The 57,671-nt window shown below is 37.1% G+C and carries 48 protein-coding genes, 1 tRNA gene, 1 pseudogene and 1 riboswitch (2 of these 51 cut by a window edge); of the genes and pseudogenes, 29 read left to right on the top strand and 21 right to left on the bottom strand.

Annotated elements, in window-relative coordinates:
• Positions 1 to 81: the start of a dicarboxylate/amino acid:cation symporter gene (locus ACWPVE_RS02005; protein WP_453990393.1), read on the bottom strand. The gene continues 1,149 nt to the left of window position 1, outside the view; only the first 81 of its 1,230 coding nucleotides appear in the window; it begins with the start codon at positions 79 to 81; its stop codon lies beyond the left edge, outside the window.
• 138 nt (positions 82 to 219) lie between these two features.
• A riboswitch (cyclic di-AMP (ydaO/yuaA leader) is annotated at positions 220 to 377 on the bottom strand.
• Positions 378 to 634: 257 nt separating this feature from the next.
• Between ACWPVE_RS02005 and ACWPVE_RS02000 the strand changes: the two genes are divergently transcribed.
• A tRNA-Val gene (locus ACWPVE_RS02000) sits at positions 635 to 707 on the top strand.
• 184 nt (positions 708 to 891) lie between these two features.
• On the opposite strand, the gene sstT is transcribed toward ACWPVE_RS02000, so the two are convergent.
• The 3 genes from sstT to ACWPVE_RS01985 form a co-directional block, all read right to left on the bottom strand.
• On the bottom strand, positions 892 to 2,127 hold the full coding sequence (sstT, locus tag ACWPVE_RS01995) for a serine/threonine transporter SstT (RefSeq protein WP_453990392.1): 1,236 nt from the start codon (positions 2,125 to 2,127) through the stop codon (positions 892 to 894).
• Positions 2,128 to 2,432: 305 nt separating this feature from the next.
• Positions 2,433 to 3,113, bottom strand: coding sequence for an SOS response-associated peptidase (locus tag ACWPVE_RS01990; RefSeq protein WP_453990391.1), 681 nt, complete (start codon positions 3,111 to 3,113; stop codon positions 2,433 to 2,435).
• A complete protein-coding gene (locus tag ACWPVE_RS01985) occupies positions 3,103 to 4,398 on the bottom strand; it encodes an ATP-binding protein (RefSeq protein ID WP_453990389.1) in 1,296 nt (431 codons plus the stop codon). The genes ACWPVE_RS01990 and ACWPVE_RS01985 overlap by 11 nt, the downstream gene beginning before the upstream one ends.
• A gap of 201 nt (positions 4,399 to 4,599) precedes the next feature.
• Here ACWPVE_RS01985 and ACWPVE_RS01980 point away from each other — a divergent pair, with 201 nt between their 5' ends.
• Together ACWPVE_RS01980 and ACWPVE_RS01975 are read left to right on the top strand one after the other, a co-directional pair.
• Positions 4,600 to 5,091: a PTS sugar transporter subunit IIA gene (locus tag ACWPVE_RS01980; RefSeq protein WP_453990387.1), complete on the top strand. Its 492-nt coding sequence runs from the start codon at positions 4,600 to 4,602 to the stop codon at positions 5,089 to 5,091.
• A gap of 429 nt (positions 5,092 to 5,520) precedes the next feature.
• Positions 5,521 to 6,780: a helix-turn-helix domain-containing protein gene (locus ACWPVE_RS01975; protein ID WP_453990385.1), complete on the top strand. Its 1,260-nt coding sequence runs from the start codon at positions 5,521 to 5,523 to the stop codon at positions 6,778 to 6,780.
• 290 nt (positions 6,781 to 7,070) lie between these two features.
• Here the strand turns inward: ACWPVE_RS01975 and cudC are convergent, their stop codons facing one another.
• Complete coding sequence (gene cudC / locus ACWPVE_RS01970) at positions 7,071 to 7,601, bottom strand: choline uptake/conversion transcriptional regulator CudC (protein WP_453990383.1); 531 nt, start codon at positions 7,599 to 7,601, stop codon at positions 7,071 to 7,073.
• Between the two features lie 331 nt (positions 7,602 to 7,932).
• Between cudC and proV the strand changes: the two genes are divergently transcribed.
• From proV to ACWPVE_RS01950, 4 genes are all read left to right on the top strand, one after another.
• Positions 7,933 to 9,183 (top strand): glycine betaine/L-proline ABC transporter ATP-binding protein ProV, encoded by a 1,251-nt coding sequence (gene proV, locus ACWPVE_RS01965; RefSeq protein WP_453990381.1) that lies wholly within the window; start codon positions 7,933 to 7,935, stop codon positions 9,181 to 9,183.
• A complete protein-coding gene (locus tag ACWPVE_RS01960; RefSeq protein WP_453990379.1) occupies positions 9,183 to 10,031 on the top strand; it encodes an ABC transporter permease in 849 nt (282 codons plus the stop codon). The genes proV and ACWPVE_RS01960 overlap by 1 nt, the downstream gene beginning before the upstream one ends.
• Complete coding sequence (locus ACWPVE_RS01955) at positions 10,031 to 10,933, top strand: glycine betaine ABC transporter substrate-binding protein (RefSeq protein WP_453990377.1); 903 nt, start codon at positions 10,031 to 10,033, stop codon at positions 10,931 to 10,933. The genes ACWPVE_RS01960 and ACWPVE_RS01955 overlap by 1 nt, the downstream gene beginning before the upstream one ends.
• Positions 10,934 to 11,070: 137 nt before the next feature.
• Positions 11,071 to 14,142 carry an efflux RND transporter permease subunit gene (locus tag ACWPVE_RS01950; RefSeq protein WP_453990375.1) on the top strand — a complete coding sequence of 1,024 codons (3,072 nt, stop codon included), beginning with the start codon at positions 11,071 to 11,073 and terminating at the stop codon, positions 14,140 to 14,142.
• A gap of 1,173 nt (positions 14,143 to 15,315) precedes the next feature.
• On the opposite strand, the gene ACWPVE_RS01945 is transcribed toward ACWPVE_RS01950, so the two are convergent.
• Together ACWPVE_RS01945 and ku are read right to left on the bottom strand one after the other, a co-directional pair.
• Positions 15,316 to 17,148, bottom strand: a complete 1,833-nt coding sequence (locus tag ACWPVE_RS01945) for a DNA ligase D (RefSeq protein WP_453990373.1) — start codon at positions 17,146 to 17,148, stop codon at positions 15,316 to 15,318.
• Positions 17,149 to 17,221: 73 nt separating this feature from the next.
• A complete protein-coding gene (gene ku / locus ACWPVE_RS01940; RefSeq protein ID WP_453990371.1) occupies positions 17,222 to 18,139 on the bottom strand; it encodes a non-homologous end joining protein Ku in 918 nt (305 codons plus the stop codon).
• 345 nt (positions 18,140 to 18,484) lie between these two features.
• Here ku and sigI point away from each other — a divergent pair, with 345 nt between their 5' ends.
• Both sigI and ACWPVE_RS01930 read left to right on the top strand, forming a co-directional pair.
• Positions 18,485 to 19,237: an RNA polymerase sigma factor SigI gene (gene sigI / locus ACWPVE_RS01935; protein WP_453990369.1), complete on the top strand. Its 753-nt coding sequence runs from the start codon at positions 18,485 to 18,487 to the stop codon at positions 19,235 to 19,237.
• A complete protein-coding gene (locus ACWPVE_RS01930; protein ID WP_453990367.1) occupies positions 19,234 to 20,328 on the top strand; it encodes an anti-sigma-I factor RsgI family protein in 1,095 nt (364 codons plus the stop codon). The genes sigI and ACWPVE_RS01930 overlap by 4 nt, the downstream gene beginning before the upstream one ends.
• Positions 20,329 to 20,372: 44 nt before the next feature.
• On the opposite strand, the gene ACWPVE_RS01925 is transcribed toward ACWPVE_RS01930, so the two are convergent.
• The gene (locus ACWPVE_RS01925; RefSeq protein ID WP_453990365.1) at positions 20,373 to 20,567 is read right to left on the bottom strand and encodes a small, acid-soluble spore protein, alpha/beta type; all 195 of its coding nucleotides are present in this window, start codon (positions 20,565 to 20,567) and stop codon (positions 20,373 to 20,375) included.
• A gap of 225 nt (positions 20,568 to 20,792) precedes the next feature.
• Here ACWPVE_RS01925 and ACWPVE_RS01920 point away from each other — a divergent pair, with 225 nt between their 5' ends.
• Entirely contained in the window at positions 20,793 to 22,142 is a 1,350-nt protein-coding gene (locus ACWPVE_RS01920; RefSeq protein ID WP_453990363.1) for a TrkH family potassium uptake protein, read from the top strand.
• A gap of 320 nt (positions 22,143 to 22,462) precedes the next feature.
• On the opposite strand, the gene ACWPVE_RS01915 is transcribed toward ACWPVE_RS01920, so the two are convergent.
• Entirely contained in the window at positions 22,463 to 22,819 is a 357-nt protein-coding gene (locus ACWPVE_RS01915) for a DUF3905 domain-containing protein (RefSeq protein WP_453990361.1), read from the bottom strand.
• A 145-nt stretch (positions 22,820 to 22,964) separates the two neighbouring features.
• Between ACWPVE_RS01915 and ACWPVE_RS01910 the strand changes: the two genes are divergently transcribed.
• Positions 22,965 to 23,120 (top strand): hypothetical protein, encoded by a 156-nt coding sequence (locus ACWPVE_RS01910; protein ID WP_099354306.1) that lies wholly within the window; start codon positions 22,965 to 22,967, stop codon positions 23,118 to 23,120.
• 70 nt (positions 23,121 to 23,190) lie between these two features.
• On the opposite strand, the gene ACWPVE_RS01905 is transcribed toward ACWPVE_RS01910, so the two are convergent.
• On the bottom strand, positions 23,191 to 24,936 hold the full coding sequence (locus tag ACWPVE_RS01905; protein WP_453990359.1) for a B12-binding domain-containing radical SAM protein: 1,746 nt from the start codon (positions 24,934 to 24,936) through the stop codon (positions 23,191 to 23,193).
• A 323-nt stretch (positions 24,937 to 25,259) separates the two neighbouring features.
• Here ACWPVE_RS01905 and ACWPVE_RS01900 point away from each other — a divergent pair, with 323 nt between their 5' ends.
• A complete protein-coding gene (locus ACWPVE_RS01900; protein WP_453990357.1) occupies positions 25,260 to 25,751 on the top strand; it encodes a methylated-DNA--[protein]-cysteine S-methyltransferase in 492 nt (163 codons plus the stop codon).
• An 85-nt stretch (positions 25,752 to 25,836) separates the two neighbouring features.
• Here ACWPVE_RS01900 and mtnK read toward each other — a convergent pair whose 3' ends face one another.
• The gene (gene mtnK / locus ACWPVE_RS01895) at positions 25,837 to 27,042 is read right to left on the bottom strand and encodes an S-methyl-5-thioribose kinase (RefSeq protein WP_453990355.1); all 1,206 of its coding nucleotides are present in this window, start codon (positions 27,040 to 27,042) and stop codon (positions 25,837 to 25,839) included.
• A gap of 399 nt (positions 27,043 to 27,441) precedes the next feature.
• Positions 27,442 to 28,230 carry a carbon-nitrogen family hydrolase gene (locus ACWPVE_RS01890; RefSeq protein ID WP_453990353.1) on the bottom strand — a complete coding sequence of 263 codons (789 nt, stop codon included), beginning with the start codon at positions 28,228 to 28,230 and terminating at the stop codon, positions 27,442 to 27,444.
• 83 nt (positions 28,231 to 28,313) lie between these two features.
• Here ACWPVE_RS01890 and ACWPVE_RS01885 point away from each other — a divergent pair, with 83 nt between their 5' ends.
• The 5 genes and pseudogenes from ACWPVE_RS01885 to ACWPVE_RS01865 all read left to right on the top strand — a co-directional run.
• Positions 28,314 to 29,498, top strand: a complete 1,185-nt coding sequence (locus tag ACWPVE_RS01885) for an aminotransferase class I/II-fold pyridoxal phosphate-dependent enzyme (protein ID WP_453990351.1) — start codon at positions 28,314 to 28,316, stop codon at positions 29,496 to 29,498.
• Between the two features lie 73 nt (positions 29,499 to 29,571).
• Positions 29,572 to 30,201, top strand: a complete 630-nt coding sequence (gene cbpA / locus ACWPVE_RS01880) for a cyclic di-AMP binding protein CbpA (protein WP_453990349.1) — start codon at positions 29,572 to 29,574, stop codon at positions 30,199 to 30,201.
• Positions 30,202 to 30,505: 304 nt separating this feature from the next.
• The gene (locus ACWPVE_RS01875) at positions 30,506 to 30,760 is read left to right on the top strand and encodes an aspartyl-phosphate phosphatase Spo0E family protein (protein ID WP_453990347.1); all 255 of its coding nucleotides are present in this window, start codon (positions 30,506 to 30,508) and stop codon (positions 30,758 to 30,760) included.
• 160 nt (positions 30,761 to 30,920) lie between these two features.
• Positions 30,921 to 32,141 carry an ISL3 family transposase gene (locus ACWPVE_RS01870; RefSeq protein WP_429896512.1) on the top strand — a complete coding sequence of 407 codons (1,221 nt, stop codon included), beginning with the start codon at positions 30,921 to 30,923 and terminating at the stop codon, positions 32,139 to 32,141.
• A gap of 838 nt (positions 32,142 to 32,979) precedes the next feature.
• Positions 32,980 to 33,849: pseudogene (locus tag ACWPVE_RS01865) on the top strand (transposase); the annotation flags it as partial.
• Here ACWPVE_RS01865 and ACWPVE_RS01860 read toward each other — a convergent pair.
• Positions 33,764 to 34,999 (bottom strand): MFS transporter, encoded by a 1,236-nt coding sequence (locus tag ACWPVE_RS01860; RefSeq protein ID WP_453990345.1) that lies wholly within the window; start codon positions 34,997 to 34,999, stop codon positions 33,764 to 33,766. The pseudogene ACWPVE_RS01865 and the gene ACWPVE_RS01860 sit on opposite strands and share 86 nt — an antisense overlap.
• A gap of 217 nt (positions 35,000 to 35,216) precedes the next feature.
• Between ACWPVE_RS01860 and ACWPVE_RS01855 the strand changes: the two genes are divergently transcribed.
• The gene (locus ACWPVE_RS01855) at positions 35,217 to 36,164 is read left to right on the top strand and encodes an aldo/keto reductase family protein (RefSeq protein ID WP_453990343.1); all 948 of its coding nucleotides are present in this window, start codon (positions 35,217 to 35,219) and stop codon (positions 36,162 to 36,164) included.
• Between the two features lie 577 nt (positions 36,165 to 36,741).
• The gene (ltrA, locus tag ACWPVE_RS01850; protein WP_453990341.1) at positions 36,742 to 38,040 is read left to right on the top strand and encodes a group II intron reverse transcriptase/maturase; all 1,299 of its coding nucleotides are present in this window, start codon (positions 36,742 to 36,744) and stop codon (positions 38,038 to 38,040) included.
• 173 nt (positions 38,041 to 38,213) lie between these two features.
• Here ltrA and ACWPVE_RS01845 read toward each other — a convergent pair whose 3' ends face one another.
• A complete protein-coding gene (locus tag ACWPVE_RS01845) occupies positions 38,214 to 39,725 on the bottom strand; it encodes an ATP-binding protein (protein ID WP_453990339.1) in 1,512 nt (503 codons plus the stop codon).
• Positions 39,726 to 40,141: 416 nt separating this feature from the next.
• On the opposite strand from ACWPVE_RS01845, the gene ACWPVE_RS01840 reads away from it, so the two are divergent.
• The gene (locus ACWPVE_RS01840; RefSeq protein ID WP_453990337.1) at positions 40,142 to 41,707 is read left to right on the top strand and encodes a bifunctional metallophosphatase/5'-nucleotidase; all 1,566 of its coding nucleotides are present in this window, start codon (positions 40,142 to 40,144) and stop codon (positions 41,705 to 41,707) included.
• Between the two features lie 51 nt (positions 41,708 to 41,758).
• Here ACWPVE_RS01840 and motB read toward each other — a convergent pair whose 3' ends face one another.
• Positions 41,759 to 42,532, bottom strand: coding sequence for a flagellar motor protein MotB (gene motB, locus ACWPVE_RS01835; RefSeq protein WP_453990335.1), 774 nt, complete (start codon positions 42,530 to 42,532; stop codon positions 41,759 to 41,761).
• Positions 42,525 to 43,316 carry a flagellar motor stator protein MotA gene (motA, locus tag ACWPVE_RS01830; protein WP_453990333.1) on the bottom strand — a complete coding sequence of 264 codons (792 nt, stop codon included), beginning with the start codon at positions 43,314 to 43,316 and terminating at the stop codon, positions 42,525 to 42,527. The genes motB and motA overlap by 8 nt, the downstream gene beginning before the upstream one ends.
• A 297-nt stretch (positions 43,317 to 43,613) precedes the next feature.
• Here motA and ACWPVE_RS01825 point away from each other — a divergent pair, with 297 nt between their 5' ends.
• Together ACWPVE_RS01825 and map are read left to right on the top strand one after the other, a co-directional pair.
• A complete protein-coding gene (locus ACWPVE_RS01825) occupies positions 43,614 to 45,308 on the top strand; it encodes a M3 family oligoendopeptidase (protein ID WP_453990331.1) in 1,695 nt (564 codons plus the stop codon).
• Between the two features lie 126 nt (positions 45,309 to 45,434).
• Positions 45,435 to 46,187, top strand: coding sequence for a type I methionyl aminopeptidase (gene map, locus ACWPVE_RS01820; protein ID WP_453990329.1), 753 nt, complete (start codon positions 45,435 to 45,437; stop codon positions 46,185 to 46,187).
• A gap of 176 nt (positions 46,188 to 46,363) precedes the next feature.
• Here the strand turns inward: map and ACWPVE_RS01815 are convergent, their stop codons facing one another.
• On the bottom strand, positions 46,364 to 46,657 hold the full coding sequence (locus ACWPVE_RS01815) for a hypothetical protein (protein WP_453990327.1): 294 nt from the start codon (positions 46,655 to 46,657) through the stop codon (positions 46,364 to 46,366).
• 275 nt (positions 46,658 to 46,932) lie between these two features.
• Here ACWPVE_RS01815 and ACWPVE_RS01810 point away from each other — a divergent pair, with 275 nt between their 5' ends.
• The 3 genes from ACWPVE_RS01810 (at position 46,933) to ACWPVE_RS01800 (ending at position 49,603) form a co-directional block, all read left to right on the top strand.
• On the top strand, positions 46,933 to 47,805 hold the full coding sequence (locus tag ACWPVE_RS01810) for a GNAT family N-acetyltransferase (protein ID WP_453990325.1): 873 nt from the start codon (positions 46,933 to 46,935) through the stop codon (positions 47,803 to 47,805).
• Positions 47,806 to 48,133: 328 nt separating this feature from the next.
• On the top strand, positions 48,134 to 48,598 hold the full coding sequence (locus ACWPVE_RS01805; protein ID WP_453990323.1) for a GNAT family N-acetyltransferase: 465 nt from the start codon (positions 48,134 to 48,136) through the stop codon (positions 48,596 to 48,598).
• A 24-nt stretch (positions 48,599 to 48,622) separates the two neighbouring features.
• Positions 48,623 to 49,603, top strand: a complete 981-nt coding sequence (locus ACWPVE_RS01800; RefSeq protein WP_453990321.1) for a DMT family transporter — start codon at positions 48,623 to 48,625, stop codon at positions 49,601 to 49,603.
• A 34-nt stretch (positions 49,604 to 49,637) separates the two neighbouring features.
• Here the strand turns inward: ACWPVE_RS01800 and ACWPVE_RS01795 are convergent, their stop codons facing one another.
• The gene (locus tag ACWPVE_RS01795) at positions 49,638 to 51,770 is read right to left on the bottom strand and encodes an AAA family ATPase (RefSeq protein WP_453990319.1); all 2,133 of its coding nucleotides are present in this window, start codon (positions 51,768 to 51,770) and stop codon (positions 49,638 to 49,640) included.
• 584 nt (positions 51,771 to 52,354) lie between these two features.
• Between ACWPVE_RS01795 and ACWPVE_RS01790 the strand changes: the two genes are divergently transcribed.
• The gene (locus ACWPVE_RS01790; protein ID WP_453990317.1) at positions 52,355 to 53,395 is read left to right on the top strand and encodes a YkvI family membrane protein; all 1,041 of its coding nucleotides are present in this window, start codon (positions 52,355 to 52,357) and stop codon (positions 53,393 to 53,395) included.
• A gap of 109 nt (positions 53,396 to 53,504) precedes the next feature.
• Here ACWPVE_RS01790 and ACWPVE_RS01785 read toward each other — a convergent pair whose 3' ends face one another.
• On the bottom strand, positions 53,505 to 54,104 hold the full coding sequence (locus tag ACWPVE_RS01785) for a CPBP family intramembrane glutamic endopeptidase (RefSeq protein WP_453990315.1): 600 nt from the start codon (positions 54,102 to 54,104) through the stop codon (positions 53,505 to 53,507).
• 296 nt (positions 54,105 to 54,400) lie between these two features.
• Between ACWPVE_RS01785 and ACWPVE_RS01780 the strand changes: the two genes are divergently transcribed.
• Both ACWPVE_RS01780 and rarD read left to right on the top strand, forming a co-directional pair.
• Positions 54,401 to 54,526: a DUF6254 family protein gene (locus ACWPVE_RS01780; RefSeq protein WP_453990313.1), complete on the top strand. Its 126-nt coding sequence runs from the start codon at positions 54,401 to 54,403 to the stop codon at positions 54,524 to 54,526.
• A gap of 466 nt (positions 54,527 to 54,992) precedes the next feature.
• The gene (gene rarD / locus ACWPVE_RS01775; RefSeq protein ID WP_453990311.1) at positions 54,993 to 55,931 is read left to right on the top strand and encodes an EamA family transporter RarD; all 939 of its coding nucleotides are present in this window, start codon (positions 54,993 to 54,995) and stop codon (positions 55,929 to 55,931) included.
• 255 nt (positions 55,932 to 56,186) lie between these two features.
• On the opposite strand, the gene ACWPVE_RS01770 is transcribed toward rarD, so the two are convergent.
• Both ACWPVE_RS01770 and ACWPVE_RS01765 read right to left on the bottom strand, forming a co-directional pair.
• Positions 56,187 to 56,369 (bottom strand): YkvS family protein, encoded by a 183-nt coding sequence (locus ACWPVE_RS01770; RefSeq protein ID WP_453990309.1) that lies wholly within the window; start codon positions 56,367 to 56,369, stop codon positions 56,187 to 56,189.
• 253 nt (positions 56,370 to 56,622) lie between these two features.
• Positions 56,623 to 57,246, bottom strand: a complete 624-nt coding sequence (locus tag ACWPVE_RS01765; RefSeq protein WP_453990307.1) for a hypothetical protein — start codon at positions 57,244 to 57,246, stop codon at positions 56,623 to 56,625.
• 246 nt (positions 57,247 to 57,492) lie between these two features.
• On the opposite strand from ACWPVE_RS01765, the gene ACWPVE_RS01760 reads away from it, so the two are divergent.
• A protein-coding gene (locus ACWPVE_RS01760) for a hypothetical protein (protein ID WP_453990305.1) crosses the window boundary here: on the top strand, positions 57,493 to 57,671 show its 5' portion. Its footprint extends 16 nt past the window's final position; 179 of the gene's 195 nt are visible here — the first part of the coding sequence; the start codon lies at positions 57,493 to 57,495; its stop codon lies off the right edge, out of view.

Here is a 57,671-nt window from a genome sequence, read left to right as displayed (position 1 = left end):
AGTTGCGGATGTTACATTTAAAATAAGGCCGACAATGGCACCTAAACCTAAACCTAATAATATCTTTTTGGTTAATGACATAAAGAACCTCCTTAAGATGTAGTTGAATGTGATTATTATTCATGAAAGGGAAGTAGAATTGCGATGAAAAGCATATAATTTGGAGACACAAAAGGCCACGAGAGTAGGGCTCGTGGCCATAATGTTGATTTTTCGCAACAAAGCTCTCTCCATATGCTTACGAGGTTAGCTGTCGGATTCGGATGAAGAGTCAATTTTCCTACCTTTTCATAAAAAAAGGATTCACCCCTAGTGCCCATATGCACATTATTGGTTCCCCCGTTTCCCCAAAAATGGGAATTCAGCAATTATAAAGTTGTACTATAACTGATATAATATTTATAGCTTATAATAGGACATTTTGTCAATATTATTTAATTGTTATAGGATCCCAGTAATGTTCTTACTAACACATTGTACTTTTCTTTTTAGTAGTACAATTTAACTGGAGGGAAGGTGACTGGGGTTCCTAAATACCTATTTGAAAAAAAGGTTCATGTTTATATTAAAATAATGAAAAATTAATTGACAATTTATCAAAAGGTATGTATTATAAGAATTATCCTTATACTATGATTCCGTAGCTCAGCTGGGAGAGCGCCACCTTGACAGGGTGGAGGTCGTTGGTTCGAGCCCAATCGGAATCACTACCAAAAGTCTTTGATAAATCAACTTTATCAAGGGCTTTTTTTAATGTTTAATGGCTAGAATAAGAGCTTTTAAGATCGTCTTTGAATATATTTTTCTTTACAAGAGTACTAGAATCAAAGATAGGGAACCTCGTTAAACAAAAAACCACTCGCACTTGCGAGTGGTTTTAATTTGTTTATATTAAGCAGACTTGATTGCAACATTTTTCTTCTCTTTGCGCTTTTTCGCTAATTCAGCTGTTGCTGTGAAGAGAACGTCTGATGAAGAATTAAGTGCTGTTTCACAAGAATCTTGGAGAACTCCAATGACAAAACCTACACCAACAACTTGCATGGCAATATCATTTGGTATGCCGAATAAGCTAGATGCTAATGGAATGAGTAACAGAGATCCACCTGCAACCCCTGAGGCACCAGCTGCAGAAACGGCTGATAATACACTAAGAATAAGTGCTGTTGCAAAGTCAACTTCAATGCCTAGTGTATGAACAGCTGCAAGTGTAAGAATAGAGATTGTGACGGCAGCCCCAGCCATATTAATAGTTCCACCAAGTGGAATTGATACAGAATACGTATCTTTGTTTAAGCCAAGTTTTTCACAAAGGTTCATATTAACAGGTATATTGGCCGCTGAGCTACGCGTGAAAAATGCTGTAATTCCACTCTCACGTAAACATCTAAAGACAAGAGGATATGGATTTTGGCGAATGTAGATATACACAATTAAAGGATTTACGATAAGTGCAATAAAAAACATACAGCCAAGTAATAGAGCTAAAATTTTCCCATATTCCATTAAAGCCGAAAGTCCACTTGTTACAATTGCATCAAATACTAGTCCCATGATTCCGAATGGAGCAAAACTGATAATCCATTTTACAACTTTCGTAATGGCGTCAGAAACATTTGAAAGCAACGTCTTTGTTGTATCGTTTGCCTGTTTTAACGCAAGGCCAAACAGAATAGCCCATGCGAGTATTCCGATGTAGTTTGCATTAATTAGTGCATTAACAGGATTGTCCACTATATTGAATAATAATGTTTGAAATACCTCTAAAATACCACTTGGGGGTGAAAGATCTTCAACTCCCTTTACTAATGACAATTTAACTGGAAAGATAAAGCTTGCTAAAACAGCTACAAATCCAGCTATAAAAGTACTGATTATATATAAACCAATAATTGATTTAATATTAGTTTGAGTTCCACTTCGTTGTTTAGAAATTGCATCAATAACTAAGAATAAGACCAAGACAGGTGCAACTGCTTTTAAAGCACCAACAAATAATGAACCGAAAATGGAGACCCATTTTGTACTATCTGGAACAAGTATAGCTAATAGAATACCAACTACGATACCTATAAGAATCCGTTTAACAAGGCTAACTTGGTCCCATTTCCTAAATAATTCTTGCATATTCTTCCCCCTCATCTGATGGAAATTAAATTACAACTGTAAAAGGAATATTTTTTGTAATTTTAACACGAAAATTGTCAATTGTGAATCAATTTCAAAACTGTAAAAAATGTTAATTATTAAATGATTACTCGTACCACGACTTAAGTATTGGTGCTTTGGACATTGGGAAATTAGGACTGCTAGTCTGCATAGACATTTATTCTACCATATAAACTTGTATTTTTATGTTCAAAATCCAAACAACTTTTATTTCAAGTGATCCCTTATATAAAAAAGACTGAATCCAGTTAGGACTCAGTCATTTATGAACCTATTTTTTGAATTAATTGAGGAGAGTTGTTACGAGGTGAATTCACCATTGTTGATACCTCATACGCTTCCATATGATCCGCTGGTAGTGGTTTGAGTAGATGGGATATCTTTGAGACATCATCCAATTTCGGATCTAGCCACGTTTGTTCGTCTTCTTTGTTGAGAATAACAGGCATTCTGTCGTGTATATCTTTCATCAGTTCATTTGAAGTTGTCGTGATGATTGAGCAAGTAAACAAAGGTTTGCCTTCAGGTGTTTTCCAACGTTCCCAAATACCTGCCATAGCAAACAGTTTTTCTGATTTTAACGTAATTCGCATCGGTGTTTTTGAATTATCTGCACCTTTTTTCCATTCATAGAAGCTATCCGCCACAACAAGACAGCGTCTATGCTTGTATGCTTCTCGGAAACTAGGCTTTTCGGCTAGTGTTTCTGCACGTGCATTAATCATTTTATAGCCAATTTTTTCATCCTTTGCCCAAGTAGGAACGAACCCCCATCGCAAGTATCCTAATCGTTTACGTGTGCCATCATTGATAACAGAAAGAACTGAATGAGATGGCGCGATATTATAACTGGGGTTATATAATTCTTGGTCAATGGACGCTTCGATGTCAAAGCGATCTAAAATTTCATCAAACTCTGCAAATAAGGTATACCTACCACACATTCTTTTGTTTCACCTCGCTTTCATTTTCACCAGTTTCAGGAGGGGAATAGGGTAGTTTTATGATAAAAGTTGTTCCACTCCCGAGCTCACTTTCAACATCAATCGTTCCTTTTAATTGATTGATGATTTGAAAACAAATCGTCAGTCCAATCCCTGTTCCTTTATCCTTTGTCGAATAAAAGGGTGTTCCAATTCTAGAAAGCGCTTCTTTAGTCATGCCAGGACCATTGTCGGTAATTTTGACAATAATGTCTTGGTCTTTTGAATATGCATTAATTTGTAATAAGCCATGATTGCCCATTGCTTCAATGGCATTTTTAATGATATTGATCAGCACTTGCTTGATTTCATCTTTATTCCCACTAACGAAGAGGGAATCTTCAATTGAGGATTGAACCTCTATATTTTGAATAGTGGTATATGAGGTCATGAGCTCTATCGTTTTTTCTAGTTCTTCGCTTATATTCACACATTGGGAAAGATTATTATTAGGTTTTGCCAATGATAAATAGTCATTGATAATGGATTGAGCACGATTTAACTCTAAGAGAGTGATTTCTATGTATTTCCTTTGAGTTTCAGTAATATTATCATCACGACTAATTAACTGGATGAATCCATTTACGGTAGTAAGTGGATTCCGAACTTCATGGGCAACAGAGGCGGCGAGTTGACTAATCACATTTAATTTTTCCGAACGTCGTAATTCCTGTTGTAGCAAGGTTTGCTGGTTTAGGTTTTCAAGAATGAGAATCACTAATAAGAGTGTGATCCATGTAAGAATTGAAAAAATCAACATAATTAGTATCTGGTCACTTTGATTGTTTTTAAACAAGGAAATTCCTCTTGTTAGGATAATAATCGAGTAGACCGCTGTAGGAATCATAAGCTTACTATATAATAGTTGTGTATTGAATTTTTTAATCAAAAAGTAAAAAAGAAAAGAAATGATGGCATAATTCATCAATAAAGTGACAATCCTTGGCTCTCCTAATATAAATAAATACATGAACATGATCAAAATAAGGGAAATACCTTGAAAAAAACCTACATACAAAAATGTTATGAAAATAGGAATGATTCGAAAGTCAAAACTAAATCCATCTCCGTAAGGTACTGGAAAGGACATGGTCAAAAGCAGGATCGCTACCGCCATTCCAAATAACGTACTAGCACGAAGTTTTGGTACGGAGCGATTGTCTCGAATCACTAATAAGTAATATAGAAGAATAGGGAAAATAACGATCAGGACATGGTATAGAATATGACCAATATGTTCATGCAATTTTTACTTCACCTCCTCTTAGTCTTAATTTTTCGACTAATTATCATTTTAAAAATTCGACATATTCCCTAATAATCCTTCTCTTTTCGCTTGCAATTTAAATCTTATTTTGGAAAGATAGTGATGGATTGAAAAATCTATAATTGTTTTTTGGTTATGGGAATAATACCACTAAACATATCATGAATGTGGAGGTATAGTATGTTTAAGAAATTATTTGGTAGTAAAAAGGTGGAAGAAGTACTAGTAGCTCCTGCTACAGGAAAAATCCTTGCATTAGAAGAAGTTCCAGACCCTGTTTTCTCACAAAAAATGATGGGGGATGGTCTCGCCATAGATCCATCTGAAGGTAAAATTGTTTCACCAGTTAATGGAGAAATTGTTCAAGTATTTCCAACTAAGCACGCAATTGGCATCAAAACTGAAATTGGGTTAGAACTCCTTATTCATATTGGTCTTGAGACTGTGAATATGAAAGGTGAGGGCTTCACTACTCATGTGAAAGAAGGAGACAAGGTACAAGTTGGTACTCAATTAGTCACCTTTGAATTGGATTTAGTGAGAGAAAAGGCAGCTAGTACGATTACACCAATTGTCATCACGAATTTTGATGCAGTTGAATCGTTTGAGAAAATCGGAAGCGGTCAAGCAACAGTGGGTACAACTGAACTAGCAAAAGTAAAGAAAAAATAAGAATTCGGTCCTATTAAGGGCCGTTTTTTTTTGTTATTTTCTAGAAAGAATGTAGTTAATTAATAAAACAAACCTTCGATTGTAGTGGAAGGTGGTTACTCCTGCTCAGAATAGCAATCGTCTTGAGATCTCACAGGGAACACGACTTTGGCTCCTGAGGAGGCTCAAGGTATGATCGCAAAAAACTTCCAATTGAAACGGAGATTCGATTGTGTTACTCATAATTTTTTTCTGAAGAAAACCTTATTTTATATTCTCCCATTTTTCATATAGTTTACATATGTAGCCATGAATGAAAAATTTGTGACTGCCAGTTGTATAAAATTGTAAAAATAAGTCTTTTGTCCTAATATTGAAAGAAGGGTTTTCTCGAACTATCTAGAAATGAGTATATAACTACAGTGAAAAGGCAGTGAAAGGGCATGAAAGATGGAGATAGGAAGCAGAATAAGATTCTTTCGAATTCAAAAGAATATGACACAAGAGGAACTGGCACAAGAAATTATCTCAATTTCTTATCTTTCAAAGATAGAAAATAACCAAACCTCAGCAAGTATTGAGGTGCTTGAATTATTATGTAATCGATTAGGAATTAAGTTAATTGAAAGTGAAGAATATGCACAATTAAAGGAGCTTCATGATTGGTATCAAATGATGGTTACTCGAAAAAGGGAGTCGGCGATCCAATTTTATGAATCCTATGAGTGCACGAATACAAATGATTCGAGAGTTGCGATTTTCTTTGTACTCTTTGAGCTTAAATATTTTATTTTTACGAATCAACTGGACAAAGTAGAAGCACAAATGAAGAAAATTGAATTATATAAAGATATTTTTGATATTCGTATGAACTATTTTTACGAAAAATTTGCGGGTCAATATTTCTATTTAAAAAGTCAGTTCTCTGTTGCGATGGAACATTTTAAAGAAGCAGAGGAGATTTTAACTAGTAGTGTCCATTTTGAAAGTTGGGAAACGGCTGACCTGTACTATTATATTGGGTTAAATGATAATCGCATGGGGAAATTAGCTTTAAGTATCGTGAATATTCAAAAGGCACTCGCTATCTATCAGTCTCTTTACGATTTAAAACGTAGTGCAGAATGTCAAATTTTATTAGGGATCAGCTATGAGAAAATTAATGAATTCGAAATGGCCGAAAAAAACTATATGTTAGCAACAAAGGTTGCCGAAGGAATAAAGGACTCTTCTTTATTAGGATTAATCTATCATAATCAAGGTGTCCTCTATTCGAAATTAGGTAAATCAGATCATGCAATTGAGCAATTTTTAAATAGCTTACAACATAAAGCAGATCATATGGTAATTGGCCGTTTGCGTTCAATCCATGGGTTGATCGATGAATATTACAAAAACGAAGATTACGAACAATGCCAAAAATGGCTTGAAACAGGTTTAGACATAATTGAAAATCACCAAGACGTGCCAGAGTTTAGGATTCATTTTACCTATTATGATTATTTACTCAATCAATCTGATAATCTACCAAGATTTATTGAAAAAGAGGTATTACCTTTTTTCGAAGGGATTGAACATCATCTCCAATATGCTTACTATGCAGAGGAACTTGGGAAACTTTATCAGGAAAAAAATAAATATAAGTTAGCAAGCTATTATTTTTCAAAGGCCATTTCGTCTTTGAAAAAGCATAGTCATATAAAGCAATAAAAACAAATGTTCAAACAACCTTTAAAAAGGAGTGGGAAAATGAAAAAATTAATGGTACTACTCATACTAGGATTTGTAACGATTTCTGGTTATCAATTGACTGAGGGAATTGCATCTGTTGACAATGATTACCCAGAATCACAGGAAGAACAGGTATAACAAAATGCACAAGCTGCCAGCTTATTGGCGTTCAAGCGCTGGCAGAAGGATTTTGTTCCCATATAGCGGAAGGTTCTAGTGCCTGGAGCTAGATCATAAACGAAAACAGCCTGGAATTGTCCAGGCTGTTTTTACTCTTTTGGAATAAAGTTAAAAATTTCATGTGATTCAAAGCTATCTACTAGTCGATCAAGCCAGAAATAGTATTCCAATGCATTTTTTAGCTTCACAATATCATTTTTCGCTTCTTCCTTAATATCTGTACTGATATGTTCATCCTCCATCAGTTCTTGCAATTCGTTTAAAGACTTCTGAATGGCGCTTACATTCATTGAAATACCATTTCTCCATTTTATCGTAAAAAAGTCAATAAAAGTTTGATACCAATCTTCTTCGACCTGATAAAGGTCTTTTCGTATCCCTTTTTTCCAAACCTTATCAACCATTTTTAAATCCATTAAGTTGCGAACGGACGTACTCATGCTTGTTTTGCTCATCCCTAATTCTTGCTTCATTTCATCTAGTGTCATTGGGTCATCATGAAAATACATCAGGCCCCATAATCTACCAACTGAAGGGGTTACACCATATAAATTCATATTCTGGGCTATAGCGTCGATTACGCGTTCTCTTGCTTTTTCTAGCTTGTCTATACCATCCAAATAGATTCACATCCTACATCAAAGTGTTAGATATATACTATAGCCTAAACATTTGTACTAAGAATGTAAAGTCGAGTAGATAAAAGGATGCTGGAGGATGTTGGAGGAATTCTAAGTATCAAGTATGTAAAGTGCGTACAGTTTTTACTTTACAAACTTTACGGCGTCATATCCCGTTTTCTCCTCTTTGTGTATTCTGGAAAACATTAATACAATTAAAAGGTCATTGTTACTACATAGTTTCTACACGCAATTATATTTAACGAGAATGTCAAGAAAAGTTGGGTTTTTATAAATCGAACGTTTTAGTATCAAAAATTGAGGTGACAGAATGGAAAGTGAAAAACAACCTAAAATAAAGGTTTCCAATGTAACAAAAATATTTGGACGCTCTACTAAAAAAGCGATTCAATTATTAAATGAAGGAAAATCGAAACAGGAAATATTAAAAAGCACGGGTGCAACAGTCGGTGTGAATCAAGCGAGCTTTGAGGTATATCCTGGAGAGATTTTTGTCATTATGGGCTTATCGGGAAGTGGGAAATCGACTTTGGTTCGACTATTAAATAGATTAATAGAACCCACAGTTGGCCAAATTTTTATCGATGGAAAAGATGTAGTTTCTATGAATAAAGAAGAAATCCGTGAAGTTCGCAGGAAAAAATTAAGCATGGTATTTCAACGTTTTGCATTATTTCCGCATAAAACGGTTCTTCAAAACACGGAATATGGTCTAGAAATTCAAGGTGTGGACAAGAAGCAACGTTCTGAGAAGGCAATTGAGGCTCTTAAATTAGTTGGCCTAGAAGGCTATGAAAATCAGTATCCAGACCAACTCAGTGGTGGGATGCAGCAGCGTGTAGGACTTGCAAGAGCCCTTGCAAATGATCCTGATGTATTATTGATGGATGAAGCATTTAGTGCTCTCGATCCATTGATACGGAAAGACATGCAGGATGAGTTGATTGAATTACAAGGCACAATGGAAAAAACCATTGTCTTTATTACACATGACCTTGATGAAGCATTAAAAATTGGTGATCGAATCGCACTCATGAAGGATGGAAACATTGTACAAATCGGAACTCCTGAAGAAATTTTAATGAATCCATCTAATGAATATGTAGAACGATTTGTAGAGGACGTTGATTTATCTAAGGTACTTACTGCTGGACATATCGTGAAACGTGCGGAAACCGTTCAGGTGGATAAAGGAGCTAGACTTGCTCTGAAAATCATGAAGGACAACGGTTTGTCCACTGTGTATGTCGTTGACAAACAGAACAAGCTTTTAGGAGCGGTGAGCGCAGTTGAGGCTTCAAAAGCTGTTGAACAAAAATTAACACTTGCTGATGTCATGGAGACAAATCTAAAAACGGTTGATACGAGTACATTACTTGTTGATCTATTTGATGATGTTTCTCAAGCTCAGATTCCAGTTGCAGTAGTTGATGAGAAAAATCGACTGAAGGGAATTGTTATTCGTGGTGCTGTAATAGGTGCATTAGCGGGTAATGACACATATATAAATGGCTTTGAGGCTGGATCACTCCCTGCAAGTGATGAAAGGGAGGCTTTATAATGGAAGGTTTATTACCAAAATTGCCAATCGCTGATTGGATCGATGGTTTTACAGACTGGTTAGTATCTAACTTCGAATTTTTATTTGAGGGGATTGCTACAGGTCTTGAAGGATTTGTAGAAGGAATTGTTGGAGGATTAGGATTTATCCCTTCAATTCTATTAGCACTTATTTTAGGTGTAATTGCTTGGAAGATTTGTAATTGGAAAATTGCCCTCTTCACAATTATCGGATTACTTCTAATCGATAATTTGGGTTACTGGGACAATATGCTTGACACAATAGCGCTTGTGTTAACCTCGGTGGGAATTTCAATCATACTTGGAATACCAATTGGGATTTGGGCTTCACAAAGTAAAACAGTAGGCAACATCGTTATCCCAATCCTTGATTTCATGCAAACAATGCCTGCTTTCGTATACCTATTACCAGCAATCTTTTTCTTTAATATCGGTGTAGTCCCAGGAGTAGTAGCATCTGTTATCTTTGCGATGCCACCAACAATTCGATTAACGATTTTAGGGATTACCCAAGTGCCAAGTGATTTAATTGAGGCAACTGAAGCCTTTGGTTCAACAACAAAACAACGATTAGTAAAAGTACAAATTCCATTGGCTATGCCAACAATTATGGCGGGCATTAACCAAAGCATCATGCTTGCTCTATCAATGGTCGTTATTGCCTCTATGGTAGGTGCACCAGGACTTGGAGCAGATGTATATCGTGCGGTAACACAGTTACAAACAGGAACAGGTTTTGAAGCTGGACTAGCGATTGTAATAGTAGCAATCATCCTAGACCGGATTACTCAAAATATAGGAAAAAATAAACAAGGGGGAACAGCTTAATGTTTAAAAAAGTAGTAAAAGCATCTTTAGCAATTGGAATCACTTTAGGATTAGCTGCATGTGGTAGTGATTCGGAGGAAGCAGGAAAGTCAACTGATTCTACACCAGTATCAGTAGGAGAAAGTGTCGATTATGAGATCGTTGGAATCGACCCGGGTGCAGGAATCATGAAGGCAACAGGTTCAGCAATTGAAGAATATGGCCTAGAAGATTGGACATTAGTAGAAGGTTCAGGTGCCGCGATGACTGCAGCACTTAAGAAAGCTTACGACAAAGAAGAACCGATTATCATTACTGGTTGGACACCACACTGGAAATTCTCTGCCTTTGATCTAAAATATCTTGAAGATCCAAAAGGTGTATATGGTGGGGAAGAAAACATCCATAGTATTGCACGAATTGGGTTGAAAGAAGATCTACCTGGCGTTCATAAACTACTAGAGCAATTCAATTGGACAGCAGAAGATATGGGTAATGTCATGGTAGAAATTAATGAAGGAACAAAACCAGAAGAAGCTGCAGCAAATTGGATAGAAGAGAATTCTGATAAAGTTGCTGAGTGGACTGAGGGTGTTCAAGAAGGTAACGGCGAAGAAGTAAAATTAGCATATGTTGCTTGGGATAGTGAAATTGCGAGTACAAACATTGTTGCGAATGTACTAACTGATTTAGGCTATAAAGTAAAAATGAGTCAAGTAGAAGCTGGTCCGATGTGGACTGGAGTAGCAGATGGATCTGTTGATGCACACGTTTCTGGATGGCTGCCAGTCACACATGCTGACTATGTAGATAAATATGATGGTCAATTCGAAGACCTTGGTTCAAATCTTGAGGGTACAAAAATTGGTTTAGTTGTACCAGCTTATATGGATATTGATTCAATTGAAGATTTAAAAGAATAACCTTTCAAAAAATTGTCATTTTTAAAGGGCAAAATTCTTACATGAAACTGTACACTCTTAGTTGAGTGTACAGTTTTTTTCTATAATTTGGGTATAATGTCAATGAAGTTTTATAACTTGAAATGGGGTATTGATTCATGAATATAAGCAATTTTTCGATAAAAAGACCTATATTTACCTTGGTTACGATGTTATTAGTGATTATTTTAGGTTTTGTTTCATTAATGAATATTCCATTAAAATTAATCCCTGATATCAATCCACCTGTGGGTGTTGTAGTAGCCAATTATTTTGGAGCAAGTCCAAATGAAGTTTCTGAAAAAGTAACGAAGCCTCTTGAGCAAAGCTTATCAACATTGCCAGGATTAAAAACAATGTCTTCTACTTCGCAGGAGGGTGCATCTCTCATTTTATTACAGTTTTCATGGACGACCTCGATTGAAGATATTGAAAATGACATCCTTAGTAGGATTAATCAAACTCAAATAAGTGATGATGCAGAGGCACCACGTTTTTTAAAATTTGATCCATCACAATTTCCGATTATTCAATTGTCATTAAGTATGGAGGGGGATGAAAAAGGACTTCAAGAGCTAGCAGAAGGCTTAACAACAGAGCTTAACAAAGTAGAAGGTGTAGCAAATGTGAATCTGTCTGGTGTGGTGACAGAGGAGATAAAAGTTGAGCTTGACCAGCAACAATTGGAAGAATACAATCTGACACAAGCTGATATTGTAAATATTTTACGAGCAAATTCAGTTTCCCTGCCTGGAAATACGATTGAATCGCAGGGAAAAGAGCTTACGACAAGGGTTATCAGTCATTTAAATTCAGTTGAAGATTTAGAAGAGCTTTCGATTACGATAGATCCGATGCTAGGAGATAAAGTGGTTCTTCGTGACCTTGCAGAGGTTGCCCTTGTACCAGAATCTCAGAAAACCATTACCCGTGCCAATATGGAACCAGCGATGCTGGTGAGTGTCCTACAGGAATCAGATGCAAATACAGCTCAGGTATCAACGGCTTTTCAAAAAGAATTAGAAGAAAAACTTTCACAAGAAAAATATAAAAATGTCAAAGCGGATGTTCTTTTTGATCAAGGGGATTATGTGAAAATTGCGATTGGTAATATCGTGAATACATTGTTACTTGGTGGCCTATTTGCGATGATTATCCTCTTTTTCTTCCTTAGAAGTGTAAAGAGTCCCCTAATTATTGGAATCGCGATACCATATTCGGTAATCGTTACATTCGTACTCATGTACTTTTCCGATTTCTCGTTAAATATCCTTACATTGGGTGGACTAGCGCTTGGAATTGGAATGCTTGTTGACAATTCAATTGTTGTTATTGAGAACATTTACCGTCATTTGTCCATGGGGAAAGAACCGAAGCAAGCAGCTGCAGAAGGAACGAAGGAAATTGGAACAGCCATTATTGCATCAACATTAACGACAGTAGCGGTCTTCCTACCGGTTGTGTTTATCACTGGTTTAATTGGTGAAATGTTTACAGAGTTTGCTGTGACCATTGCATTCAGTTTATTTGCATCGTTAGTCGTTGCTTTAACTGTTGTGCCGATGCTTGCAAGTCGATTTTTAAAGGCGCCTAATGAAAATCTTGAACGGAAACGACAGGCATCAAAGGGGATGCGCTTATTAGAAGCTGCGACAAAATGGTCGCTAGGACATCGTTTCATCGTGCTATTAATCACGCTTGCGCTGTTTGGGGCAAGTATGTTTGGCTTATTTTCAGTTGGTACAGAATTTATTCCAAAGACCGACGAAGGATTTTTCACAATTAATGTCAAACTTGAACAAGGAACTCCATTAGAAGAAACACAGACGGTAGTTTCAGCAATTGAACATGAACTTGAAGGACAGGATGATGTTGATGTCTATGTTAGTTTAATTGGGTCGACCCAAGAGAAAAGTTTTAGAGGGGGAGGAAGTCCTAACGAAGCTGAGATATATGTGAAAATGAGTGACTATGAGGAACGAGAGCGCTCGACATTTGAATTCGTTGATGATACCAAACAGAAAATTGAATCCTCAGTTACCAAGCTTCATCCAGAGGCAACGGTAAGATTTAATCTACAATCATCATCAGGTTCAACCCCAAATACGTTGCAGTTCCATGTGAAGGATACGGATAAAGGACGCCTTAATGATGCAGTTACGAAAATCTCGGAAGCCTTGGCTGATGTAAAGGAAGTAACCGAAGTATCAACAGATGTTTCCGAAACGATTGAGGAACTCCAAATTACGATTGATAAAGAAAAGGCATTTGAAGAAGGATTAGCTCCTGCTCAAATTGCCTCAACTATTAATGAAGTGACCAGGGGTACACCTGCGCTTCAATTAACAGATGAAAACCATAACATCTATCCTGTAAATGTTCGTTATGACCGCGATTTTACGAATCACATCGAAAATCTAAAGAGCCTAATTTTAAAAACACAAGCAAATACGTTTGTTCCTTTAGATGAAGTGGCTGTAGTCAAAAAAGGTGAGGGCCCATTAACCGTACATCGAATCGACCAACAACATGCTGTTCAATTTACTGTCAAATACGTGACGACATCAAACCTAGGTGAGATTGCAACAAAAGTAGATGAAACGGTTGCAGGCCTGGGGCTTTCTGACGAGACAGACCTTGTTTACAGTGGAGAGAAAGAACTTTTAGATTCAGCGTTGGATCAAATGATCTTAGCGTTTGTACTTGCACTTACCTTAATTTATTTCGTAATGGCTGCTCAATTTGAGTCATTAAAATATCCGTTTGTAATTATGTTTACAGTTCCGTTAATGGTGATTGGAGTGGCCATTGGCCTTTATTTCACGACAACTCCGATTGGAATTACAGCTATCATAGGAATCATCGTATTAGCAGGTATTGTTGTGAACAATGCGATTGTCATTGTCGACTATATTAATAAGAAGAAAGAAGACGGAATGAGTTCATACGACGCAATCGTGATAGCGGTAAAAAATCGGATCCGACCTGTGATGATGACTGCTTCCACGACCATTTTGGGGCTGTTACCACTCGCACTGGGAATCGGCGAAGGCTCCGAAATTAACCAACCAATGGGAATCACAGTCATTGGTGGACTACTGAGTAGTACATTGTTGACACTATTTATCATACCTATCGTGTATAGCTTGTTTGATAAAGAGACGAGGAGGAGAGCAAAAGGAAGACGGTAGAAATGAATGTGAAGGGTTGATTAGGTAGTTTGGGGAAATTTGAGGGGGATAGTGTTTGTGTAAGGGTGGGCATATGTCTCTTGGATGACATCGGAAAAAGTCCTTCATAGGTGGAATGTAGGGGAAACCTTAGGATATTAGTAGTCCGACTCCTCTTCATAGACGAAATGAAGAGGAAAATTCGGGATCCGAGCGTTCCAAATCCTCTTCATAGACGAAATGAAGAGGAAACCAGAGGATCAAAGTAGCTCAAATCCTCTTCATAGACGAGATGAAGAGGAAAACTTGGGATCCGAGTGTTCCAAATCCTCTTCATACCCAAAATGAAGAGGAGAACTCGGGATCCGATCGGTCTGAATCTTCTTCATAGACGAGATGAAGAGGAAACCAGAGGATCAAAGTAGCTCAAATCCTCTTCATAGACGAGATGAAGAGGAAACCAGAGGATCAAAGTAGCTCAAATCCTCATCATAGACGAAATGAAGAGGAAACCAGAGGATTAAAGCGTTCCAAATCCTCTTCATAGATGAAATGAGGAGGAAACTCGGGATCCGATCGTTCCAAATCCTCTTCATAGATGAAATGAAGAGGAAAACTCGGGATCCGATCGTTCCAAATCCTCTTCATAGACAAAATGAAGAGGAAACCAGAGGATCAAAGTAGCTCAACTCCTCTTCATAGACAAAATGAAGAGGAAACCAGAGGGTCAAAGTAGTTCAAATCCTCTTCATAGATGAAATGAAGAGGAAAACTCGGTATCCGATCGTTCCAAATCCTCATCATAGACGAAATGAAGAGGAAACCAGAGGATTAAAGCGTTCCAAATCCTCTTCATAGATGAAATGAAGAGGAAAACTAGGGATCCGAGCGTTCCAAATCCTCTTCATAGATGAAATGAAGAGGAAAACTCGGGATCCGATCGTTCCAAATCCTCTTCATAGACGAGATGAAGAGGAAAACAGAGGATCAAAGTAGCTCAAATCTTCTTCATAGACGAAATGAAGAGGAAACCAGAGGATCAAAGCGTTCCAAATCCACTTCATATCCGAAATGAAGAGCCAAACCCAGGATCCGACCAGTCCAAACCCTCTTCATAAACGAAATGATGATGAAATCAAGAGATTCCTCTTCCCTAAATTCACTACAAAAAACAAACCGAATGAAGAATAACATTTAACTCTTCCTCAAAAACTCCAATACTGGTTCAAATGGCTGTTCGTCTTTTGCATGAAAGTAATTTGCGAAGGGACAGCCTTTTTCTTTGATTCTGTCGGCTATTGTTTCTAACGGGAAATTCTCAATCGACAAATCATCGGTTATCTCGTCCCAGTAAAGAGGAGTGGCAACATACGCCCCATCATTTCCTCGAACCGAATAAGGAGCTACAATGGTTTTCCCTTGCGCGTGCTGAACATAATCTACATACAAGCGGTTTCCGCGATTTTTTTTAAGCCGTTCGGTTGTAAAAAGATCAGGTTCTAAATTCGTTAAATAGTTTGCAATGAACTCTGTAAATTGGCGAGTATCCTCATATGAAAACTTGTTTTCTGGAAGTGGAAGATAGATTTGTAGTCCTTTGTTTCCAGAAGTTTTCACATATGAAATTAATTTTAGTCCATCAAATACTTCTTTTAAAATAAGTGCGCACTTTTTTGCTAACGGAAATGCGTCGCGCGAAGGTGGGTCCAAATCAAAAACAATCTCAGATGGTCCTTTTGAAAAAATCGTTTGGAAGGGGATGTGGAACTCGAAACTTATTTGATTACCTAACCATGTGAGTGTTTTTATATCATTGCAAACGATGTAGTCGATTCCCTCTGACATGGAGGTTTGAATAAAGTCTGGTGCATAATCTGGGCAGTTTTTTTGATAAAAGGATTCTCCAAACATCCCATGTGGATAGCGAATGACAGTTAATAACCGATCCTTCAAAAAAGGAAGCATATAGGGTGAAACTTCAAGCAAGTAGTGGATATAATCTAGTTTTGTTATCGATTTATCCTTCCAAAGTGGTTTGTCAGGATGGGTAATTTCGATGTCTTCTGGAAGTAGTGGGACGTTTCGAATAAGTTTTTCCCATGTACAATCTTGCCATTCTAGATCAAAGCGAAATTTTGAAAAACTTGGCTGGCGTAACTGCTCTTTATACAATTCTAAATAAAAAAGTTCCACACAAATCCCTGGTTCAACTCGTATAAAATGAGTTGTTTCCTCAGCTGCGTTTGTTTGAATCACTTTGAGAAGGGCTTGGCGTTCTTCAAAGGAGAGACCGTGTGAAAATAAACCAATTTCATATATCTGGTTATTTCTTATCACACCAACATGGAAATAGGCATTCTTTTTATCATAGCCAAGAATAAAAAAAACACCAATTTGCCAATTTTTGATTTTATACCAATTGGATGTTCGTTTTCCTTCATCCCATGTACTATCTAGTTTTTTTGCAATGATTCCTTCAGCACTACTTTCCGTCGCTTTCCTCCAAATAGAATCTAAATCTTGTTCATATGGAACAAGTTGAATGAGCTGCGGACTTGTAGGATCAACTTGGGCGGGCAACGAAGCCGAATGAAAAAGCTTGGATAACTCATTTTTACGATCGATAAATTTTTTTGACATGAGATTATGTCCAGCAAGTCGTAACAAATCAAAAACAACATAATGAGCGGGCTTGGCTAAGGAACTTTGATTAATTTTTTCTGAACTTCTTAAGCGACCTCGAACTTGGACTTTCTCAAAGCTAGCTTTAAAGGGTGTTTCAAGAATACAAATCTCTCCGTCAAACACGAGTGGCAGATGTGGGGTAAATACGTCTCTTAAATCTTCGCATTGCGCAATGATTTCAGGAAACTGGTCATTTAACACATTACCGTTCCTGCTGATGAGTTGAATATGATTCTTATCCCAATGCAGCATGGCTCTGAAACCATCATACTTGATTTCATACACCCAATTAGAACCAGTAGGGGCTTCGAAAATTAGGGTTGGAAGCATTGGTTTCAGCATCTTACCACTCCTTTCCTTAACTTATTGATTAAAAAACGGGAGAGCTCCATTTAAAAAGGAGCTGTTCCCTTCATTACGAACCCACTTTTTTACGGGTTGTTCTTGTTTTTGGTTTTGCAGCTGTGTTGTCTGTTCCAGTTGGAGCAGCCTGTTTTGTTTTAGGTTTTGCGCTTCCTTTTGCTTTTGGAGCAGCTGTTTTAGCTGGAGTTGCTGTTTCTTTCGATTTAGTTCGTTCAATGCTTGCTTGTAAGGCACTCATTAGATCCACAACATTTGAGCGAGGAGCTTCTTTCGAAGTAGTTCCTTCATTATTATTAACTTTTGATTCAATTAACTCCATGAGGGCTGTACGGTATTCATCTTTATATTTTTCTGGATTGAATTCTGTTGTTAATTGGTCAATGAGCATGATGGCAGTATCAAGTTCCTTTTCATTAATCTCAATATTTTCGGGGACACCTGGAACTTCAGCCACATTCCGAACCTCATCAGGGTAGTGAATGGTTTCCATAACAAGGCTATTTTTATACACACGTATAATCGCCATCTGTTGTTTGGACCTGATTGTGATTTCTGCAATCCCGATTTTACCCGATTTTAGAAGGGCCTCACGAAGCAATCCATAAGCTTTACTTCCGTTTTCCCCAGGACCGATAAAATAGGAGCGACTAAAGTAGATCGGGTCAATTTCCTCGAGCTTAACAAAATCAATGATTTCAACGCTCTTGTCCACATGCTCGTCCTTTAAATCCTTCAGTTCCTCATCACTTAAAATCACAAATTTACCCTTTACATATTCATACCCCTTAACAATATCCTCATTTCCAATGTCTTTTTCGCAGTTTGGGCATTTTTTTTCATATTGAATGGGGGTATTACATTCTTTATGAAGATTCCTTAGCTTTACATCCTTATCTTCGGTTGCAGAGAAAAGTTTGATTGGAATGTTTACTAAACCGAAGCTGATTGAGCCTTTCCACATGGTATGCATATGATTTCACACGCTCCTTTTTTAAGAATTATTGTCTCCAGAAACGAGAGTGGGAATGATGGTAATATAAACCTGAACAAAAATTTATCATTAATTGAAGATAAACCCCCCAAAAAAGAAATAAGGTAACGTAAACTGTAAATGAGTCAAACATTACAAAAATAGTGAGGGTTGTAACGGAAAAGAAATATATGTTACAACGCTTGTCTCCTTTCCAATAAATGAATGGTCTTTGGTATTAGTGCATTTGTAATAAAGTTTGAAATAGCCTCCTAATGTGAAAAATTGTTATTGAATCTCACTTTCAACTCTTGCTACTATTAACAGATAGTAAAGAGAATTGAGGTGAAACCAGTGCTTAGCCTATTGTTTAAAACTGGAAGACGTAAAAGCACGCTGGAAGAAACCGTTACCCAGATTCAAAATGGAGATCAAACATTACAAAATAAACTGATTGAAGACTATAAACCATTTATTGCTAAAAATGTATCTGCCGTTTGTAAACGATATATCAATGATTCAGATGATGAATTTAGCATCGGACTCATTGCGTTCAATGAAGCCTTAGAAAAATATTCAAAAGAAAAGGGTAGTTCCTTTTTGTCTTTTAGTGAGTTACTCATTAAACGTCGCGTGATTGACTATATTCGAAAAGAAGCTCGTGTACGCAATGTTAACTTTATTTCAAATGGCGAAACTGATGAGGAAGGTGCACAATCGAAGCTTGAAGCTCACCTCTCTGTTGATGATTACCAACGGAAAATGGAGCAAGAACAGAGAAAAGAAGAAATTCTCCATTTTCACAAAGTTTTGCAGGAATTTGGTTTGTCATTCCAAGAATTGCTTGAGATTTCTCCAAAGCATTCAGACGCCAGACAGAATGCGATTATGGTCTCGAAGGTTGTTGTAGATCACCCTGAGCTTTTGCAAACGTTGTTTGAGAAGAAGCAACTTCCTATTAAACAACTTGAATCAAAAGTAACTGTGAGTCGAAAAACAATTGAGAGAAACCGCAAATACATCATCGCGATGACGATTATTTTATCTGGTGATTATGTCTATTTAAAAGATTATCTTAAAGGGGTGCCAGGAATTTGAAAAAGGGAATCGTTATGGATGTGAACGATGACTATATTACGATGCTAACCCCTGATGGTGAGTTCGTAAAAGCAAAACATACAAAACCAAGCTATGAAATAGGCGAAGAAATATCCTTTTTTCCAATCTATGAACGAGTAGGCAATACTTCGAAGCAACGATTTTTTAAAATGAAGAAATGGCGTTATGCACTTGCAAGTTCGTTAGTTGCAATTTTTTTATTATCTTTATTTATACCTTTTTCAACGCGTAATGAAGTGTATGCATACATGTCCATTGATATCAATCCTAGCTTTGAGGTTGGATTGGATGAAGAACTTCGTGTCATCAGTATAGAAGCTTTGAATGATGAAGCAGAAAAACTAATGGAATCTATTCCAGATTGGAAAAAAAGCTCGCTTGATTCAATCACTGAAAAAATCATTCAACATAGTAAAGATAACGGTTTTCTAGAAGAGGGCAAGGAAGTCTTAATTACAACTGTTGTGGCAGATACGCATGATACAAATGTGGACCGTCAATTACAGCAAGGAATCGAAGAAATCAAAAAAGAGTATGAAAAAGAGGAAATTTCTGTAACTTCAGTTAGGAGTACTGCTGAAACTAGAAACGCTGCTAAGGAAAAGGGAATCTCAACAGGAAAGCTTCTTATTAAAGAAAACAAGCTTCCAACACGCGTGCAAAAGAAGAAAGCTCAACCTGCTGAACAAAATAAAAATGTAAATAGACAACAGGAAAATGCCGTTGATCAAAAAAAGATAGAAAAATTTAAAGAAAACGGCAAGCAAAAGGCAAATGAAGTACGTCAAGAGCTTAAAGGGAAAAAAGAACAGATTAAAGAAAAAGTCAAACAAAATGTTGAAAACTCCAACATGCCAGAACGAGTGAAAGAAAAAAGACTAGAAAATATCGATGAAAAGTGGGAAAAGAACGAACAGAAGAAACAAGAGAAGTGGGAAGAAAAGCAGCGTAAGCATGAAAAAAAGTGGGAAGAGAAGCAGCGTAAGCATGAAGAAAAGGAACGGAAAAAGGAAGAGAAAAGACATCAAACAGAACATAACAAGCGTCACAAAGACCGAGATGATGATTAAAGCCGAGGTATGCACCTCGGCTTTTTTGCCATTTTATGAAATTTTTATTGACCGCCGCGTAATTGGTGTTGAGCTTGTGATACAAGGCGCTTTGTAATTTCTCCACCTACAGAACCATTTGCTCTTGATGCTGTATCTGAACCGAGGTTAACACCAAACTCTTGGGCAATTTCAAATTTTATTTGATCTAAAGCTTGTTCAATACCAGGAACAAGCAATTTATTACTACTTCTAGCCATTCTTCTCACTCCTTTTTGATATAGAACAACGTATAATTCGTTGTATCTATAGTATAAGAAGATTATTAAATTCAATACTGGAAATGCATACTAATCATGACATGCAAGTGTATGAAAATCGAATGTGAAGAAGAAAGTCTCCCTTTTGTAAAAAAAACCCTTTTCATTTGGAGATGGATTCTTTAAGATAAGAGGATGAGATTTAAAGGTTAGGAATGAATAAGAATGTGGAAAAAAATAAATCTATACATCAATAACCTTTCGCCAGCTCAATTAATCTTTGCGTTCTATCTGTTAGCTGTAACGATATCGGTTATATTACTTAGTCTTCCTTTTGCTATCAAGGATGGGGTACAGGTTTCCTTTATTGATACTGTTTTTACTGCTGCAAGTGCGGTTAGTGTAACAGGACTAAGTGTAATCTCAATTAAAGATACGTATACCGATGTAGGAATTTATATTTTAATTTTTGTCCTGCAGGTGGGCGGGATTGGGATTATGACGATGGGAACCTTTATTTGGTTAGTGTTTCGTCGTAAAATCGGCCTACGGGAAAGGCGTTTAATTATGGTTGACCAGAATCAATCACAGTTATCTGGATTAGTAAACCTACTTAAGCAAATCATTATCATCATCATAGGCATTGAGTTCTTTGGTAGTTTGATTTTAGGGCTTTATTTTATGCAGTATTTTCATACATGGCAAGAAGCATTTATTCATGGGATCTTTGCGGCTGTCAGCGCGACAACAAATGCGGGGTTTGATATTACAGGAAATTCGTTAGTGCCTTTCGCGAATGATTATTTTGTACAGTTTGTAACCATGATTTTAATCATACTAGGCGCCATTGGCTTTCCCGTCTTAGTTGAATTGAAGGATTTTCTTTTTCAGAAAAAAGGTAGATATCGTTTTTCTTTATTTACGAAGCTGACGACTGTTACCTTTTTATCCTTAGTTGTTTTTGGAACCATGATTATTTTTTTATTGGAATTTAATCATTTTTTCAAAGGAATGGATTGGCATGAAACTTTCTTCTTTTCTTTGTTCCAATCGGTTACTACGAGAAGTGCTGGCTTAGCCACAATGGATGTAAATGATTTTTCAGAACCTACTTTATTGTTCTTAGGTGCGATGATGTTTATCGGGGCATCCCCAAGCTCTGTTGGGGGTGGAATCCGGACGACAACGTTTGCGATTAATATTTTGTATCTTTTCCATTTTGCCAGAGGAAATAAGTCTATCAAGGTATTCAAGCGTGAAATACATGAGGAAGATATCAAAAAATCACTGATTGTCACACTATTTGCCTTTTTTACTTGTTTTATTTCGATCTTTTTATTATCGGTTACCGAGAAGTTCTCATTTATGGAAATTTTCTTTGAGGTGGCTTCTGCCTTCGGAACTTGCGGATTATCAATGGGAATAACCCCTGAACTAAGTAATTTTGGAAAAATACTGATTATCTTGTTGATGTTCATCGGAAGGATTGGCATTCTCAACTTTATCTTCATCATTGGAAAGAAAGGAAAAGACGTAAATTATCACTACCCGAAAGAAAGATTGATTATTGGTTAATGAAAAGAGAGCACTTATTTACAAAGTGCTCTTTTTCCATATTGTTTAGGGAATTAAAATTTTTATCCTGTGGATCATTTTTAATTAGGTTATCTACTTTTTAGCGCAAGCAACCTAGCCCCTCTCTGGTCTAGTCAATCCGTCAAGAAGGTCAAGGAACACGCCTTTAGACGTATCATCTTATGCGTGTCGGACTTACACAGGACAAGGAAGGCTTTGAGAGCATAAGCATTTTCGAGGATGGGTTGACATCGACGTTTGCCACAGTGTGGCAGTAGTTAGTCGATGTTTCACTTTCAAGGCGCTTTTCGTATTTGTCATTAGTCATTTCCATAGCTTGTGTCTTGTGAAGGATGCATGAAGGGAGCGCCTTTAGGCTTTTTCTTGCTTTCAAGTAGTTCTCGGTTTTCGGTTGTGTTCCAGCCTATATCATTTGTCGGGTGAACCCACTGGTCACCAGCCATGATTTCAGGATCTACTTCATCACTCCAATTATTGAGGGGAGATTGAGGTGAATTGTAAAGACTATCGCCAATCACCACTCCATAGTCGTTTACAAATGGCTCCTGCATTTTAATCCCTGTCCCTTTAAAAGAAGGTGCAGATATTTGATGGGGCATTGTATCATCTAGTATAGGGGATTCAATATTTTCTTTTTGGTTTTTCTTTTTCGACATACTTACACACCTCACAAATATGTTTTCCTTAGTGTTTACTACCATAAGAATTTTATAAAATTCTCAAAGGAGTAGAGAGGTAAATTTTACTATTATATATACATACGATTCCTGGAGAAACTATAGATGAAAAGGGGGGACCATCATGAAACGTAAAGTGAAATTTGATGCAGCAAGAAAGAGTAATTTTACACCAAAAGAAAGTATGCCAGACACTGAGTTTTCGGCAGAAGCAGATTACGAAAACCCAATGAAAGGCGCAAATCGTAATTCCAAAAAAGGGAATAGTACGGGGGAATAAAAGTAGGTAAGTTGCACTTATATCGCAGAGTAGCTAAATAAAAAGGAGTCAGCGGGGGCTGACTCTTTTTTTATGAAACCTTCCGTGTGAAAACTTTAGCTTGGCGTGAAGTTGGGTCAAAATATACAAGCATATAGGTTTCTTGCAATTTAACTTCACCAGTATGCTTATATTCCTCAAGGTCAAATGGAATTTTTTCAACAACCGTATGTTTGTACAAATCTTTCTCATGAAGTTGTAATTTACTAAATTCCTCACCTAAGCTATCTGGCTGTTCTAAAATATCTTGATAGAATGTTGCACGTTCTTGTTTACTTACAAAATCCTCCCACCATGGTTTACGTGGTTTATATTTTTGATTTCGTAAATAATCATATTTCATAATCGCTTCAACGATAGGAAGCTGTTCTTTATTCGTAACCTGAAGAAATTCATAGAGACGTTTAAATAAATCTTCTAGTTGGTGACCAATTCGTGACCAACCTCGCTCATCCCAATATGTTCCAAAATCTTGGAAGAAATCAAATGCTGTTTCAAAGCAATTCGTGACCAAGTATTCAACCGTCTCATTCATTCGATGGTCATTCCAGTATTTTTCAAGAACATCCTCGACTTGTTTAATTCGTATAATATCATCAAAACTCAAGACATTGTTCCCAAGAATCTCATATGGGGAGTGGTCCATATAGGTATACCCATATCCTGCAGCTCCGATTCGTAAGCCTGTACCGCGAAGCATTTTTAAGAAACCAAGCTGTAATTCTTCAGGACGCATGTCAAATACATCATTAAATGTTTTACGGAAGGATTGATAATCTTCTTCAGGTAACCCCGCGATTAAGTCTAAATGCTGATCAATTTTTCCACCATCTTTAACCATTGTCACTGTTCGCTGTAGTTTGGAGAAGTTCTGTTTACGTTTGACCAATTCATTTGTAAGATCATTGGTGGATTGAACGCCAATTTCAAATCGGAATAGCCCAGCTGGTGCATTTTTATTTAAAAAGTCAATGACTTCTGGTCGCATGATGTCTGCTGTGATTTCAAATTGAAAGACTGTACCAGGTCGATGCTCATCAATTAAAAATTGGAACATTTCCATCGCATAGCTTCTACTGATATTAAAAGTGCGGTCAACGAATTTAATTGTTTTAGCACCATTGTCCATTAAGAAACGAATATCCGATTTGATTTTTTCGCGATCAAAATACCGAACACCCACTTCAATGGAGGATAGGCAAAATTGGCAATTAAATGGACATCCACGGCTTGTCTCAATATACGTCACTCGTTTTGACAAATGTGGAAGGTCTTCTTCAAATCGGAATGGAGAAGGAAGTTCCTTTAAATTAAGTTTGTTTCGCTGTGGATTAACCTTAAGTTGTCCCTCATTAAGATAAGCCACACCACTTATTTCTTCAGTACTCTCGCCATCACGAATGGCAGTAAGTAAATCTTTAAACGTCTCTTCCCCTTCACCTATGACAATATAATCTACCTCAGGTATGCGTTCTAACCATTCATGTACATCATAGGTCACCTCAGGGCCGCCAAGAATGATGATTAAATCTGGTTTTATTTTTTTGAGCATTTTAATCACTTTAATGGTTTCTTCAATGTTCCAAATGTAACAACTAAAACCAATTACATCAGGCTTTTTTCGGTATAAATCGGTTACGATGTTCATGGCAGGGTCCTTGATTGTATATTCTGCCAACATGACATCAAATTCAGGTTCAGCAAATGCTTTTAAATAACGTATCGACAAACTTGTATGAATATATTTTGCGTTCAATGTACTTACTACAATGTTCATTCTCTTGCTCCTTATCTATGATTAACTAATATATTCTACCACAGTAGGTTAGCTCTACCAAATGTATGGTAGAATTTGCTATGAAAAACGATCATTCCCCTTTCTAATAAAGAATGGTAAAACCATATTTTGGCTATCCTTTTAAAAAAAGTTTGCTACGAAGGCAATGACTAGAATGGGTGCAATTTAGTTAAAAGGGAAACCTCCAACCATAAAAGTCACAATATGGTAAAGTTTGTAGAACAGTCAAAATTAAACATATCCAAAAGCGAGACCATTTTGTAAAATAAGGGTAGGAGTTCATTAAGGAGGGAGTGCATTCCATGTTTAAATACAGTGAAATGCAGACGGATATTTTTGGCACGATTTATATTCTTGCAGATGATCAAGCTTTAGTTGATATTTCTTTATCGAAAGAGGACTGGGAAGAGACTTGTAAAAAATACCAGGTTGTATATGCTCCAGAAGATGAGATCCTTCTTACGATCAAACATCAACTTGAAGAATACTTTAGCGGTCACCGTAAAACGTTTCGTTTCCCGATTCGATTTAAAGGTACGACATTTCAGGAACAAGTATGGAATGAGTTGTTAAACATTCCATACGGTGAAACTCGCTGTTATGCAGACATTGCAAATGCTATTGATAATCCAAAGGCTGTTCGTGCGGTTGGACAAGCAAACAGAAAGAATCCAATTCCAATTGTTGTCCCATGTCATCGCGTTATTGGAAAGGACAAATCCTTAACAGGCTATACTGGCACAAGAACAGACTTGAAAGAAAAATTACTAGAATTAGAGGGTGTTTTGAGTTAGATTTACAATTAAAATAGCGACACAATCTAAAACACTCCAATGTGGTTTCACATTGAAGTGTTTTATTTACTTATTCTCTTTCATACTAATTCGTGGCTAGCTCATGCTGTTTTTTCACAGCTGTTTTTTCTACATAGTTTCGTAGATCTTTAAGTTCTGTAAACAATCTTCGTTCAATGATCAACTTTTTACCCAACCGAAGTGCATGCTGATTCGTTGTGAATCTGTGTTCGGTATTATGTGTGCCATCCGAATTCGAATTCTTTATTTGAGCGATTGTTTTATAGATTAACTCATACCCTGCAAACCCTATCGTATTTTCAAGTGTTTGTTTTAGAACATCTGGTAAATTGGCAGGTTTTTCGTGAGTTAAAAATACATCTTCATTGTTCCAAAGGTTCGTAAAGGTTCTCGAAAATACATCCCAAGTTTTTTCTATATGTTGAAAGACTCGTTCACGATTGTTACTGTCCTGTGAAATCAGAATAAGTAATAGATCTGCAATAAATTGACCAAAATCAGCACCGAGTGGACCATAGTGGGCAAACTCATAGTTTACAATCTTCGTTTCTGTTTGGCCCGCAAAAATATTTCCAGTATGGAAATAACCGTGTAAAAGGGCATCTTGATTGGTTTTGTATGTTAGTTGTAGCTTATCAACTTCATGTTTAAGTGACTCGTCAGCCCTGATTTGCTCAATCTCATTTCGAACTCTCTCATCGGAATAATCTGATGGACTATCAAATTGTGTTAAGAAATGATTCTCTAAGTTTTTGCACTGATCGGGACGATTAAATGCCTTCATGAAAGATTTTTTCTGTGCGGCCCCTAGTCCATAATCTGATGTGTAGAACAAAGAATTGGCTAAAAATGTTCCGATGTGTTCAGATAAAAGGGGATAGGTGTTTCCTTTAATGAAACCAGATTCAATATTTTCTAAATGAGAAAAATCTTCCATAATTGTTACCCCAAGGGCTTCATCATAATAATAGACTCTTGGTACAAGTGAAGGAACATAGTCAGCGGCAGATAATAAGGCTGTGGTTCCAATTGTTGAGTTGGAACGGGATATTGATTGATTGCCATCATTAACCTTGGGTAATGCCTGTTTTATTAAAATCCTATTCTCATTTTTGTCATCAGTTACCTGAAATACGAGGTGTTGATTATCTATACTCACTTCCTTACATTTCAAAAACGTTCCTTCTTCATATAGACCTAATCGAAGTGCCAATGCTACCGCGGTTGTCTCATTTAATGGTTCATAATTCATTTGATGTGATGTTACCATCTTATCTACCTCCAATATTCGTTTTGATTCATGTTGACGTCGTTGGAGGCTTTTCTCATAAATGAAAAAAGCCTCTTTCAAATTGAAAGAGGCTTGAAGACACGGCTTCGCACCTCTTATCTGCCAGGAAAATCAATTCTATTCTGGTGTGATTTGCGATATGTAATCGCGAATGCACCTAAGATTTGGATTTCCTGTTGGAATTAGCACCGTGCCGTATGGGGAATTCCCATCGCTATTCATCGCGTTTCATCTAAATGTGAAATATCGGTCGGTTGCTGGGCTTCATCGGGCCAAGTCCCTCTGCCTGCTCTTGATAAGAGATTCATAAATATATGAACTTTTGTATATGATTTGAATCATACCAACGAATGTACCTAATTGTCAATATTGTTTTAATTATTCATAAAATGTAGGACGACGATCTTTAAAAATTGGGATTTGATTTCTCACTTGTTGAACCTTTGAAAGGTCGATTTCGCCAACTAATGTCGTGCTCTCAGTTCCAGCCTCAGCTATAATTTCCCCCCATGGATCGATAATCATTGAATGTCCAGCAAAGACGTTATCTGGATTACTTCCAACACAATTACAAGCAACAACATAACATTGATTTTCGATCGCGCGGCTAATAAGTAATGTCCGCCAATGGTGGAGACGAGGGAGGGGCCATTCTGCAACTACAAATACGATTTCTGCACCCTTTGTTGTGTGGGCACGAATCCATTCGGGGAAGCGGATGTCATAGCAGATGGCACCAGCAGCTGGGATATTTTCAATCATGAATTCGCCTTTTTCTTCACCAGCCTTTAAATACAAGTGTTCGTCCATAAGTTGGAACAGATGTAGTTTACTATATTCACTCACGAATTCTCCTTGTCGATTAAAGACAAACATCGTGTTTGTGACATCTTTTCCGACTTTTTTTGCGATGGAGCCAGCAATAATATTCACTTGGTATTCTTGAGCTAGTTTTTGAATAAACGCTTTTGTTGTATCACCGTTTTCATCAGCAATTTCATCTAACCTAGTTAAGTCATATCCTGTTGTCCAAAGCTCTGGTAGAATAATAATATCTGGTTTGTTTTGTTTCATTGTTTTATCGATTTCTTTGGAAACGATTTCAAAATTTTCTTGCGGTTTTCCAAATTGAATATCATACTGTATACACGCAACTTTTAAATTCATCTGGTGACCTCCATAGTTAAATGTTACTCTAACAATATATGATTTTTACCTATTATTTCAAGTATTTTGAAGAAGGTGTAAACATGAAACAATTCCAACAATCACAAGTGTTACAGAATTTACCAAAGCAATTCTTTGCCTCTCTCGTTTCTAAGGTTAATCATGTCGCATCTCAGGGCCATGATGTGATCAATTTAGGGCAAGGTAATCCAGATCAACCAACGCCCGAACATATTGTCGAAGCATTGAAAATGGCTAGCGATCAACCGAAGTTCCATAAGTATTCTCCGTTTCGAGGGCATTCCTTTTTGAAGAAGGCAGTGGCACAATTTTACAAACGTGAATATGGGGTTCATCTTGATCCTAATACCGAAATCGCTGTTTTATTTGGTGGAAAGGCAGGATTAGTGGAGATCCCACAATGTCTTTTAAATCCAGGTGATGTGGCATTGGTTCCTGATCCTGGCTACCCAGATTATTGGTCAGGTGTTGAACTAGCGAGAGCCGTAATGGAGTATATGCCTTTAAGAGAAGAAAATGATTTTTTACCTAATTACTCAGAAATCAATCCTGAAAAACTAGAAAAAGCGAAAGTGATGTTTTTAAATTATCCAAATAACCCGACAGGGGCCATTGCATCACAGGAATTTTTTGAGGAAACCATTTCTTTTGCGAAAAAACAAGGCATTTGTGTTGTGCATGATTTTGCATATGGTGCGATAGGATTTGAAGGGAAAAGGCCAATTAGCTTTCTAGAAGTTGATGGTGCCAAGGATGTCGGAATTGAAATTTATACACTTTCCAAGACCTATAATATGGCGGGGTGGAGAGTCGGTTTTGCAGTCGGAAATCAAAGTGTAATTGAAGCGATAAACTTACTCCAAGACCATTTGTATGTTAGTTTGTTTAGTCCAATCCAAGTAGCGGCTGCCGCAGCATTATCAGATTCACAGGAGTGTGTCAACGAGTTAGTGTACAAGTATGAATCAAGACGTAATGCTTTTATAAGTGCGCTAAAAGACATTGGGTGGGATGTAAAAGCACCAAAAGGCTCATTCTTCGCATGGCTTCCAGTTCCTGAAGGGTATACATCCGTTACATTTGCAGATCTATTACTAGAAAAAGCCCATGTTGCAGTCGCACCAGGAATTGGTTTTGGCAAATATGGAGATCGCTATGTACGTGCTGGCCTTCTAACGGATGAGGACCGATTAATCGAAGCAGCAAATCGCATCAAAAAATTAAATCTGTTCAAACAATCTCTCTAGAATACTTATGCTAGGTTGAATATATGATAGATGTAGATGGTCATTCTTTCTATAAAATGAGGAGTTGGGAAAAATGAAGATACGCTACAATTTTGTCCAAAAAAAAGATGTGAAATATTGTGATGACAGTTTTACGATTGCACAAGCTCTTCAGTTTTTAAATGAAACGGGTTTTCGTTCCGTACCCGTATTATCTAAAAATGGTACTCAATTTGAAGGTTTAATATACAAGGTCGACATCTTAGAATACTTATATGAAAAACAAGGCGACGCCGATGTAAATGTGTCTACACTCGTTGAAAGCAAGGATGCATATGTTTTTGAAGAGGATTCATTTTTTAAGGCTTTTTTAACAATCCGTCGTTTACCATTTATTGCGGTAGTGAATTTCGAAAAAGAATTCAAAGGAATTATCACACATTCAAATGTGATGGATGTCCTTGAAGATTCATTTGGAATGAAGACGGGTGGATATACCTTAACAATCGCCACGATTGAACATAAAGGGGCAATTAAAGAACTTGTTTCCTTGATTCGTGATATTAATATTGACGGCATGTTAACACTGGATAATGGAGAAACATATCTCCGCCGCATTATTTTAAATCTACCAGGTTCACTCGGTGATGATCGAATTCAGGAAATTAAAAGAAAACTCGAAGCGAAAGAATTCCGTGTGACGCATATTGATCGAATTAAATAAAGGATATGGCCTATAGGTGCAATGCCTATAGGTTTTTTCTATTAAAATTCATGTCGGTTCCTGTATTATTTCGAATGTCGAAAAAGATTGAAAAGAGTATTGGAAACGATTTCGTACACAATTTTGTAAAAAATTTAAAGAAAAAAATGTCTTATTTTGCGAATCTATTTACATAAATAGTAGATTTTGTAATAATTCATAGAGTAACAACTTCAGATGCGCCAAAAGTTGTATTGGCTGGCATACGATAGTTGTATGCTCGCGTTAGATTCGTCTAACGGGTAAATTAAAAGGAGTGGAAGTTTTGGAAACCAAGCGTGTAGATTACAAACAGTTACTATTAGACGAAATTAATAGAAAAAGAGAAGAAATGATCACAATTGCTAATAGTACGGGGTTTACAAGTAATGAAACGATTGAGTGTAGTCAAGAACTTGATGAACTTTTAAATATCTATCAACGAGCAGAAGCAGCAGAACGAAACCATTCACTTTTTCGTCAGTTTATAAAGAGAGTCATGTTATTTTTCGCACTTCAAAAAGTCAGCTACAAATCATAAATGGAAAAAGCAAACAATTCACCATGTGGATTGTTTATTTTTTTGGCTCTATAATATTTGTTGGGGTTTAAACAAAATTTTGTGTGCATAAAAAAACACGCAAACTCCACATTCTTTTATACTTGAATTGTCTAGAAACAAGTCTAAAGAATGGAGTTGCGTGTATATGGATTTTACCATGATTATTCCTGGATTAAAAGGGTCTATCCTAACCAATGTTGAAGAAGTAGGCGAAGTTATCCGCCTGTACGTTGAAATGGAGCGAAAAGTACATCGGTGCCCTAAATGTAATCAAAGGACGAGTAAAATTCATGACTATCGTATACAAAAAATTCAACACTTAAAGTGGTTTGAAAGAAAAACCCAAATCTTTTATAAGCGAAGACGATATGTCTGTGAATGTGGGAAACGTTTTTCAGAGAAAAATCCTTTTGTCATGCGTTATCAACGTACCTCAATAGAATGGAATCAAGCTATATCAATTAAAGCGATTAAAGGAAAAACATTTAAGGAAACAGCTGAAATCTACGGGTGTTCATCTTCAACCATTATACGTCGATTCGATCAAATTTCACGAAGTGAAATTCGTCCGGTGGAAGAATTACCTACAGTTATAGCTATTGATGAATACAAGGGTGATACCCGCGAAGGGAAATACCAGTTAATCATTGCGAATGGGATAACAAAAGAACCGATTGATATTCTACCAAATCGTTATAAACGTACGATAAAAGACTACTTAAGAAAGCACGGATCTAGAGTGCAAATAGTCATAATGGATATGAATCATTCCTTTAAAGCAGCCGTTCAAGAGGCATTGGGTAAACCTGTTATTGTAGCTGATAGATTTCATTTTTGTCGTTACATCTATTGGGGGCTTGATGGAGTAAGACGTCGAGTACAAAACCAATTTCATGGCTACGACCGTAAAAAGTGTAAACGTATGAAACATGTCTTTCATAAAGACTGCCAACGCTTAACTAAGGATGAGAAATGGCATTTAAATCGTTACTTGGAGATGTCGAATGAACTCAAACAAGCATATGAAATTAAAGAGGCATATCGTACTTGGTTTTTACGTGCTAAAGAAAACGGAAAAAACAGTATCAGTTTGGTTAAAAAGGAATTGGAAGAACTATATAAGTTAATTGAGGATTCAAAGATACCTGAAATGATTAAAGCAATAAAGACCATACAAAATTGGCAAGTTGAAGTATTAAATAGCTTTGCCTATGAATATTCAAATGGGTTTTTAGAGGGAATTAATAATTCAACCAAAGTTCTAAAGAGAAATGCTTATGGATTTAGAGTTTTTGAACGCTTTAGGGCGAAGATTTTATTAACACACAAGTATAAAAGAATTGGGGTACATATTGGTTAACCGAGTTGGTGTGATTCTCCTCTATAAAAAATGATGAATGGTATCATCCATCATTTTTTATAGAGGCCACCAAGCGTAGCGCGGTAGCCTAAAACCCCAACATTTGATTTAGAACCATTTTTTTTGAGGAAATATGTGAAGAAGGATTATTGCATAGGAAGAAGAATTTGTTTATCCTCGACGGAGAAACACTAACTAGTATTTCGTATAGGTGGAAATCGGTTTATCTTTGTACAGTAAAATACTAAAACGGTATATTCTTGTACTGTAAAATAAAAATTTGATAAACCTATTAAATTGTAAACGAAAATAAATGTTTAGTAGATAAGCTAAGGATAGACTGCAACTTTTTCAATTTGCTTATTAAATTGTTTTTCGCACATTTAAAAACATACTCAGCTAACATACCCTTACGTAAAAGGGGCTGTCCAAAAAGTCACTGAAAAATGACTTTTGAGGACAGCCCTCATTTTTTGTTTTTTGGGTTTACTAAAAATTCTGGTGTTGATTTCCGCTGCAGGTACTCGCTTTCCGCGGGCGGTCCGGGAGCCTCCTCGTCGCAAGCTCCTGCGGGGTCTCCCCTGGCCACGCTTTTCCCGCAGGAGTCTCGTACCTTCCGCTACAATCAACAAGGTTACAAAATTTAATAGTATTGACTCGTAACTTTTAAAAAAACACACAAAAAAATCATCCTTTTTAGTAAAATGAAGTTTTAGGTGATCGCAATAGTTATTCTAAAACGGACAAAGATTCCACCTTCTTGCGTATGAAAGAAGATCATATGAAAAATGGCCAACTTAAGCCAGGATACAACGTATAAGTAGGAACAGAAAACCAGTTTATTCTATACTATACAATACATCAACGCCCAACAGACACTCGGTGCTTCATCCTTCATATGGAGAAACTGGCAGCTTCTTCTTTACCAATACCCAAAACGGTTATTGCCGATGCAGGATATGGTAGTGAGGAGAGTTATGTTTACGCTGTCGGAGATGAGAAAGAGCAACGATTCGAGTTTCTTATTCCGTATGGAAGCTATGTACAGGAACAAACCCGTAAATATAAAAAAGACATCAAAAACGCAAAAAATTGGACTTACGTGGAAGATGACGACTATTTTATTTGCCCGAAAGGAATGAAAGTAACGTTTAAAAAATACCTGAATAAAAAGAATAAATCTGGCTACGAGCAAAGTTTCAAAATATATGAATGTGAAGATTGTAGCGATTGTCCACTAAAAGCACAATGCACAAAAGCAAAAGGGAATCGTCAGATTCATTGGAATACGATTTTTGAAGAAATGAAAGCCAAGGCTAAAACAGCCCTTGAATGTGATGAAAAGTCCGCTATCTACGCTCAACGTAAAGTTGAAGTAGAAAGTGCGTTCGGTCACATCAAGGGCAATAGGTCGTTTCGCAGATTTTCTCTGCGGGGGCTCGACAAAGTATATGTCGAGTTTGGAATGGTGGCATTAGCCCACAATATATTGAAAGTAGCAGGCATACGCGAGCTACTTTCAGAGAAAAATCGAAAAAAACAAAAAGGCAAGGGAGAAAAACGGTCGTTTTTCTCCCTTGCCTTATTTTTTAGGACTTATCGGACAGCCCCCAATAAACAAATCAAGCATTATTCCATTCGTTTAGTTTTCGATCAGTTGGTAATAGGAATGCTAAGAGACCCAATAAGGGTAAAAAGCCCATCATGATGATGGTTGGTGTCAAGCCGATGGCATCAATAATCGATCCAATGGCTACTCCGCCGATACCTCCCATACCAAAAGCTAGACCGACGATTAATCCAGACATCATTCCAATTTTTCCAGGCATTAGCTCCTGTGCATATACAACCGTTACTGAAAAGCTTGTTAAAAGGACAAACCCAATGATCGTTACAAGAACGATCGCAACATGAGGACCGACAAACGGGAGTATTAGCGCCATAGGAGCGGTTCCAAGTAAGGAAGCAATGATGACATTCCGTCTTCCAAATTTGTCAGCTAATGGTCCACCAAAGAAAGTACCTAAAGCCCCTGATGCAAGGAATAAGAAAATGAATATTTGAGCTTGTGAAATGCTATATCCATATTTATCAATTACATAAAACGAGTAAAAGTTTGTAATGCTCGACATATACCATGTCCGAGCAAAAACAAATAAGATCAGTACAACTAATGCAAACTTAATCGCCTTTTTGTTACGAGGAACAGCAGAAACGGCCTTCGTGATTTTCTTCTGTAGTTCAATTGTTTGAAGAGTTCTCGAATACCATTTCGCGATATATACGAGTAACCCGACTGCAAGTGCCGCTACTAGCGAAAACCAAATAGCTCCAAATTGTCCGAGTGGCACAAGAACCAATGCTGTAATGACAGGTGCGAGCGCTTGCCCTGAATTCCCACCAACCTGATAAATGGATTGTGCTAATCCGCGTCTGTTTCCAGCGGCCATATAGGCAACACGAGATCCTTCTGGATGAAAAACTGCAGAACCGACCCCAATTAATAAGACAGCTAGAATAATAGTTACAAAGTTTGGTGCGAATGCTAGCCCAATCACACCAATAAAGGTGAAGGTTAACCCAATTGGCAATGCATAAGGCATTGGTTTTTTGTCTGTATACCACCCAACAGCAGGTTGAGCAATGGAAGAGACAATCTGCAATGCGAACGAAATGAATCCAAGCTGTGTGAACGTTAATCCCATTGAGCGTTCTAAAATAGGAAACATAGCTGGAATAATAGATTGAATGGTGTCATTTAACATATGTGTAAATCCAATTATAAATAAAATTCCGTAAAGCGTTTTCTGAGCACTGTCCTCTGCACTTTTTGTCGTCTGTGTTTTAGCTGCGAGCATTTTATAAAATCCCCTTTGTTCCTTTACATTTTATGAAATTTAATCCTTTACTCTATGAAAAACCTTTTTTACCTTTTTGTAAAGTGAAAAATCAAAATATAAATAGGGACTTCAAGACAAGCAGCGACATAGCAAACATATGTAAGCGCTTTACCTTATTTGAAATTTCTGATAAATTAAGTAGTATGAAAGTATTTCGAAATGGAGGAGGCAGGTTATGAAATACAGGAGGTTAGGACGTTCAGGACTAAAAGTTAGTGAAATTAGTTTAGGAAGTTGGCTTACTTTTGGAAAAACGGTAGATGAAAAAATGGCTACGAAAACTGTTCATAAAGCATATGAACTTGGTATAAATTTTTTTGATTCGGCAAATGTGTATGAGCGTGGAGAAGCAGAACGTATTTTAGCGAGGGCTTTAAAAGAATTTCCTCGTGAATCGTACTGTATCACAACTAAGGCATATGGGCCGATGGGAAGTGGTCCAAATGATAGAGGTTTATCCCGAAAGCATATAATGGAGCAAGTTCATGCAAGTTTAAAACGCATGGAGTTAGAGTATGTTGATGTGTTTTATTGTCATCGCTATGATGAAGACACGCCATTAGACGAGACGTTAAGAGCAATTGACGATTTGGTTAGGCAAGGAAAAATCCTTTATGTAGGGGTAAGTGAATGGACAGCAGCTCAAATTCAAGAAGCGGTTGCCATTGCAGATAAATATCTACTTGATCGAATCGTTGTGAATCAGCCTCAGTATAATATGCTTCATCGTGATATTGAGGATGAAATTATACCAGTTTGTGAGAAAAATGGTATTTCACAAGTGGTCTATTCCCCGCTTGCACAAGGAGTATTAACTGGAAAGTATAGAGATGGCACAATCCCAACAGGAAGTAGGGGAGCAAATTCTCAAGTCAATACTTGGGTAAAGAATATTCTTAATGGGATTGTGTCAACTAAACTGGATCGACTTGAGGAATTTGCCCAGGAATTAGATGTTACCTTGCCAGAATTAGCTCTCGCGTGGACATTAAGGCAGCACAATATTGCGAGTACACTTGTTGGTGCAACAAATCCGGATCAAATTGAGGCAAATGCGAAAGCCTCAGAACTTGTCCTTGGATTTGAAGAGATTAAACGAATCGAATCCATTTTAACAGTGTAGTTATACTTATAACAAAAACCCACTTTTAAGTGGGTTTTTGTTTTTAGCGTGCCCAGCAAGCCGTTAATTGCTAGTTGGTGGGAGTCCAACCTGAGTAAGTGCCAAGACGCTCAGTAGCTGACAGGCAACTGGTGGAGAAATCCTAAGGTTGAAGCCCTGTGACAAAGTAACTCTCGTAGAGAGTGCGAGCAAGCTAACAGGTTGTAACATGAAGTGAATCCTGCCGCCTCGTAAAAAGAGACCTTTAAATAAGGACAAAGAGAAGTCGAGACTGGTGAAAATAGGCGAAGACCATGGAAGGTGTGGAGAACTTGGAAATACAGCACCGAAGAATCTCTCGGGGTAAGGGGAACGACATGTTAGTAAAGTAGTTAACGGAACTGGGGATACCCTCCTCGTCACTTTCTTACGAAAGTAAAGCAGAAACCTATGAGTGCAAACGAAATGGTGGATGGATGAGAGGGAGTCGGAGGGGGTCATAGTACCAATGATGACAACGACAACATAACGTTGTCTAGGGAAGGACGGCATAAGCCAATACCCTACTTTGTTCACAAGTTTAAAGGAGGTAAGAGTAGTGAATGCTGGAAAACTAGCTAACTACACCGATGTAAAAGCTCGAGAACTCTGGAAAACTTTATATCTTTGTGCCAAGGAAAATCCTACACGGCGATTTCATGCGTTATATGACAAAGTATATCGACCAGACATACTTGCAGAGGCATGGCGTAGAGTTAAGAGTAAAAAGGGAAGTGGCGGAATTGATGGACAAACGATTGAAAAGATTGTCCTAGAATACGGTGAAAGTAAGTTTATGAATGAACTTTATCTAGAACTCAAAGAGAAAAGATTTCGACCGAAACCTGTTAGAAGAACATATATCCCTAAAAGTGATGGGAAACAAAGACCGCTAGGTATCCCAACAATCAAAGATAGAATAGCACAAATGGCAATGAAAATGGTTATTGAACCTATTTTCGAAGCGAACTTCCAAGAATGCTCGTTTGGTTTTAGACCAAAAAGAAGTGCCCACAAGGCAATAGCGAAGATAAGAAAGACAAGCAAGAAATCCTATTGGGTAGTAGATGTTGATATAAAAGGTTATTTTGATAATATCAATCAAGATAAACTCATGAACCTTATTCAAATGAGAATTAGTGACAAAAGGGTTTTAAGTCTTATCCGCAGATGGCTTAAAGCTGGAATCATGGAAGATGGCCATTTCCGTGACTCCGTCACAGGCGTGCCGCAAGGTGGGGTCATTTCGCCGTTATTATCGAACATCTATTTAAATGTGTTGGATTCCATTTGGATAAAGAAATTCTCTCATTTAGGAGAGTTGATTCGCTATGCAGATGATTACGTGGTAATGTGTAAAACCAAGAAACAAGCACTTGAAACCATAGAAGTAATAAAAGGTATTATGTACAAACTTGACCTTACACTAAGTGCTGAGAAATCTAGATTGGTCAATATATGGGGTGACTCAGATGGTTTTGACTTTCTGGGATTACATCATAGAAAGTTTCCTGTAATGAACAGGGGAGGCTCTAAAATCTATGCCATGTCACATATTCCGACAAAGAAAGCAATGAAGAATATGAGATATAAAATTAAAGAATATACCGGGAAAAGGAATAAGCTTTTCCTAGATATGCTTGAATTGATAAAGGGACTGAATAGGAAGCTCCAGGGATTCAAGAATTACTATCTCATCTCACCAATCGCCAAGAAATGGCTCAACAGAATTGATTGGTATGTAATCGAAAGGTTAACGCTGTTTTGGAATAAGAAGAGAAATAAACGCAATAAACATAGTGGGATTGGTCAAGTTAATAAAATGACTCAACATACACTTGTGAAATTGGCAAAGTAAGGAAAGTACGTAAAGCCAAAGAAAGAAGAACATCGGAAAGCCGTATGAGGGAAAACCTCACGTACGGAATTGATGAGGGGAAGCAGGAAAAGAAATTGCCCTCCTATCTGGCTTAGTAAGGTGGAACACCCTGAAACCCGAAGACAAAGAAGGCAATATTTAATTCCTGTTTTCTACTCTACATCTTGATGTAATGGCAAACGTACTATTACGGTTGTCCCTTCACCTTCAGTACTTTTAATTTGAATCGTACCCTTATACGTATCTATAATTCTTTTACAGATGACAAGGCCTAAGCCAGTCCCAGTTTCCTTGTTCGTAAAAAAAGGTTGATATACTTTGTCAATAATATGTTTAGGAATTCCTACCCCAGTATCTGAAATCTTTAACAAACAGTTGGTTCCCTCTTGTTGAATTGAAATCACCAATCGTCCACCGTGGGATTGCATAGATTCAATCGCGTTTTTTGAAAGGTTTAATACAACCTGTTTGATATTGTCATTCGAGCACATGATGATAAGTGGTGATGGAGTATATTGCACAGTAAATTCAACATTATATAAATTTGATTCCGATTGAATAATAGGTTGAACTTCCTTTACAATTTCATTCATGTCATAAGCCTTCATTTTATCTGCAGTAGGTTTTCCAAGAATTAAGAATTCATTTACAATGTCATTGATTCTCATAATTTCTTGTTGAATCACTGAAAAATAAAATTGGTCTTTGGAGTCATGATGTTTTTCACTTAATAACTGAATAAGGCCCTTAACTCCAGTTATTGGATTCTTAATCTCATGTGCAATACTTGCAGCTAATGTACCCACCATTTCCAACTTTTGGTGTTCACTTTCTTCGCGCGTACGAATGGCTTGTCGCTTTAAAAGATGATACTTTCCGAAAAGAAATAAAATATGGGTAAAAATTAATAAAATACCACAGAAAATAATGGAGTTTAACACAAAATAGCTTTTATTCATTATGTTGGCTTTTGGTCTTGCTTCTAACGTCCAATTCACATTGGATAGTTCAGTTTGAATAATATCTGTATCTAATGAATCGAAATCAAAATTTGTATTAATCAGCACATTCTTGTTTGAATCTACAACTCTTAAATATTCATCTGGGAAAAGAACCCTAATGATATTTACTAAGTAATCTAAACGTAGACTGTGTATCAGCACTCCTTCGATTTCGTTTGATTTAACAACCGGTGTAGCAATTGTGACGATATAATTACCTGTAATTCTGCCAGTAAGAGGTGATGAAATGACAGGTTGTTTCGTTTGGATTGCCTGTTGAAAGTAACTTCTATCATAAGCATTTATCCTTTTACTTAATGGAGAAGAGGACACAAGAATATTACCATCTGGATTAGCCCAATGTAGGCCTGAGAAACGGTTATCCGTTTCTAGCATGGATTTTAATATATTTTCAATCTCTTCAGAACTGTTTTTATTTTGGAGTACAATTGAGAGAGTTTTCGTACTTGCAACTGTTTCACCAATAAATCGATCAAGATAGCTTGAAAGGAATGTCACAGTTTTTTGTGTTTTTTCAGCCTGTTTCGTAATCGTAGCTTGATAATGAAAATGAGTAAATAAAAAACCACCTAAAATCGTAGGTAAGATTACGATTATTAGATATATTAAGATATTTTTAAGAACTCGAGAATCTACTTTCAAATTCATTCCCCTTGCCAATTATGATGTAAAAATAGTACCACAAAATGTTAGGAGAATATAGTTTTAATTGTAATGAATGATAGGTCTGTACGAACAAATTGTTTAATAATGATAAAGCGCTAAGTAGCTCTCGCTGATTGCCACATCTGTTGCTTGAAGTGCAGTCGCTTGATGAATGCGGTAATTGGTCGTTCCTTAATTTTCAACGATGAATACAGGTTTTCGCTCCAGAGGACCCTCTCAAGCAAACGAGCGTCGTAACGTAAAGGAAAAGGCATGAAACATAAAAAAATGAAATCCTCCTCTTGTAGTGGAAACAAGATTATCAATAAAAAATAAATTTTCTAAAAACGAACTTAATAATGGTCTGTGTTTGTGTATACTAATATTACAGCCTATATAAAAGAGGTAAAAAGATGAAATCTATTACAATTACAATTCTTGAAACAAGTGATGTTCATGGAAATGTTTTGCCCATTCATTATGGGAATAATGAGCCCGCAGAACACGGTTTAGCAAAAATTGCGACACTCATTAAACAAGAAAGAAATCGTAATCAGAATACTATCGTTGTTGATAATGGAGATTTAATACAAGGAACGCCTTTAACATATCATTATGTTCGTTATAATCAAGGTCAAGTAAATCCAATGATAAAATTGTTAAATCATTTAAATTACGATGCAGCCATTATTGGTAATCATGAATTTAATTATGGGATGGAAGTTTTACAACAAGCTATGAAAGATTCGAAATTCCCATGGCTGTCAGCAAATATTTTAAATGAAAAAGGAGAGCCATTTACAGGCAAGCCTTATATCATGATTGAATTAGAGGAAGGCATAAAGGTAGCTGTTTTAGGTGTCACCACGCACTATATCCCAAACTGGGAGAACCCTGAACATATTATGGGATTAACATTTACAGATGCGTTTGAAACAACAAAAGAATGGGTAAAGATAATCCGCGCCATTGAAAAACCTGATATATTAGCAGTTTCTTACCATGGTGGATTTGAGGCAGATATCGAAACAGGGGAGCGCACTGAAAAGCTTACTGGTGAAAATCAAGGCTACCGTATCTGTCAAGAAATAGAGGGGATTGACCTTCTATTAACTGGACATCAGCATCGGGCATTAGTTGGAGAGATAAATGGAGTTCCAATCATACAGCCAAGTTTTAATGGGCAGGCAATTGGTAAGATTACGTTAACACTTACAAAAACTGAAAATAAGTGGAAGATTACGGAATCAAAGCCTGACCTTGTTTTTGTAGATGAAATGGATGTTGATGAGAGTTCGGTTCAACTAATTGAAGAGTATGAAAGAAAGACTCAGGAGTGGTTAGATAAACCGATCGGTCATGTACAAGGTAATATGACGATTGACGATCCATTTCAAGCACGCGTAAAGGAACACCCCCTTATTGAATTTATTAATAAGGTACAAATGGATGCGTCAAAGGTATCTATTTCAAGTACAGCCCTTTTTAATAATGTCACGAAGGGGTTTCCTTCAATGATTACCATGAGAGATATCGTTTCCAGTTATATCTATCCAAACACATTGACGGTTATCCGAATTACTGGAAAGGACATGAAGCAAGCGCTAGAAAGAAGTGCCAGTTATTTTATGATTAAAAATGGTGAGGTGACGATTAATCCATCGTTTACAACACCGAAGCCTCAGCATTATAACTATGATATGTGGGAAGGAATCGACTATATTTTTGATATCTCAAAGCCGATAGGGGAGCGAGTTGTTCATTTAACTTTTCAGGGGGAAGTCGTTCAACCAGATAAAGAGTATGATGTGGTCATGAATAACTACCGTGCAGGCGGTGGAGGAGAATATAGTATGTTCAAGGATAAGCCGATCATCAAGGATATACCACTTGATATGTCAGAGTTAATTGCAAACTATATTCTGGAAAGAGGAACAATTGAAGCAACTGTTGATCATAATTGGAAAATAATTTGGTAATACATGAAATGCCCACGGTGAAAAATCCATGGGCATTAATGTTTATTATTCTTATTCTGATTGTGGTTCAGTATTAGGTAGAATTAATATTTCAACACGACGGTTAAGTCTTCTACCTTCAGGTGTTTCATTTGTTGCAACTGGTTCAAATTCACCAAGACCCCGGGCACTAAAACGGCTTGGGTCAAGTTTTTCATTTTCTAATAGAATACTCATAAAATTAATCGAACGCATAACACTCAAATGCCAGTTACTTTTAAATTCATGATTATTAATGGGAACCGTATCAGTGTGACCACTCACAATGATATTCCTTGGTGGATTCATGACCAATAGCTCCGAAATTTCACGAGCAATCTTGACATCTTCTGGCCTTACTTTAGCACTTGCAGAATTAAAGAAAGCACCATCCTGAATCGTTACGTACAAACCTTCTTCGGTAAGATTTGTTTGTAGACTTAAATCTAACTCATTTTCTGTGATATAGGTATTAATTTTTTCTTGTACTTCCTTTAGTTCCTCTTGCTCTTGTTTTTCAATTGCCTTCTGTACTTCCTCTGGTGTAGGATCCTTTTTACCAGTCGCGATGTTTTTTATATCAACTGGCTCTGGACTCTCATATTCTAGGAAAGAGCTCCCGCCAGTAAAGATGCTATTAAACGAGCTTTTCAACGAGTTAAATTTCTGAGCATCAACATTACTGGCGGCGAATAGAACGATAAAAAGGGCTAACAGCAATGTTTGAATATCCGCATACGGCACCAACCATGATTCATCAATATGCTCATCTTGCTTTGCTTTTCGCTTTCTCTTTCGATTAGCCATCTATCATTTCACCTTCAGTCAAAACTGTTCTACGGTCCCTATTAGGTAAATACATGGAAAGTTTTTGCTCTATAGCACGTGGTGATTGGCCTTCAAGAACGGATAATACTCCTTCAATCATGACTTCTTTGTTTTTAATTTCCTGCTTGGATTTTTGCTTTAATTTATTTGCGAATGGATGCCACAGTACATAACCTGTGAAAATACCCAATAATGTAGCAATGAAGGCAGCAGCAATAGCTTCTCCAAGTGCATTCGTATCTTCCATATTACCTAAAGCGGCAATCAAACCGACAACGGCTCCTAATACCCCAAGTGTTGGTGCATATGTTCCTGCTTGAGAGAAAATTGCAGCGCCTGATAAATGACGTTCTTCCATTGCGTCTAATTCTTCAGACATGACATCACGGATAAATTCAGCACTTTGTCCATCAACCGCCATGCTTAAACCATTTTTTAAGAATGGATCTTCCACTTCAGCAACTTTAACCTCAAGAGCTAAAAGCCCTTCCTTACGAGCAATTGTTGCCCAATCAGAAAACATTGGAATTAGTTCCTCTACACTTAACATCTTTTTATCTTTAAAAAGAACACCGAAAAGCTGTGGAACCCTTTTTAATTCGCTTGTGGGGAACGCAATGGTTACGGCTGCAATGGTTCCAAGAATAATTATTAAAAAAGCAGCAGGGTTGACCAATGCAGATAATGGTACCCCTTTTACAACCATTCCTACAAATACGGCTATTAACCCTAGAAAGACTCCTATTAATGACGATTTATCCAATTAGATCACCTAAGCTTTCATACATAGTAACAAGAATTATTTTAAAATAATGTTTCTTCCATCCTACTATTTTTATCGACAAGTTTCTTAAGATTTTTAGCGATTCTTATCAATTTATGATGAAAACTTCCTTGTAGATTTAATAGGTGTGGGTAGTTTAAAATGAAAAGGTATACATATTCAATTTATAGCTAATAATTGGAAATTCAATTTGATGGAAGTGACAAACTTCCGTCTGTAGTGTAAATCAACAATAAGCAATAAAACGAAAATAGTCATTCGAAAAGGGGAAATCCAATGAAGTTTGATGATTTTAAATATGAACGTCCAATCATGGATGAAGTCGAACAATCTTTTAATCTTGCACTTGAAAAATTTAAAACTGCTGCAAATTTTGTTGAACAAGATGAAGCAATGAAGGAAATCGTAGCGATCCAAAAAAAAGTAGATACAGCCTTTAACATCTGCTATATCAGACATACGATTGATACAAATGATGAGTTTTACAAGAATGAACAGGACTATTTAGATGAGATCCAACCTTTAATCCAAGGTTTAACGACTCAATACTACGAAGCACTAGTTCATTCAACATTCCGATCTGAATTAGAAAATAAGTGGGGGAAACAGCTTTTCGATTTTGCTGAAACACAGCTAAAAACGTTTTCGCCTGAGGTTGTGGAAGATCTCCAATTGGAAAACAAGCTTTCCTCGGAATATACAAAACTTGTAGCCTCAGCAAAAATTATGTTTGAGGGTGAGGAACGTACATTAGCACAGTTACAGCCATTTACTGAATCAACAGATCGTAATATGCGTAAACGTGCAAATAAAGTTCGCTTCGAGTTTTTCAAAGAACATCAAGATAAATTCGATGATATTTACGATCAACTTGTGAAAGTTCGTACTCGTATTGCAAAAAAATTAGGGTTTACATCCTTTGTGGAACTTGCATATGTAAGATTATCAAGAACAGATTACAATGCTGAAATGGTAGCAACTTTTAGAAACCAAGTGAAAGATCATATCGTGCCATTAGCCGTAAAGTTGAGAAAGCGTCAAGCAGAACGGATTGGAATTGACCAATTAAAATACTATGACGAATCATTTAGCTTTAAGTCAGGTAATCCTGTGCCAAAGGGTGATCCAGAGTGGATTATTGAAAATGGGAAAAAGATGTATAAAGAACTTTCTGAGGAAACAAATGAATTCTTCACCTATATGATTCATTCGAATTTAATGGATCTCGTTGCGAAAAAAGGGAAAGCTGGCGGAGGATATTGTACGTATATTAGTGATTACCAGGCTCCATTTATTTTCTCGAACTTCAATGGAACTTCAGGAGATATTGACGTACTAACTCACGAGGCGGGTCATGCTTTCCAAGTCTATTCAAGTAGACATTTCGAAGTACCTGAGTATAATTGGCCAACGTATGAAGCCGCTGAAATTCATTCAATGAGCATGGAGTTTTTTACTTGGCCATGGATGGAATTATTCTTCAAAGAAGATACAGATAAGTACAAGTTTTCGCATTTAAGTGAGGCGCTATTGTTCTTACCTTATGGAGTTGCAGTGGATGAATTCCAACACTTTGTCTATGAAAATCCAAATGTTTCCCCTGCTGAGCGGAACAAAGCTTGGAGAGAAATTGAGAAAAAATATTTGCCTTACCGAGATTATGATGGGAATGAATACTTGGAAAAAGGCGGCTTCTGGCAACGTCAAAGTCATATCTATAACGACCCGTTTTATTATATTGACTATACTTTGGCACAAATTTGTGCGTTTCAATTTTGGAAGAAGTCTAGAGAAAATCATGAAGAGGCATGGGCAGATTATATTCATCTTTGCAAGCAAGGGGGCAGCAAGCCGTTCACCGAATTAATTAATGTCGCTAATTTGCTTTCTCCGTTTGAGGAGGGGACGGTCGAATCGGTCGTGGGCGAAATAGATACATGGTTAAATAGTATCGACGATAAATCGTTATAGAAAGTAGAAAGATTGGGGAAGATCTCCTCAGTCTTTTTTCAATTGTCTAAATTCATTCGTATGTTATGCAAAATATGTCCAATAAGGATATAATAAAAACATCAAATTGAAATTGAGGGTGTTATCATGATTCATTTAAAAACAAAAAGAGAAATTGAGTTGATGCGTGAAGCAGGTCAAATATTAGCTGCATGTCATAAGGAAATTAAAAAGATGATTCAACCAGGAATCACAAGCCTTGAAATTGACAAATTTGCAGAGGATTTTATTAAAAAGAATGGTGCTACGCCTGAACAAAAAGGCTATAAGGGCTATAAATATGCAACATGTGCATCCATTAATGATGAAATTTGTCATGGGTTCCCAAGAAAAACACCATTAAAAAATGGAGATATCGTGACAATTGACATGGTAGTGAACCTCGGTGGTGCACTTGCTGACTCCGCATGGTCTTATGGTGTGGGAGAAATTTCTCCAACAGCAGAGAAGCTTCTCAATGTCACAAAAACAGCCATGTATAAAGGAATCGAACAAGCGGTTATTGGAAACCGACTAGGCGACATTGGTCACGCAATCCAATCATACACAGAAGGCGAAGGGTTTTCAGTCGTTCGTGATTTCATTGGACACGGAATTGGACCAACTATGCATGAGGAGCCACAAGTTTTACACTATGGTCTGCCAAATAAAGGCCTACGATTAAAAGAAGGTATGGTTTTCACAATTGAACCAATGGTCAACGTTGGAAAATGGCAGTCAACCATGGACAAAAACGGTTGGACAGCTCGAACAGTTGATGGCAGCCTATCTGCTCAATATGAGCACACAATTGCGATTACACAAGATGGTCCACAAATCTTAACAGACCAAGATGCATAACGTAAGAAAGTGTCACAATATATTGTGGCACTTTTTTCGTTGTATGAGCATTTATTAAAACCCATTAATTCGATTATCTACCTCTACCCAATTCGTCTAGAAGGTGAACGAACTACCTTCACGTTAAAACGTTTTATATTTTGTCTGACCTATCCAAGTTGCTTTCGCAATTATTCTTATAGAAAGGTTTCAATTAATACTGGGAAAATGCTGTCTGAAACCCAATGAAAATAAAGCGGAAAAAAGGCGATAAGCAAATTTCCATAAAGACAGTATCGACAATAAAACTTCTTCGTTGTACCAGGTTCTTCCGCAATCGAAGCAAAAACGACTCCTACTAAACAAGTGAAAATAAAAAAACCGTACCCAAATAAAGTGTCAAATCTTACATCATACAAAATAAAACCTAATGCTGAGCCATTAAATAACATGATAAAAAAGGACAGAAATAAGAAAATTCTTGGAATCATGGACATGTTTTCCACCTCAATCAAGTATATGAGATGAACGAATGAGAGATGACAGGAGAATTTTATTGGGAATATGTACAGCGTAGTGGTATTGCGTAACTTTTAATAAAGTGATAGGAATAGGGCTTCCAGTAAGTGAGCTTCTTCTTAACCGGTTCAAGGGTAGGGTGTAACTATATAAAACTTCCAGAAATTACTTGTGAGAATAGGCATATTATGGTTTAATTAACCAAATTATATTACATTACTTTCAATTGGGTGGAGGAGATACACATATGATTCATATAAAACGCTTATCTGAATGTACACTTACAGATGTTGTGATTGCCTGGAATAAAGGGTTTGAAGGGTACTTTTTTGATATGACAACAACGGTCGAACAATTTACAAGGAGAATGGTTTTGGAAGGGCTTTCTCCAACGATATCAGTTATTGCGTATGATCGAAATCGACCTGTTGGACTGATATTAAATGGGATTCGCCTTATTAATGGAAAGAAAGTTGCATGGAATGGTGGCACAGGTGTTGATCCTGAATATAGAGGCAAGGGGGTCAGTAAAAAATTAATTGAAGCAGCTCTAGCAATCTATGAAGAAGAAAATGTAGATATTGCAACACTGGAAGCAGTTAAGGGGAATAAGAAAGCCATCTCCCTATATGAAAAATACGGCTATAAAACAGTCGATGAATTGGTTCATTTACAGCATAAAGGTGAATTATCAAAAGACGCATTTTTATCAAAGAATAATTCATTTACTTATATAAAAGGTATTCCAATTGATGTTTCTCATGTTCCGTTTTATCAAGAGTTGATTCCTTGGCAAACACAATGGAACAGTGTTCGTGACGGAGAATCAATACTTGCGTTGGATGAAAATGAAACGATTGTTGGATATGCAATTTTTAAAAGAGTGTTTAATGACGAGGGTGTCTTACAAACCATCGTTCTTTTACAATGTGAAGCAGAACCTTCACATGATCATAGTGAGGATATTGTTAGCAATCTTCTACAGATTGTCTATGGACCATCGGCCCTTAATATTGTAAGAACAGCAGCGAATATTTCCTTAACTAATAAACTTCTACAAAGTAGACTAAAACATGAAGGATTTATAGTAAAAGCAGAGCAAGTCTTTATGGTAAAATGAGTATTCACAATATTATTTCTTATTTAATTTGCAAAAAGACACCCTTCAGCCTTAGGCTCGTGACAGAAGATTTTATGTGAAAAACCTGATGATTGGTAAGAAAGTAAGACCGAGGAGAGGAAATCACCTTTGGTTTACCAAACCGCCATTTTTACTTGAAAAAGGAAAAAATAAAAATTCTCCTCCTAGGCATGTTTAGCTACAGGTGCCATTGGTTCGAGGTCTCAAGCTATTCGCTTCTGAACGCAGCATTGCACTTTTGTCAGAGCTTGTCTTCTTATCACCAATTGGTGCGCGCCTTGCTTTTTTAAAATCGGGGGTAGGGTAAATGAAAAATATTATTTTACGTGATGTTACGATGGATAATTTACTGGATGTTATTCAATTGAAATCTGAGGATAAGCCATTTACTTTATTTGAAAAATGGATTGCTTCAAATGTGTTTTCGCTTGCCCAGGCAAAAGTCCAACCAGATTGGGTCACAAAGGCGATTTACGCTGGAACACAACTAATTGGGTTTACCATGTATGGCCTTGAAAATGAGCGTAATCGTTTTGAACTAAGTAGAATTATGATTGATTATAAGTATCAAGGGAAAGGCTATGGAACCGCTGCAGTAAAGGCCATTATTTCGGAGATGTATAGGACATTGCCTTATTGCGATGAGATTTATTTATCGGTCATTCCATCAAACAAAGCGGCCATCCATGTGTATACGAAAGCGGGATTTAGAAAAACAGGTGAAATCATAAAAGGCTTTGTAGATGAGGATGTTTATTGTTTTAAACCTTAGTCTTTCGGTGAAGGGGTATTGGTAATGAAAGCAATACTTATTGGAATTGTTTCATCACTGTTTTTTGCAGTTACATTTATTTTGAATCGATCAATGGAACTATCTGGCGGCAGTTGGCTTTGGAGTTCTTCGTTGAGATATTTTTCAATGCTACCATTTTTACTTGGTATTGTTCTTATCCGTGGGAATCTGAAGGAACTGCTACGAGAACTCAAAAGCAATCCTATTAAATGGATACTATGGAGTACGATAGGATTTGGGTTGTTTTATGCACCACTTACCTTTGCAGCAGCATCAGGTCCAGGTTGGTTGGTTGCGGGAACATGGCAATTTGTTATTATCGCAGGACTACTTATTGTCCCATTTTTCTATAAAACAGTAGAAACAAAAAATGGTTTGCAACAAGTCCGTGAAAAGATACCTGTGAAAGGTCTCATTTTTTCGATTTTTATTTTTGTTGGAATTATGTTGATTCAACTTCAGGAAGCGGAGGGGGGCATTGGAACCGAAATGCTTTTTGTCGGAATACTTCCTGTTGTACTAGCTGCTTTTGCATATCCACTAGGGAATCGAAAGATGATGGAACATTGTAAAAATGAGTTTGATACCTTTCAGCGCGTTCTCGGGATGACACTGGCTTCAACTCCGTTCTGGTTGATTATAGCTGGAGTTGGTGGTGTGACGGTTGGACTACCGAGTATGAGTCAAGTGATTCAGTCATTTATAGTCGGTATTTCTTCTGGAGTTATTGCAACGGTTCTATTCTTTTTTGCAACAGAAATGGTAAAGCATGACCAAACGAAACTAGCCGCAGTTGAAGCCACTCAGGCTATTCAAATCATCTTTGTGATATTCGGCGAGGTGCTTTTTTTACGTACATCGCTTCCAACGCTCTATTCCTTTATTGGGATGATCATGATTGCACTGGGCATGGTTCTACACAGTATGTATTCAAATCGAAAAGTACCGATTAACGTAAATGAATTGGAGACGAAATCCATATAAAAAATGCAGAGCCTTTGTGGCTCTGCATTCTTAATTATTTTACAACAATTTTATTGTCTTCAACTGTTACATTCAGGTTTGTCTGGTTTTCATTTTCTAAAAGTATATCTGTAATTTGGTCCTCAAGCTGTTCTTGGATGACACGGCGTAATGGGCGTGCACCAAAAGCAGGGTGGTAACCAAGTTCAGCTAATTTTTGTTTTGCAGTATCGTCAACTGTTAGCGTTACTTCTTGTTCTTTCAGAACTGTTTCAAGTTCGTGTAACATGAGGTCGACAATTTGTAACAGGTGTTCTTTATCAAGCTGTTTGAATTCAATAATCGCATCAAATCTATTTAAGAATTCTGGCTTGAAGAACGATCCTAGTGAATCAAGGATGTTTGATTCTTTATATGCATCCGTTTCAGTATTTTCAAAACCGACTGTAATTTTCCTATGACCAACACCAGCATTACTTGTCATAATAATGACGGTGTCTTTGAAACTTACTGTACGTCCCTGACTATCTGTTAGGCGCCCATCCTCCAATATTTGTAGGAACATATGTTGAACATCTGGGTGTGCTTTTTCAATTTCGTCCAGTAGGATGATACTATATGGGTTGCGGCGAACCTTTTCAGTAAGTTGACCTGCTTCCTCATGTCCTACATATCCAGGGGGTGAGCCGATGATTTTAGAGACAGAGTGTTTTTCCATATATTCACTCATATCGAGACGTACCATTGCATCTTTAGAACCGAATAGTTCCTCTGCAAGTGTTTTTGTTAATTCTGTTTTACCAACACCAGTTGGTCCAACGAAAAGGAACGAACCAATTGGGCGAGATTTTGCTTTTAATCCAGCACGGCTACGACGAACCGCTTTTGCAACTTTCGTAACGGCTTCCTCTTGTCCAATTACTTTTTTCGCAAGGTTCTCAGCAAGATATTTCATTTTTTGCTGTTCGTTTTCTTGAAGTTTACCAACAGGGATCCCTGTTTTCTTTTCAACGATTTGTTGAATGTTTGCAACGTCAACAATTGCTTCTTCTTTATTTTCAGGTTGATTTAATTGTTTTTCAAGAAGAATTTCTTGGTGACGAAGTTTTGCTGCGAGTTCATAGTTTTCTTCTCCAGCAGCTTTTTCTTTTTCAGCTGCAATCTTAGCAAGTTCTTCTTCAATATCCTTAGGATTTGCACCACCTGATAATAGATTCATTTTTGAACCTGCTTCATCTAGCAAGTCGATTGCTTTATCAGGTAAGAAGCGGTCTTGAATGTAACGTTGAGATAATGTTACACAAGCATGAATGGCTTCATCTGTATATTTTACTCCATGGAAATCTTCATATTTTCCTTTTATTCCTTCAAGAATCTGAATCGCTTCGTCAATGCTTGGTTCTTCCACAATGACTGGTTGGAAGCGACGCTCTAATGCAGCATCTTTTTCAATTTGACGATATTCATTCAAAGTGGTTGCTCCTACAACTTGAAGTTCACCACGTGCAAGGGCTGGTTTTAAAATATTACCTGCATCCATTGAACCTTCAGCTGAACCCGCGCCAACTAAAAGGTGAATTTCATCAATAAAGAGAATCACGTTTTTACGCTTTTGAAGTTCAGCAATTAACTGCTTCATGCGGTCTTCAAATTGGCCACGAATACCAGTGTTCGCCACAAGGGAAGCAACATCTAATAGATATACAATTTTATTTGAAAGCTTACTTGGCGCTTTACCTTCAGCAATTTGTAAAGCCAAACCTTCTGCTATCGCGGTTTTACCAACACCAGGCTCTCCAATAAGAACAGGGTTGTTTTTATTACGTCGGTTTAGAATTTCAATGACACGGTTGATTTCTTCATCACGGCCAATTACTGGATCAATCAGACCAGCTTTCGCCATTTGTGTAAGGTTTCGACCGAATTGGTCAAGAAGACCTCCGCCATTTCCACCGTGTTTTGGTTGTGTTTGTTGTTGGTTAAATCCCATTTGATGTCCAAAAGCATTCCCTTTAAAGAGATCATCAAATGTGAAATTTGGAAATCCAGACATTCCTGAAGGTATTTTCATGTTGTTCTTCTCCTTCGCAAAACACTCACTGCAAAGGTGAATTTGTCGTTTTTCATGGTTAAATTGTACGTGTAATTGAATAGTAGCTTCATTCTTATTACATGATTGACAATACATAAGCAAATACCTCCTTGAAATTTTGACTATCTTTGACTAATTTGAGATCAAAGACTAATGCCACATTCTGTAGCAACGTCTTTGTAGCCTACTTTTCGCAGATCTTAATTTGTTGTTTGTGATGTTTGACCATCTTTGACCTTATGTCTACATTATACTTTGACCTTTTTTGACTTTCAAGTGAAAAGCCCCTGAAATTTTTTCCAAAAGAACGAAAAAGAATAGCTCGTCTTATTTCAAGATCTTGTACATATACATCAAGTAAAAGTGAGTGTTCAAATAGGAGATAAAAAGACCGCGTCGACAAAACTTCACGTCTAATGTCTTGTCGACACTAGTACATCCTGTGCGTCGAAAGTGTGAGGCAGTGCAGCTTTGAGTGCTGTTCATACGTAAGCAGCTGTGAAAGGTGTTTTCCTTTTCAAAGGAACTCAAAAAGCATGCTAACAAGTTTCCGTAGGATGAGGTGACTTCGATGTTTGACATAGCACGCTTGGTACTTAGTCGAAGTTCCACAATGAGTGTCATTTTTACAGGACTATTTGAACAACCTCAAACACAGACAAATAATGAGGTGGCTATTCGTGCGAGGAAAATGGGGAGCAGCTTTCCAAATTGGAGCTGTCTATGTCGGAACAATTGTTGGAGCGGGATTTGCAACAGGTAAAGAAATCGTTGAATTTTTTACCCAGTACAGTGTGTTCGGTTTGGTCGGAATTGGCATTAGCGGTTTTTTATTTATTTGGTTAGGAACAAAGATCATGATCATTGCAAATCGAATTCAAGCAAGCTCATATAAGGAATTTAATGAATATTTATTTGGGAAAAAAATAGCTTTACTGGTAAATGCGCTTATGCTTCTTGTGTTGATTGGCGTTACGTCTGTCATGCTTTCAGGTGCGGGAGCTGTTTTTTATGAGCAGTTGGGTCTGTCTTATCAGTTGGGTATTCTTTTGACGAGTGCATTATCGATTTTTGTATTAACATTTGGAGTTAAAGGGTTGTTTGGTGTAAATATGTTTGTTGTGCCCATTATGATTTTCTTTAGTGTTGTGCTAGCAGTAGAGGTAATATCTGTAGATGCAACTCGAATTCTGAGTGTGCCCGAAATGGAGTCCCAAAGTTTTAAGTGGATGATTTCACCATTTTTATATTCAGCTTTTAATCTAACGATGGCGATGCCAGTTCTTGTTCCGCTTGCAAAAGAAATTGAACATGAAAAAACATTAAGATGGGGCGGCTTTATTGGTGGTGGTGCTTTATGTCTGATATTAGTAACAAGCCATATTTCCTTATCGGTATTACCGAATCTTGAAAGTTTTGAAATCCCAATGGCCGAAGTAATGAAAAACTTCATGATGGCGTTTTATTGGTTATACATTATTGTGATTTATGGTGAGATCTTCACCTCTGTGATTGGAAATTTATTTGGACTTGAACGACAATTGAAAAATGTGATTAAACTACCATCTGTCGTGATCATCTTTTTCATTCTTTCTATCGCATATGTAATTAGTCAGCTAGGATATGGCTCATTAATTTCGTTTTTATATCCGTTATTCGGATATATGAGTTTGATCATATTAATTTTGTTAGCAAAGCCGATGAGAAATTCTAAGAAATAAAGAGATTCGGTAGGCAACCTCAAAAAGAGAGACACGTATAAAGAGTAAAGACAAGGAGATCGAAAGGGGTCTGTCTTTTGATCTCCTTTTTAATATGTTATGCCCTTTTTTAAAAAATAGGGAAAAGTACAAGTAAAAATAGATTGAACACAAGATGAGAAAGGATGACTAAAAAAATATTTCGTTTCCACAAATATAAAGTTCCCCAGACGACTCCTCCTGCAAATGTAGCAAGCAAGAAAAGCGGATTTAAAGTATAGATGTTCGCAGATGTATATAAAAATGATGAAATAATGATGACGAGTTGTTTATTTTGAACCTTCCCCTCAACATATTTCTGGATGTAGCCCCGCCAAAACAATTCCTCACCTGGAATGATGAGTAGGAATAGTGAAACATATTGCCAAGTATGGTGTGGCTGGATTTTCATATATAAAGCAGCAACATCAGCTAATTGTGTTGGAAATAAGAATTCTGAAGCTAATTTTCCAAACAAAAACAGACCATACATCAAAATCCCAGAAGCGATTGCTAGTAAGCAGTTTGTTACTGAAATAGGCACCTTATCAAATGTCCCGTATCGAATGGCTGCAACGGTTAAAAGGAAAAAGGAGATTGTAAACAAAATCCAAAATGGAAGGTCTGTCAAAAAACTAATCGCCAACAGAATATGTACGAGTATAAATAATTGAATAAAACGGTTTTGCATATTAAAGCCTCTTTTTAAAGATGATTTTACAGTATGAACGAGCAGAAAATCTCCCTACAAAAAATTCGTAGAGATCCACATTCCATGAGTAATCGATTATAAGAACAATGACGGAGAACGTCATTTTTTCAAGCGTCGGTTCTAACCTCATTTTGATCCATGTTAACAATCAGTAGAGGATGTAGAAAAATCCTGACTCGTGTTAGTTTCAGTTTATCATGTACTTCATTTTTTTAGAATAATTTATCCTCAGCGACCCATCCTAAAGATGAGAAATGTAATGAAGGAGGTCTATAATGACACAATCTAAACGCCAACAAGAACGTCAATGGAGGGTACGAAAACAATCACAAAACCCTCATGGTAAAGTAAAATCCTTTGAACAACTTGCTGAAGAAGCAGGAAAAGATACAAAAGAGTAGTAAGTACTCTGTCTTTGGAGTACTGGATAAAACAACACAAGTAGCGCGAGATTTTTGCTTGCGCTATTTTTAGTGCAGTTTGACATAATTATGTTGAGTGGAGCTAGTACATTCCCAATCAGACTTTTTATTGTGACTTACCACAGCTAATTTAAGTAAGTGTTGTCGGAAATTGATCTTGATTCTGACCTATATTTGGTGGATTGATGCAAAGCTGTCGTAAGCCGTCCTGGTTTTTGACTTATATCTGTTGAATCAAGGTAAGGTTGTCTGAATCTAACACTGATTGAGACACACATCGGCTTGTCTAATTACGGATTACAAGGAACAAGCTTTTATGGCAAAGGGTTCAACCTTCAGTCAAACTCAACATTCAATAAATTTCCATTCATTTTCATTGAGAAATATCGGAAACCGAAATATAATTATCCAATGGGATAAAATGAATTGGAAAGAAGGAACTTCTATGGGGAACGACAACAAGGAATATAAAATTGGGGTTTTATACGCAGTGATTGCGTATATTACGTGGGGAGTATTGCCTCTCTATTGGAAATTAATTGATGAAGTCTCCGCGATTGAAATTCTTGCACATCGCATTGTGTGGTCACTTGTGTTTGTACTAGGTATTATATTAGTTTCAAAGAAAGGGATGCAATTAGTAACTAGTTTGAAAGAGATTGTCAAAAACAAGATCAAATTGTTCGGAATTATTGCATCGTCCATACTTATTACAATCAACTGGGCAACGTATATTTGGGCAGTCAATACGGATCATATCATTGATGCAAGCCTTGGGTATTATATCAATCCGTTAGTTAGTGTTCTTTTAGGTATTTTCGTTCTTAAGGAACGTTTATTGTTTTGGCAAGGAGTTTCATTTGCGTTAGCTGGAGTAGGGGTACTAATTCTAACCATTCAATACGGAAGCTTTCCGTGGGTCGCTTTTACCCTCGCACTGAGTTTTGGCTTTTATGGTCTCACGAAAAAGCTTGCAAAGCTTGATTCTTTACTTGGTTTAGCAATGGAAACAATGATTATTGCGCCAATTGCTCTTATATATCTAGGATATTTATACAATAGTGGAGTAGATTCTTTTACAGGAGCATCTGTTGATGTGCGGCTATTACTGATGGGAGCTGGGGTCGTGACAGCATTACCGTTACTCTGGTTTGCGTCCGGCGCAAATCGAATTCCACTGTCTACGGTCGGATTCATTCAGTACATTGCACCGACAATTAGTTTACTATTAGGGGTCTTCTTATACGGTGAACAGTTCACGAAAACACATTTAATCACATTTATATGTATCTGGTTGGCATTGCTTATTTATTCTTTCTCAAAAACGAAATTTTTGACTTCTATCCAGCCGAAAGTAACAAAGGATAAATCTTTAGGTGTGTAATCATAATAAAAAGGGAGCTAAAATAGCTCCCTTCTGAGTATAGATAAAGTTAAACTTGACTTTGTCTATACTCATTTTTATCGTAAACACGAGTAAGATTCACTTTCCAAGACTGACTTGAAAACGCTTGTCAGACAAGGCGCGCTCACCGATCGAAGACGCGAATAGAAGTTGCCTTCATGAGCGTACGAGTGAGGCTAGCAACGAAGTATGCGAGCGTTTGTCAACAGTCTGAAGGGAGCTAAAATAGCTCCCTTATATGGCTGTTACAATTTTATAATTCTTATGATTAACCACTGTACGACTCTCTAAATCTAGGTCTCTATAATTGGACATAAGGGTTAAGTCTACGATAACAGAGTTCTCGTTTACTTTTTCCACGATCCCTTTTAGTCCATCTTTGAATTCAATAATATCTCCAATTTCCGCAATCTTCATGTCTCTCGCCCTCCATCGTATTCTATGAAATGAAGTTAAATTCTGAAATTTGACTCCATTTCAAAAACCTTTTTTTTATATTTTGCCTTATTTTTACCAAATAGTAAAGCGTTTTCATATCTATTTTTGAAAAAGGTGATAATCATCCATTTCTTTACAGAATACGATACTAGAACTTTATGAGTCCGTAATTAATAGGAGAAATCAAAATGGATTCAATGCAAAAAAGGTGCCTCAGAAGAGACACCCTTTGTTATCGACCCATTCCTGGGCCAAAACCGCCCATCATCCCAGGTCCAGCCATTGGACCGTGATGATGTCCACATCCGCATCCAGGACCATGCGGACCGAAACCCATCATACCTTGGGTAGCACCAGGGCCTTGAGGACCCATCATTTCAGGATTCATCATAGGTCCTTGTGGGCCAAAACCACCCATTGGTCCGACTGCAGGTCCTTGAGGGCCAAATCCTCCCATCATCCCAGGAGCAACATTAGCTCCATGCGGCCCAAGACCGCCCATCATTCCTGGACTAGCCATTGGACCGTGATGATGTCCACAGCCACAACCAGGTCCATGTGGCCCGTGTGGAGCCATCCCAGGAGAATATGGATTAAATCCAGCCGACATCACGCCTTCATTATCGTCGTGGCCACCGCCACATCCACAATCATCTTCCATCATTTGTTGTTGAACAGGATAAGGATAACCAGCTACGCCTCCAGGTGGAAAAGCGCCCCCAGGATAGCCTGCTTGAGGAAAATTCATCCCTTGTGGCATCCCTTGTGGGTCATAACCTAATCCTTGCTGTGAGGGCATACCTTGTTGATTTCCAAGGTTCGGATTCATAAACATTGGATTTTGAGAATTTCTCATAAAATCACCTTTCTTTGTTTTAATTCGGATAGAAGTCTGCAATGTAAATAAAAATAGGAAGATAAAATGAATGATTTTTCATTTTTATTGAAGACTTTATATTTTATTTCGTAATAAATGCCTATTAGACATTTCCACCATATCTTATGTCTATTGATAAATTGTGTGTGAAATCCCAGTATAAATGGGTATTAGCCTTGTTTCTAACGATAAGAAACACTATAATTTAGCCATGAGGTGATACATATGGATGAACAATCAATTCATGATATTTTAAATAAGCTACGTGATGGTGAGATTAGCGAGTATTTAGTGAAAAAAGAGCAATTCCTAGAGTTTCGCAATGTCCTAGTGAAACGGGAAGATTTTAAGCATTTTCGCGGAATCGCTCGTCATGGAGGAGAAGTGCTGTATCAATACATGGA

This window comes from Bacillus nitroreducens (assembly GCF_964021195.1).
This window is presented reverse-complemented; position numbering and strand designations above follow the sequence as displayed.

Bases quoted from the DNA above. Each gene is read 5' to 3' on its own strand.
- ACWPVE_RS01920 (WP_453990363.1), top strand. From the start codon at position 20,793: ATGTGGAAAAAAATAAATCTATACATCAATAACCTTTCGCCAGCTCAA.
- ACWPVE_RS01810 (WP_453990325.1), top strand. From the start codon at position 46,933: ATGATTCATATAAAACGCTTATCTGAATGTACACTTACAGATGTTGTG.
- ACWPVE_RS01900 (WP_453990357.1), top strand. From the start codon at position 25,260: ATGTTTAAATACAGTGAAATGCAGACGGATATTTTTGGCACGATTTAT.
- ACWPVE_RS01770 (WP_453990309.1), bottom strand. From the start codon at position 56,369: ATGAAGATTGCGGAAATTGGAGATATTATTGAATTCAAAGATGGACTA.
- ACWPVE_RS01765 (WP_453990307.1), bottom strand. From the start codon at position 57,246: ATGAGAAATTCTCAAAATCCAATGTTTATGAATCCGAACCTTGGAAAT.
- ACWPVE_RS01785 (WP_453990315.1), bottom strand. From the start codon at position 54,104: ATGCAAAACCGTTTTATTCAATTATTTATACTCGTACATATTCTGTTG.
- motB (WP_453990335.1), bottom strand. From the start codon at position 42,532: ATGGCTAATCGAAAGAGAAAGCGAAAAGCAAAGCAAGATGAGCATATT.
- ku (WP_453990371.1), bottom strand. From the start codon at position 18,139: ATGCATACCATGTGGAAAGGCTCAATCAGCTTCGGTTTAGTAAACATT.
- ACWPVE_RS01780 (WP_453990313.1), top strand. From the start codon at position 54,401: ATGACACAATCTAAACGCCAACAAGAACGTCAATGGAGGGTACGAAAA.
- ACWPVE_RS01855 (WP_453990343.1), top strand. From the start codon at position 35,217: ATGAAATACAGGAGGTTAGGACGTTCAGGACTAAAAGTTAGTGAAATT.
- ACWPVE_RS01950 (WP_453990375.1), top strand. From the start codon at position 11,071: ATGAATATAAGCAATTTTTCGATAAAAAGACCTATATTTACCTTGGTT.
- ACWPVE_RS01885 (WP_453990351.1), top strand. From the start codon at position 28,314: ATGAAACAATTCCAACAATCACAAGTGTTACAGAATTTACCAAAGCAA.
- ACWPVE_RS01915 (WP_453990361.1), bottom strand. From the start codon at position 22,819: ATGTCGAAAAAGAAAAACCAAAAAGAAAATATTGAATCCCCTATACTA.
- ACWPVE_RS01860 (WP_453990345.1), bottom strand. From the start codon at position 34,999: ATGCTCGCAGCTAAAACACAGACGACAAAAAGTGCAGAGGACAGTGCT.
- ACWPVE_RS01980 (WP_453990387.1), top strand. From the start codon at position 4,600: ATGTTTAAGAAATTATTTGGTAGTAAAAAGGTGGAAGAAGTACTAGTA.
- map (WP_453990329.1), top strand. From the start codon at position 45,435: ATGATTCATTTAAAAACAAAAAGAGAAATTGAGTTGATGCGTGAAGCA.
- ACWPVE_RS01975 (WP_453990385.1), top strand. From the start codon at position 5,521: ATGGAGATAGGAAGCAGAATAAGATTCTTTCGAATTCAAAAGAATATG.
- ACWPVE_RS01905 (WP_453990359.1), bottom strand. From the start codon at position 24,936: ATGAACATTGTAGTAAGTACATTGAACGCAAAATATATTCATACAAGT.
- sstT (WP_453990392.1), bottom strand. From the start codon at position 2,127: ATGCAAGAATTATTTAGGAAATGGGACCAAGTTAGCCTTGTTAAACGG.
- ACWPVE_RS01815 (WP_453990327.1), bottom strand. From the start codon at position 46,657: ATGATTCCAAGAATTTTCTTATTTCTGTCCTTTTTTATCATGTTATTT.
- mtnK (WP_453990355.1), bottom strand. From the start codon at position 27,042: ATGGTAACATCACATCAAATGAATTATGAACCATTAAATGAGACAACC.
- ACWPVE_RS01925 (WP_453990365.1), bottom strand. From the start codon at position 20,567: ATGGCTAGAAGTAGTAATAAATTGCTTGTTCCTGGTATTGAACAAGCT.
- proV (WP_453990381.1), top strand. From the start codon at position 7,933: ATGGAAAGTGAAAAACAACCTAAAATAAAGGTTTCCAATGTAACAAAA.
- ACWPVE_RS01795 (WP_453990319.1), bottom strand. From the start codon at position 51,770: ATGTATTGTCAATCATGTAATAAGAATGAAGCTACTATTCAATTACAC.
- ACWPVE_RS01840 (WP_453990337.1), top strand. From the start codon at position 40,142: ATGAAATCTATTACAATTACAATTCTTGAAACAAGTGATGTTCATGGA.
- ACWPVE_RS01800 (WP_453990321.1), top strand. From the start codon at position 48,623: ATGAAAGCAATACTTATTGGAATTGTTTCATCACTGTTTTTTGCAGTT.
- ACWPVE_RS01990 (WP_453990391.1), bottom strand. From the start codon at position 3,113: ATGTGTGGTAGGTATACCTTATTTGCAGAGTTTGATGAAATTTTAGAT.
- ACWPVE_RS01805 (WP_453990323.1), top strand. From the start codon at position 48,134: ATGAAAAATATTATTTTACGTGATGTTACGATGGATAATTTACTGGAT.
- rarD (WP_453990311.1), top strand. From the start codon at position 54,993: ATGGGGAACGACAACAAGGAATATAAAATTGGGGTTTTATACGCAGTG.
- cbpA (WP_453990349.1), top strand. From the start codon at position 29,572: ATGAAGATACGCTACAATTTTGTCCAAAAAAAAGATGTGAAATATTGT.
- ACWPVE_RS01910 (WP_099354306.1), top strand. From the start codon at position 22,965: ATGAAACGTAAAGTGAAATTTGATGCAGCAAGAAAGAGTAATTTTACA.
- ACWPVE_RS01825 (WP_453990331.1), top strand. From the start codon at position 43,614: ATGAAGTTTGATGATTTTAAATATGAACGTCCAATCATGGATGAAGTC.
- ACWPVE_RS01945 (WP_453990373.1), bottom strand. From the start codon at position 17,148: ATGCTGAAACCAATGCTTCCAACCCTAATTTTCGAAGCCCCTACTGGT.
- ACWPVE_RS01955 (WP_453990377.1), top strand. From the start codon at position 10,031: ATGTTTAAAAAAGTAGTAAAAGCATCTTTAGCAATTGGAATCACTTTA.
- ACWPVE_RS01960 (WP_453990379.1), top strand. From the start codon at position 9,183: ATGGAAGGTTTATTACCAAAATTGCCAATCGCTGATTGGATCGATGGT.
- ACWPVE_RS01890 (WP_453990353.1), bottom strand. From the start codon at position 28,230: ATGAATTTAAAAGTTGCGTGTATACAGTATGATATTCAATTTGGAAAA.